Origin of the sequence: Burkholderia sp. Bp8992, assembly GCF_003853705.1 — a bacterium.
In the GTDB taxonomy this organism is placed as follows: Bacteria; Pseudomonadota; Gammaproteobacteria; order Burkholderiales; family Burkholderiaceae; genus Burkholderia.
This window is the reverse complement of the sequence record NZ_QTQI01000006.1, coordinates 169,723-224,850: the sequence shown is the minus strand read 5'-3', so window position 1 is coordinate 224,850 and position 55,128 is coordinate 169,723. Positions and strand designations below refer to the sequence as shown.

General features: G+C 67.3%; 56 protein-coding genes and 1 tRNA gene (2 of these 57 cut by a window edge). 25 read left to right on the top strand and 32 right to left on the bottom strand.

Features of this window, described 5'->3' with window-relative positions; all coding sequences use genetic code 11:
- Positions 1 to 561, bottom strand: partial view of an alpha/beta fold hydrolase gene (locus tag DIE03_RS12215; RefSeq protein WP_124450657.1) — the start only. 570 nt of this gene lie to the left of the window's left edge; only the first 561 of its 1,131 coding nucleotides appear in the window; the start codon lies at positions 559 to 561; its stop codon lies beyond the left edge, outside the window.
- Positions 562 to 819: 258 nt separating this feature from the next.
- Between DIE03_RS12215 and DIE03_RS12210 the strand changes: the two genes are divergently transcribed.
- Positions 820 to 1,401: a TetR/AcrR family transcriptional regulator gene (locus DIE03_RS12210; protein ID WP_260434867.1), complete on the top strand. Its 582-nt coding sequence runs from the start codon at positions 820 to 822 to the stop codon at positions 1,399 to 1,401.
- A 268-nt stretch (positions 1,402 to 1,669) separates the two neighbouring features.
- On the opposite strand, the gene DIE03_RS12205 is transcribed toward DIE03_RS12210, so the two are convergent.
- From DIE03_RS12205 to DIE03_RS12160, 9 genes are all read right to left on the bottom strand, one after another.
- The gene (locus tag DIE03_RS12205; protein WP_124450537.1) at positions 1,670 to 2,287 is read right to left on the bottom strand and encodes a PolC-type DNA polymerase III; all 618 of its coding nucleotides are present in this window, start codon (positions 2,285 to 2,287) and stop codon (positions 1,670 to 1,672) included.
- A 281-nt stretch (positions 2,288 to 2,568) separates the two neighbouring features.
- Complete coding sequence (locus DIE03_RS12195) at positions 2,569 to 3,018, bottom strand: acetyltransferase (RefSeq protein WP_124450535.1); 450 nt, start codon at positions 3,016 to 3,018, stop codon at positions 2,569 to 2,571.
- A gap of 97 nt (positions 3,019 to 3,115) precedes the next feature.
- Positions 3,116 to 3,604 carry an NUDIX hydrolase gene (locus DIE03_RS12190; protein WP_124450534.1) on the bottom strand — a complete coding sequence of 163 codons (489 nt, stop codon included), beginning with the start codon at positions 3,602 to 3,604 and terminating at the stop codon, positions 3,116 to 3,118.
- Between the two features lie 49 nt (positions 3,605 to 3,653).
- Complete coding sequence (locus DIE03_RS12185) at positions 3,654 to 4,538, bottom strand: NAD(P)-dependent oxidoreductase (RefSeq protein WP_124450532.1); 885 nt, start codon at positions 4,536 to 4,538, stop codon at positions 3,654 to 3,656.
- 105 nt (positions 4,539 to 4,643) lie between these two features.
- Positions 4,644 to 4,922: a DUF971 domain-containing protein gene (locus DIE03_RS12180; protein WP_124450530.1), complete on the bottom strand. Its 279-nt coding sequence runs from the start codon at positions 4,920 to 4,922 to the stop codon at positions 4,644 to 4,646.
- Positions 4,919 to 5,914 (bottom strand): HEAT repeat domain-containing protein, encoded by a 996-nt coding sequence (locus DIE03_RS12175; RefSeq protein WP_124450528.1) that lies wholly within the window; start codon positions 5,912 to 5,914, stop codon positions 4,919 to 4,921. Before DIE03_RS12175 ends, DIE03_RS12180 begins: the two co-directional genes overlap by 4 nt.
- 31 nt (positions 5,915 to 5,945) lie before the next feature.
- Entirely contained in the window at positions 5,946 to 6,191 is a 246-nt protein-coding gene (locus DIE03_RS12170; protein ID WP_124450526.1) for a ferredoxin family protein, read from the bottom strand.
- Between the two features lie 11 nt (positions 6,192 to 6,202).
- Positions 6,203 to 7,942, bottom strand: coding sequence for a fumarate reductase/succinate dehydrogenase flavoprotein subunit (locus tag DIE03_RS12165; RefSeq protein ID WP_124450524.1), 1,740 nt, complete (start codon positions 7,940 to 7,942; stop codon positions 6,203 to 6,205).
- Positions 7,939 to 8,709 (bottom strand): GntR family transcriptional regulator, encoded by a 771-nt coding sequence (locus DIE03_RS12160; protein ID WP_124450522.1) that lies wholly within the window; start codon positions 8,707 to 8,709, stop codon positions 7,939 to 7,941. The genes DIE03_RS12165 and DIE03_RS12160 overlap by 4 nt, the downstream gene beginning before the upstream one ends.
- Positions 8,710 to 8,999: 290 nt before the next feature.
- Here DIE03_RS12160 and DIE03_RS12155 point away from each other — a divergent pair, with 290 nt between their 5' ends.
- The 11 genes from DIE03_RS12155 (at position 9,000) to DIE03_RS12105 (ending at position 19,164) form a co-directional block, all read left to right on the top strand.
- Positions 9,000 to 10,217 (top strand): MFS transporter, encoded by a 1,218-nt coding sequence (locus tag DIE03_RS12155; RefSeq protein WP_124450520.1) that lies wholly within the window; start codon positions 9,000 to 9,002, stop codon positions 10,215 to 10,217.
- A gap of 279 nt (positions 10,218 to 10,496) precedes the next feature.
- Complete coding sequence (locus tag DIE03_RS12150) at positions 10,497 to 10,898, top strand: DnaJ family domain-containing protein (protein ID WP_012328731.1); 402 nt, start codon at positions 10,497 to 10,499, stop codon at positions 10,896 to 10,898.
- On the top strand, positions 10,895 to 11,491 hold the full coding sequence (gene tadA, locus DIE03_RS12145) for a tRNA adenosine(34) deaminase TadA (protein ID WP_124450518.1): 597 nt from the start codon (positions 10,895 to 10,897) through the stop codon (positions 11,489 to 11,491). The genes DIE03_RS12150 and tadA overlap by 4 nt, the downstream gene beginning before the upstream one ends.
- Positions 11,492 to 11,572: 81 nt before the next feature.
- Entirely contained in the window at positions 11,573 to 12,511 is a 939-nt protein-coding gene (gene ldcA / locus DIE03_RS12140) for a muramoyltetrapeptide carboxypeptidase (protein WP_124450516.1), read from the top strand.
- A gap of 307 nt (positions 12,512 to 12,818) precedes the next feature.
- Positions 12,819 to 13,523, top strand: a complete 705-nt coding sequence (locus DIE03_RS12135) for a GntR family transcriptional regulator (protein ID WP_124450514.1) — start codon at positions 12,819 to 12,821, stop codon at positions 13,521 to 13,523.
- Between the two features lie 149 nt (positions 13,524 to 13,672).
- Positions 13,673 to 15,157 carry an NCS1 family nucleobase:cation symporter-1 gene (locus DIE03_RS12130; protein WP_124450512.1) on the top strand — a complete coding sequence of 495 codons (1,485 nt, stop codon included), beginning with the start codon at positions 13,673 to 13,675 and terminating at the stop codon, positions 15,155 to 15,157.
- Positions 15,158 to 15,167: 10 nt separating this feature from the next.
- Positions 15,168 to 15,959 carry an aspartate/glutamate racemase family protein gene (locus tag DIE03_RS12125; protein ID WP_124450510.1) on the top strand — a complete coding sequence of 264 codons (792 nt, stop codon included), beginning with the start codon at positions 15,168 to 15,170 and terminating at the stop codon, positions 15,957 to 15,959.
- Between the two features lie 148 nt (positions 15,960 to 16,107).
- A complete protein-coding gene (gene puuE / locus DIE03_RS12120; RefSeq protein ID WP_124450508.1) occupies positions 16,108 to 17,061 on the top strand; it encodes an allantoinase PuuE in 954 nt (317 codons plus the stop codon).
- Positions 17,058 to 17,579 (top strand): 2-oxo-4-hydroxy-4-carboxy-5-ureidoimidazoline decarboxylase, encoded by a 522-nt coding sequence (uraD, locus tag DIE03_RS12115; RefSeq protein ID WP_124450506.1) that lies wholly within the window; start codon positions 17,058 to 17,060, stop codon positions 17,577 to 17,579. Before puuE ends, uraD begins: the two co-directional genes overlap by 4 nt.
- Before the next feature lie 62 nt (positions 17,580 to 17,641).
- On the top strand, positions 17,642 to 18,655 hold the full coding sequence (gene alc / locus DIE03_RS12110; protein WP_031399325.1) for an allantoicase: 1,014 nt from the start codon (positions 17,642 to 17,644) through the stop codon (positions 18,653 to 18,655).
- Positions 18,652 to 19,164 carry an ureidoglycolate lyase gene (locus DIE03_RS12105; protein WP_124450504.1) on the top strand — a complete coding sequence of 171 codons (513 nt, stop codon included), beginning with the start codon at positions 18,652 to 18,654 and terminating at the stop codon, positions 19,162 to 19,164. The genes alc and DIE03_RS12105 overlap by 4 nt, the downstream gene beginning before the upstream one ends.
- A gap of 178 nt (positions 19,165 to 19,342) precedes the next feature.
- Here DIE03_RS12105 and DIE03_RS12100 read toward each other — a convergent pair whose 3' ends face one another.
- Positions 19,343 to 20,158, bottom strand: coding sequence for an aminotransferase class IV family protein (locus tag DIE03_RS12100; protein WP_124450502.1), 816 nt, complete (start codon positions 20,156 to 20,158; stop codon positions 19,343 to 19,345).
- 133 nt (positions 20,159 to 20,291) lie between these two features.
- Between DIE03_RS12100 and DIE03_RS12095 the strand changes: the two genes are divergently transcribed.
- Both DIE03_RS12095 and DIE03_RS12090 read left to right on the top strand, forming a co-directional pair.
- Complete coding sequence (locus tag DIE03_RS12095) at positions 20,292 to 21,212, top strand: LysR substrate-binding domain-containing protein (protein ID WP_124450500.1); 921 nt, start codon at positions 20,292 to 20,294, stop codon at positions 21,210 to 21,212.
- Positions 21,213 to 21,284: 72 nt separating this feature from the next.
- On the top strand, positions 21,285 to 21,695 hold the full coding sequence (locus DIE03_RS12090) for an ACT domain-containing protein (protein WP_124450498.1): 411 nt from the start codon (positions 21,285 to 21,287) through the stop codon (positions 21,693 to 21,695).
- 100 nt (positions 21,696 to 21,795) lie between these two features.
- Here DIE03_RS12090 and DIE03_RS12085 read toward each other — a convergent pair whose 3' ends face one another.
- Positions 21,796 to 22,989 carry a urate hydroxylase PuuD gene (locus DIE03_RS12085; protein WP_124450496.1) on the bottom strand — a complete coding sequence of 398 codons (1,194 nt, stop codon included), beginning with the start codon at positions 22,987 to 22,989 and terminating at the stop codon, positions 21,796 to 21,798.
- A gap of 52 nt (positions 22,990 to 23,041) precedes the next feature.
- On the bottom strand, positions 23,042 to 23,395 hold the full coding sequence (gene uraH / locus DIE03_RS12080) for a hydroxyisourate hydrolase (RefSeq protein WP_011352401.1): 354 nt from the start codon (positions 23,393 to 23,395) through the stop codon (positions 23,042 to 23,044).
- A 506-nt stretch (positions 23,396 to 23,901) separates the two neighbouring features.
- Between uraH and DIE03_RS12070 the strand changes: the two genes are divergently transcribed.
- Positions 23,902 to 25,314 (top strand): 8-oxoguanine deaminase, encoded by a 1,413-nt coding sequence (locus DIE03_RS12070; RefSeq protein WP_124450494.1) that lies wholly within the window; start codon positions 23,902 to 23,904, stop codon positions 25,312 to 25,314.
- Positions 25,315 to 25,414: 100 nt separating this feature from the next.
- Here DIE03_RS12070 and DIE03_RS12065 read toward each other — a convergent pair whose 3' ends face one another.
- Together DIE03_RS12065 and DIE03_RS12060 are read right to left on the bottom strand one after the other, a co-directional pair.
- Positions 25,415 to 26,344: a LysR substrate-binding domain-containing protein gene (locus DIE03_RS12065; protein WP_006478550.1), complete on the bottom strand. Its 930-nt coding sequence runs from the start codon at positions 26,342 to 26,344 to the stop codon at positions 25,415 to 25,417.
- 216 nt (positions 26,345 to 26,560) lie between these two features.
- On the bottom strand, positions 26,561 to 26,770 hold the full coding sequence (locus DIE03_RS12060) for a dodecin (RefSeq protein ID WP_006493215.1): 210 nt from the start codon (positions 26,768 to 26,770) through the stop codon (positions 26,561 to 26,563).
- Positions 26,771 to 26,916: 146 nt separating this feature from the next.
- Between DIE03_RS12060 and DIE03_RS12055 the strand changes: the two genes are divergently transcribed.
- The gene (locus tag DIE03_RS12055) at positions 26,917 to 27,810 is read left to right on the top strand and encodes an NAD(P)-dependent oxidoreductase (protein WP_124450492.1); all 894 of its coding nucleotides are present in this window, start codon (positions 26,917 to 26,919) and stop codon (positions 27,808 to 27,810) included.
- A gap of 66 nt (positions 27,811 to 27,876) precedes the next feature.
- On the opposite strand, the gene DIE03_RS12050 is transcribed toward DIE03_RS12055, so the two are convergent.
- The 4 genes from DIE03_RS12050 to DIE03_RS12035 all read right to left on the bottom strand — a co-directional run bounded on the left by DIE03_RS12050 (position 27,877) and on the right by DIE03_RS12035 (position 31,244).
- The gene (locus DIE03_RS12050) at positions 27,877 to 28,323 is read right to left on the bottom strand and encodes a hypothetical protein (protein ID WP_027784713.1); all 447 of its coding nucleotides are present in this window, start codon (positions 28,321 to 28,323) and stop codon (positions 27,877 to 27,879) included.
- A gap of 333 nt (positions 28,324 to 28,656) precedes the next feature.
- A complete protein-coding gene (gene mscL / locus DIE03_RS12045; protein WP_124450490.1) occupies positions 28,657 to 29,088 on the bottom strand; it encodes a large conductance mechanosensitive channel protein MscL in 432 nt (143 codons plus the stop codon).
- 223 nt (positions 29,089 to 29,311) lie between these two features.
- Positions 29,312 to 30,472, bottom strand: coding sequence for a tetratricopeptide repeat protein (locus tag DIE03_RS12040; protein WP_124450488.1), 1,161 nt, complete (start codon positions 30,470 to 30,472; stop codon positions 29,312 to 29,314).
- A gap of 91 nt (positions 30,473 to 30,563) precedes the next feature.
- Complete coding sequence (locus DIE03_RS12035; RefSeq protein ID WP_059233905.1) at positions 30,564 to 31,244, bottom strand: PspA/IM30 family protein; 681 nt, start codon at positions 31,242 to 31,244, stop codon at positions 30,564 to 30,566.
- 442 nt (positions 31,245 to 31,686) lie between these two features.
- Between DIE03_RS12035 and DIE03_RS12030 the strand changes: the two genes are divergently transcribed.
- Complete coding sequence (locus DIE03_RS12030; RefSeq protein WP_124450486.1) at positions 31,687 to 34,209, top strand: penicillin-binding protein 1A; 2,523 nt, start codon at positions 31,687 to 31,689, stop codon at positions 34,207 to 34,209.
- An 84-nt stretch (positions 34,210 to 34,293) separates the two neighbouring features.
- On the opposite strand, the gene DIE03_RS12025 is transcribed toward DIE03_RS12030, so the two are convergent.
- The 4 genes from DIE03_RS12025 to mfd form a co-directional block, all read right to left on the bottom strand.
- Positions 34,294 to 34,722, bottom strand: a complete 429-nt coding sequence (locus DIE03_RS12025; protein ID WP_124450484.1) for a DUF3574 domain-containing protein — start codon at positions 34,720 to 34,722, stop codon at positions 34,294 to 34,296.
- 144 nt (positions 34,723 to 34,866) lie between these two features.
- The gene (locus tag DIE03_RS12020) at positions 34,867 to 35,886 is read right to left on the bottom strand and encodes a threonine/serine dehydratase (RefSeq protein WP_124450482.1); all 1,020 of its coding nucleotides are present in this window, start codon (positions 35,884 to 35,886) and stop codon (positions 34,867 to 34,869) included.
- Between the two features lie 60 nt (positions 35,887 to 35,946).
- The gene (gene argE / locus DIE03_RS12015; protein ID WP_124450480.1) at positions 35,947 to 37,167 is read right to left on the bottom strand and encodes an acetylornithine deacetylase; all 1,221 of its coding nucleotides are present in this window, start codon (positions 37,165 to 37,167) and stop codon (positions 35,947 to 35,949) included.
- A 105-nt stretch (positions 37,168 to 37,272) separates the two neighbouring features.
- The gene (mfd, locus tag DIE03_RS12010) at positions 37,273 to 40,743 is read right to left on the bottom strand and encodes a transcription-repair coupling factor (RefSeq protein WP_124450478.1); all 3,471 of its coding nucleotides are present in this window, start codon (positions 40,741 to 40,743) and stop codon (positions 37,273 to 37,275) included.
- 107 nt (positions 40,744 to 40,850) lie between these two features.
- Between mfd and ispD the strand changes: the two genes are divergently transcribed.
- Together ispD and ispF are read left to right on the top strand one after the other, a co-directional pair.
- Positions 40,851 to 41,561, top strand: coding sequence for a 2-C-methyl-D-erythritol 4-phosphate cytidylyltransferase (gene ispD, locus DIE03_RS12005; protein WP_124450477.1), 711 nt, complete (start codon positions 40,851 to 40,853; stop codon positions 41,559 to 41,561).
- Between the two features lie 28 nt (positions 41,562 to 41,589).
- On the top strand, positions 41,590 to 42,075 hold the full coding sequence (gene ispF / locus DIE03_RS12000; RefSeq protein WP_006488015.1) for a 2-C-methyl-D-erythritol 2,4-cyclodiphosphate synthase: 486 nt from the start codon (positions 41,590 to 41,592) through the stop codon (positions 42,073 to 42,075).
- Positions 42,076 to 42,212: 137 nt separating this feature from the next.
- Here ispF and DIE03_RS11995 read toward each other — a convergent pair whose 3' ends face one another.
- The 4 genes from DIE03_RS11995 to ompR all read right to left on the bottom strand — a co-directional run bounded on the left by DIE03_RS11995 (position 42,213) and on the right by ompR (position 45,691).
- Positions 42,213 to 42,740, bottom strand: coding sequence for a carboxymuconolactone decarboxylase family protein (locus DIE03_RS11995; protein ID WP_011352388.1), 528 nt, complete (start codon positions 42,738 to 42,740; stop codon positions 42,213 to 42,215).
- 76 nt (positions 42,741 to 42,816) lie between these two features.
- A complete protein-coding gene (locus DIE03_RS11990) occupies positions 42,817 to 43,365 on the bottom strand; it encodes a peroxiredoxin (protein WP_006478563.1) in 549 nt (182 codons plus the stop codon).
- A gap of 189 nt (positions 43,366 to 43,554) precedes the next feature.
- The gene (locus DIE03_RS11985; RefSeq protein WP_124450475.1) at positions 43,555 to 44,916 is read right to left on the bottom strand and encodes an ATP-binding protein; all 1,362 of its coding nucleotides are present in this window, start codon (positions 44,914 to 44,916) and stop codon (positions 43,555 to 43,557) included.
- A gap of 40 nt (positions 44,917 to 44,956) precedes the next feature.
- A complete protein-coding gene (ompR, locus tag DIE03_RS11980; protein ID WP_006478565.1) occupies positions 44,957 to 45,691 on the bottom strand; it encodes a two-component system response regulator OmpR in 735 nt (244 codons plus the stop codon).
- 258 nt (positions 45,692 to 45,949) lie between these two features.
- Here ompR and DIE03_RS11970 point away from each other — a divergent pair, with 258 nt between their 5' ends.
- From DIE03_RS11970 to DIE03_RS11960, 3 genes are all read left to right on the top strand, one after another.
- A complete protein-coding gene (locus DIE03_RS11970) occupies positions 45,950 to 46,228 on the top strand; it encodes a hypothetical protein (protein WP_124450473.1) in 279 nt (92 codons plus the stop codon).
- 132 nt (positions 46,229 to 46,360) lie between these two features.
- The gene (locus DIE03_RS11965; RefSeq protein ID WP_124450471.1) at positions 46,361 to 47,863 is read left to right on the top strand and encodes a DUF1800 family protein; all 1,503 of its coding nucleotides are present in this window, start codon (positions 46,361 to 46,363) and stop codon (positions 47,861 to 47,863) included.
- 67 nt (positions 47,864 to 47,930) lie between these two features.
- Positions 47,931 to 49,151: a DUF1501 domain-containing protein gene (locus tag DIE03_RS11960; RefSeq protein WP_124450469.1), complete on the top strand. Its 1,221-nt coding sequence runs from the start codon at positions 47,931 to 47,933 to the stop codon at positions 49,149 to 49,151.
- 10 nt (positions 49,152 to 49,161) lie between these two features.
- Here DIE03_RS11960 and hpnD read toward each other — a convergent pair whose 3' ends face one another.
- A complete protein-coding gene (gene hpnD / locus DIE03_RS11955; protein ID WP_124450467.1) occupies positions 49,162 to 49,995 on the bottom strand; it encodes a presqualene diphosphate synthase HpnD in 834 nt (277 codons plus the stop codon).
- Positions 49,996 to 50,231: 236 nt separating this feature from the next.
- Here hpnD and DIE03_RS11950 point away from each other — a divergent pair.
- Together DIE03_RS11950 and DIE03_RS11945 are read left to right on the top strand one after the other, a co-directional pair.
- Positions 50,232 to 50,318, top strand: a tRNA-Leu gene (locus DIE03_RS11950).
- Between the two features lie 193 nt (positions 50,319 to 50,511).
- Positions 50,512 to 50,811, top strand: a complete 300-nt coding sequence (locus DIE03_RS11945; protein WP_124450465.1) for a hypothetical protein — start codon at positions 50,512 to 50,514, stop codon at positions 50,809 to 50,811.
- Between the two features lie 108 nt (positions 50,812 to 50,919).
- Here the strand turns inward: DIE03_RS11945 and DIE03_RS11940 are convergent, their stop codons facing one another.
- From DIE03_RS11940 to DIE03_RS11925, 4 genes are all read right to left on the bottom strand, one after another.
- Positions 50,920 to 51,150, bottom strand: coding sequence for a hypothetical protein (locus DIE03_RS11940; RefSeq protein ID WP_124450463.1), 231 nt, complete (start codon positions 51,148 to 51,150; stop codon positions 50,920 to 50,922).
- Between the two features lie 111 nt (positions 51,151 to 51,261).
- Entirely contained in the window at positions 51,262 to 52,371 is a 1,110-nt protein-coding gene (locus tag DIE03_RS11935; RefSeq protein WP_124450460.1) for a class II histone deacetylase, read from the bottom strand.
- A 14-nt stretch (positions 52,372 to 52,385) separates the two neighbouring features.
- Positions 52,386 to 53,594: an MFS transporter gene (locus DIE03_RS11930; RefSeq protein ID WP_124450458.1), complete on the bottom strand. Its 1,209-nt coding sequence runs from the start codon at positions 53,592 to 53,594 to the stop codon at positions 52,386 to 52,388.
- Positions 53,595 to 53,615: 21 nt separating this feature from the next.
- Complete coding sequence (locus DIE03_RS11925) at positions 53,616 to 54,662, bottom strand: porin (RefSeq protein WP_124450455.1); 1,047 nt, start codon at positions 54,660 to 54,662, stop codon at positions 53,616 to 53,618.
- A 301-nt stretch (positions 54,663 to 54,963) separates the two neighbouring features.
- Between DIE03_RS11925 and DIE03_RS11920 the strand changes: the two genes are divergently transcribed.
- Positions 54,964 to 55,128: the beginning of a helix-turn-helix transcriptional regulator gene (locus DIE03_RS11920; protein WP_124450453.1), read on the top strand. It continues 981 nt past the right edge of the window; 165 of the gene's 1,146 nt are visible here — the first part of the coding sequence; it begins with the start codon at positions 54,964 to 54,966; the stop codon falls past the right edge of the window.

Below are 55,128 nucleotides of genomic sequence, written 5' to 3'. Positions count from 1 at the left end.
CCACATGTCAGGGTTCGCCGCTCGTGAGCTCAGGTATTGCTGGTAATACTGCCTCGGCGGATCGAGTGCCGCCAGCGCAGCCGCCAACTTTTGCATGCCCGTGTTCGGCTGGACCGACGATCCTTCGCTTTTCGCGACGTCGAACGGAAACGTCGGCGGACCGGGGAATGGCGCGCTCATCAGCACCACCGACGGAAAGACGTCAGGTCGGGCCAGCGCACAATAGGCCGTCACGGGCGAGCCGAGATCGTGCCCGACGAGCATCGCCGTACGCCGATAACCCAACGCGAAAACCAAGCCGAGGGCGTCGCGCGCCATATTCAGCAGGCTGAAGGGCGCAAGCGGGGCGTCATAGTCGTTCACCGAACCGGTGGTGCGGCCACAACCGCGCTGATCAGGCGCCACGACGTGGTAGCCGGCGTCCGCCAGCAACGGCATCACGTGCCGCCAGCCGTAAGCCAGATCGGGGAAACCATGCAGAAGCAGTGCGAGCGGCCGATCGGGCCTTTCATAACCGGCCTCGAGAATATGGACGTCGAGGCCGTTGACCCCATGGACCATCCGCGAGCGCACCCCCGTCGGAAGGGTTCCGTCGCCATACATTGACGTGGTCAAAGCAGTTCCTCCTATCGGGTTTGCGGCGGCAGCAGGTCGAATTGAAGCCGCAACCAAGCTGGCCGCGCCCATCGCCAGGAAAGCTCGACGGGACGCCGATGGCTTGTCGGGGTCATGGGGCATCGTCGGGGCTCGAAATATGGTGATCACCATAGTATGGCGGTCACCATAGCGACGTCAAGCGAGACGTGGTACGTTTTCGGAATGACACGCAAGACTGACGCGCGCGACCGCGCGATTGCCACGGCCGAACGGCTGTTTCGCATCCAGGGCTACACCGCGACGGGATTGACCCAGATCCTGAATGAGAGCGGTGCGCCCAAAGGATCGTTCTATTTCCACTTTCCACGTGGCAAGGCGCAACTCGCGGAAGAAGCAATCGACAATTACATTGAGGCGCGAATGGCGGTACTGCGCAACATCTCGTCGGAGACGACAGGCGATGCGCTGAATTTTGTCCAGCGGCTGTTCAGCACATTCGCGGCTGAAATGGTTGCCTCTGATTTCCAGTACGGATGTCTGATGCAGAATCTGGCGAATGAGTTGCCCGCGCTCGACGCCGACCTGACCCAACGGGTAGCGCGCGGATTCGTTGCGTCCACCGAGATCATTGCGCAGCATTTCACAGGATGCGGTTTCGCTCCCGCGCGCGCGTCGTCTACCGCGGCCGCATTGGTCGCGGCCCTCGAAGGCGCGCGGACGATCGCCCGCCTGGAGCGTACGCCCGCCATATTCGAGGCGCTGGCGGAGGTGAGTGCCCAACGATTGGCTGCTCCCGGCGGGTGATCCGGGTCAATGTTCCCGGTCGGATGAAACGGGTATCGGTCGCCTTGGGGAGCGCGTCGCATCTTTGGCGAATGTCCATTCGCAGAAGCAACTTCATGGATTCAGGGGCTTCCGTGGTCGGCGCGTCGCGATGGTCCGCAAGCGGATTGGCGATTCGGTTGGCTGGTTGCCCCCGTTTCGGGCGGAGGCAAGAAGCGACCCGGCTGTCTTGCGCTAACGCGCGAAGTCGGTCAGGCAACGCCGCGTTGCCGTTCCTGGGCCGGATTCGTCACGCATGCGTCCGCACGAGCGACCGCAGGTACATCGGTACTTTCGCCTTGGTCGTCACCTGAACACGCGACATCAACGCGTGATCGATCCGCTCCAGTCCATAAGTCCGCGAAATATCCTGCTGCAACCGGCACCACAGATGGCCGGCCATCTCGGCATCGACCATCGCGCGGTGCGCACGGCCCGTTTGCGGCAGCCGCAGCATCTCGGCGAGGCTCGACAGGCGGTGACTTCGCGCGTCCGGGTAGATCCGTCGCGCCACCAGCATCGTGCACGCAAACGCATGGTCGGCCGACATGCCGAGCAGCCCGAGTTCCGACTGCCAGAAGCGCTTGTCGAAACCGGCGTTGTGGGCCACGACCGCATGCTTGCCGACGAACGCCGCCGCTTCCTTCATGACTTCGGACGCGGGCGGCGCCGCTGCGATCATGTCGTTCGTGATGCCGGTGAGCGCAACGACATCGGACGGGATGCGTCTGCCTGCATTCATCAAGCTCTGGAAACGGTCGACGACCTGCCCGTCGCGCAGCAGGATGACGGCAATTTCGGTCGCACGGTCGCCCAGGTTCGGCGACAGGCCGGTTGTTTCGAAGTCCAGTACCGCGACGGTTTGCATGGTTGAATTCGGGTGCTTCATCAGAGGGTGTCGAGTTTGGCCGAGAGGGTAGCATCTTCGGGCGTGCGGCGAAAATCCCGCACCAGGCCATTCGAACGGGCTGCCGCGACTCAACCGAAGCTACCTGGATTCGATGCGCTGCCGCCGGTTCCCGTGCACTGCTTCTTTTTCGCCGTGGTGCCGGATCCGGCCACGGCTGTGCGCATGTCGCAAGTGCGCTGTCGTTTTCAGCGCATCCGGACCGGGCGCGTGCAGTGTCTCGTCGTTGCCCGGACGCCGGCTCAGTCCCGATCGTCACCGCGATAACGAAGGTGTATCAGCGGATAAGGTCGCCCTTGTCCATCCAGCGCCGATCGCCCGCAGCGCTCGAATCCGAGCCGTTCATAGAATCGCGCCGCCGCCTCGTTCTGTTCGTTGACGTCGGTCGACAGGCCGGGGTGGCGCTTGAGCGCTTCTTCGACCAGTCGCCGCCCGACCCCCGCGCCATGGTGGGCGGGATCGACGAACAGCGCCTCCATGTGGCTGCCGTCGAGCAGCATGAAGCCGATCGGACGATCGGTCTCGTCGACGGCCAGATCGAGCGGTGCGCCCGGCAGAAACGCGACGACTTCGGATTCGATCGAACGACGATCGTCGTCGCTCAGGAAGTGATGCGTGGCATCGACTGCGGTGCGCCAGATGTCCAGCACGCGTGTGCCGTCGGCCTCGGTGGATCGGCGAATTCTGATCATGGTTTGATGGGTGATGATGCGGCGCTCGGCGGGTAGCCGGCGCCGTGATGAATCGAACGCATCGCGCGCAAGGTGACGCGCAAGCGGCAGTGGTGTGTCAGGCGGATGGTGGACGCGCGTTGCCCAGCATCGCCGCCCGCTCGAGCGCCCGTTGCGCGACGTCGCGCACGCCGGCGCTCATCGGCAAATCGTCGCGGTCGAGTTCGGCGATGCCGAACCAGCGCGCGTCGAGCGCGTCGTCGCCGGCGGCCGGCGTGCCGCGCAACCATCTGCACAGCACGGCGACCATGATGAAATGCTCGCGCACGGCGCCGTGTGCATCGTAATCGAACGCGTCCAGCGCGGTAAAGGCGTCGAGCGCCTCGACGTCGATCGTCGTCTCTTCCGCGATCTCGCGCACGACCGCATCCGCGAGCGGCTCGCCGGGCTCGATCTTGCCGCCGGGGAAGCCCCAGCAGCCTGCATCGGGCGGATTCGCGCGGCGCACGAGCAGCACGTCGCGCTCGCGCAGCACGATGCCGATCACGGCGGGAACGGGGCGCAAGGAAGCAGCGTTGCCTGTTGCGGAGGTGCCGGTTACGGACATGGTCGCGCCTACCTGTCGGCGCGATCGAGCGCGTGGGTGGGCACGCGGCTCATCGCGCGTCCCCGGTACGCTGTTCGATCGCACGGATCACGGCGACCATGTCGGCCGCGCCATGTCCAGCCTGCTCGGTTTCGCCGTAAAGCGCATGGCAGATGTCGAGCAGCGGCGAAGCGATGCCGATGCCGCGTGCCGATTCGGCGACGAGGCGCGCGTTCTTCAGCACGTCGGTGATCGCGGCCTGTACCGAGAAATCTTCCGCGACGAGCTTGCCGAGCTTCACGCGCGACACGTCGCTGGCCATCGGGCCCGCGTTCAGCACGTCGGCGAAGCGCGCGAGGTCGATACCGTGGCGTTGCGCGAAATGCGTGGCTTCGGCGAGACCGGTGACCATCGTGATCAGGAACAGGTTGACGGCGAGCTTCATCGTCAGCGCCGACGGCACGTCGCCGCATACGAAGCTGTCGCGGCACAGCGGTTTCACGAGCGCGCGCACCGCATCGACGTCGTCCGGTGCACCGGCCAGCATCACGACGAGCTGGCCAGCTTCGGCCGGCTTGCGCGAGCCCGACACGGGCGCCTCGACGTAGCGGCCCGACGCGGCGGCGATTTCATCGGCGAGCGCGCGCGAGTATTCGGGCGCATTCGTGCCCATGTTGACGATCGTGCGGCCGCCGACGCGAGCGGCAAAACCGGGCATGCCGCGCGCGAGGACGGCATCGATTGCCGCGTCGTTCGCGAGCATCAGGATCACGGTGCGGCAGGTCGCGAATACGTCGTCGACGTCCTCGGCGACGTGTGCGCCGGCGGCGCGAAGTGCGTCGTCGCTGCCGTGCGAACGGCTCCATGCGACGAGCGGCGTGCCGGCCCGCGCAAGATTGAGCGCCATCGGCGTGCCCATCACGCCGAGGCCGATGAATCCGACTGCCGTCTGCATGTCCTGGCTCCCACGGTGGGTGAAGACGATCGTGGGCGCCAGTATCGCAGCGTTTGCGCATGCCTGCATCCCGCTCGTACGACCGCGGTAGCCGCATGACGGGCGCTAGGCGATGCCCGCCAGATACGGCCACGGATAGATGCCGCGCGCGTGGCCGTCGCCGAACATGAAGCGGATGCCGTAGCCGGCCGGTTCCACGCCTTCCAGCGTCAGGTCGGGCCGTGCATCGACGCGACCGCCGTCACGCCGGATCCGTCGGCATTCCGCGCACGGGCAATCGCCGCGCAATTGCGCGTAGCCGATGCGCTGCGTGTTGCCGTCCGGCCAGCGCAGCGTCAACGCGCGTGACGGATGATCGAGTGCGATTTCGGTCGGCGCGCTCATCGCGGAGCGTCGCCGATTTGGCCGATCGCGATCCGCACGGCCTTGCGGACTTCGGGGTCGCGATCTTCGAGCGCGTCGTTCAGCGCCGGCAGTGTTGCACGGTCGCGCAATTCGCCGAGCGCAAGCGCGGCTTCCTTGCGCAGATTGCTGATCGCATGCGAGAGCAGTGCGACGACGGCCGGCGCCGCAGCCGCATCGCGCAACTGTCCGAGCGCGCGCGCGGCACGCAGGCGCACCTGCCAATATTCGTCGTCGAGCGCGGCGACGAGCGGCTCGCGTGCCGTCGGCACGCGCAGCTTGCCGAGCGTCGTGGCGGCTTCCTCGCGCACCTGCCATGCGCGGTCGCGCAGCGCGGCGAGCAGCGCGTCGACGACGGTCGCATCGTCGGCGGCCGCGAAGCCGATCGAGCCGACCGCGGAACGTCGCACGTCCGCATCGGTGTCGGCCGTCGCGATGCGCGCGAGCGGCGCCAGGGCGCGCGCATCCTTGAGCCAGCCGAGCACCGCAACGGCTTCGGCGCGCACGGCCGGCAGCTCCGCATCGAGCGCGCGCAGCGCGGGTGCGAACGCGCCGGGGTCGCGCAACTCGCGCATTCCCCGCAGCACGGCACGGCGCACGAACGGCTCGGGCCGGTCGGCCCAGCGGCCCAGCACGGTACCCGATGCCGCGTCCTTCAGTTCGGACAAGCTCTGTGCGGCGGCGGCGCGCACGTCTTCATCGGGATCGAGCAGCGCGCCGCACAGTGCGTCGACGACATCGGGCTGTTCCCATGCACCAAGTACACGGGCGGCTTCGCCGCGCACGTCGGCCGACGGGTCGGTGCGCAGCACGGCAACGAACGACGGCACGAGTTCGGGATCTTCGAGATCCGCGAGTTCGAACAGCGCGACGCGGCGCACGGACGCGTCGGGCGCGGCGAGGCGGGCGACGGGCGCGGCCTGGTCGTGCCCGTATGCGCCGGGTAGCGGGGAAGCGAAGGAGGAGTCGGTCATGAGCGAGGGAGAAGGGCGCTGACGCACGCAGTCAGCGCAGCAGGTAAGGGATGTCGACCTTGACCGCGCCGGTCGGGCAGTCGCGTTCGCACGGCATGCAGTACCAGCATTCGTCGAACTGCATGTAGGCCTTGCCCTTGGTGACGTCGATCGCGAGCAGGTCGAGCGGACACACGTCGACGCACACGGTGCAGCCCTTGTCGGCGATGCACAACGACTCGTCGATCGTCACGGGCGCGCTGCTGCGCTGGAAGATGTCGTGCAGGGTATGGGGCATGGCAAGGTTCCTCAAAGGGCGGCCGCGAGCGCGGCCGGTTCGCGAATGCGCAACTGCGCGTAGGCGCCGCGTTCGTCGTCGGCAAGCGGCACGACGTACGGTTCGACCGGCCGTTTTTCGCTGCGCATCGCGCCCGCGGCATCCTTGCGCAGCCACGTGTGGCAGAACCATTCGGCGTCGTTGCGGTGCGGAAAGTCGACGCGATGGTGGTACAGCCCCCATCGGCTTTCAGTGCGGAACAGCGACGCGCGCGCGGCCATTTCGGCACAGTCGCGGATCGCGCGTACTTCGGCCGCGCGCATCAGTTCGTGCGGGTTGTCGGCCTTTATTTTTTCGATATCCTCAGTAATTTCGTCAAAACGCTGCAGCCCGATTTCCATCTTGCGCGTCACCTTCGGCGGTTGCAGGTAGTCGTTCACCATGCGGCGCAGCTTGTACTCGACCTGCGCCGGCGCCAGGCCGCGCTCGCGCAGCAACGGCGCGAGCACGCGGGTGCGCTCGGCGTCGACCTGTGCGTCGTCCACCGGGGCGTGTTCGCGGCCGGCCACGTAATCGGCCGCGTTCTGCCCGGCGAACCAGCCGTACGTGAACGCACCGAGCATGTAGTTGTGCGGGACGGCCGCCATGTCGCCGGCGGCGTAGAGCCCCGGCACCGTCGTCTCCGCGCGTGCATTCACGTACACGCCCGATGCGCTGTGGCCGCTGCAGAAGCCGATCTCGGAAATGTGCATCTCGACCATCTGGCTGCGGTAGTCGGTGCCGCGCCCGGCATGGAAGCGGCCGCGGCTCGGCCGCTCGTTCGTATGCAGGATCTGCTCGATGGTCTGGATCGTTTCCTCCGCGAGATGGTCGAGCTTCAGGAATACGGGGCCGTTGCCGCTCTGCAGTTCCTGGTAGAACTCCCACATCATCTGGCCGCTCCAGTAGTCGCATTCGATGAAGCGCTCGCCCTTGCCGTTCGCGGTGAAGCCGCCGAGCGGGCCCGTCACGTACGCGCATGCGGGGCCGTTGTAGTCCTTGATCAGCGGGTTGATCTGGAAGCACTCGAGATTCGCGAGCGCGGCGCCCGCGTGATAGGCCATCGCGTAGCCGTCTCCCGCGTTGGTCGGGTTCTCGTAGGTGCCCATCAGGTAGCCCGACGCCGGCAAGCCGAGACGGCCGGCGGCGCCGCAACAGAGGATCACGGCCTTCGCGCGGATCACGTGAAACTCGGCGGTGCGGCAGTCGAAGCCGAGCACGCCGCTCGCGCGGCCCTGCGTATCGGTCAGCACCCGCGTCGCGACGATCCGGTTCGTGATCGCGATGCGCGCGCGCTTCAGTTGCCGATACAGCACCTTCTTGATGTCGTGTCCTTCCGGCATCGGCAGCACGTACGAGCCCATGTGATGGACCTTCTTCACCGCGTAGTCGCCGGTGCCGTCCTTCTCGAACTTCACGCCCCAGCGGTCGAGCTGCTCGATCGTCGCGAAGCTGTGCGTCGCATACGCGTACACGGCTTCCTGGTCGACGATGCCGTCGTTGGCGATCGTGATCTCGCGCGTGTACTGCTCGGGCGTCGCATGACCGGGGATCACCGCGTTGTTCAGGCCGTCCATCCCCATCGAGATCGCGCCGCTGCGCTTCACGTTGGCTTTCTCGAGCAGCAGCACGCGCAGGGACGGGTCGCGCTCCTTCGCCTTGATCGCCGCCATCGGGCCGGCCGTGCCGCCGCCGACCACGACGACGTCGTATTCATGAACCTGGGTCGTCATTGCTGTTTCCTTGCAGATTTGCGTGCCTTTTGCCGGTCGATGCGCAGCCGGTACTGGAATGCGTCGCCGCGGAAGTAGAGGTATTCGTAGTCGATCGGGGCACCTGACGCGTCGTGCGTGAGGCGCTCGATGCGCAGCACGGGGCTGCTTTCCTCGACGTGCAGCGCGTCGACGATCTCGTCGTCGGCGAGGATCGCGTCGATCGACACGTCGGCATGGCCGAGCGGGATGCCGCAGTCGTTTTCCAGCACGAGGAAGATGTCGCGGGTCGCGAGATCGGCGCCCGCGAGGCGCTTGCCGAGCGCTTCGGGCACCCAGGTCTGTTCGAGCGACACCGGTTCGCGGTTCAGCAGCCGCACGCGGTGGATCTCGACGAGCGGCGCGCCCTCCGGCACGTTCAGTTTCGTCGCGAGATGGCGGTCGGCCCTCACGGTGCGGAAGCTGCGCAGCTGGTTGACGATCTCGTAGCCCATCGACGACATCGCCTCGGCGAAGCCCTGCAGCGATGTCACGTTCTGGAACGCCTTCGGCTTCGACACGAACGTGCCCTTGCCGTGCAGCTTGAACAGCAGTCCTTCCTTCTGCAGGTCGCCGAGCGCCTGGCGCACCGTGATGCGGCTGACGTCGAACATCGTGCAGAGTTCGTGTTCGGACGGCATCCGGCTGTGCGGCGCGTAGGTGCCGTCGAGAATGCGCGCGCGCAGCGTGTCCTTGATCTGCACGTAGAGCGGGGCCGCCGACAGCGGCACGACGTTGGATGAGGTCATCGATCAACTTGTTATGACAAGATGATCCGAGTGTAGTCAGCACGGTCGCGCGGCCCAACCAACCATTTCCGATATCGAATTTCCGATTCCGGAAAAGCAGGGCGAGCGCGTGATCTGCCCCTTGCCGGCCTCGCGAATCGATCGACAATAAAAAATCGCCGGCCCCATCGGTCGAGCATGTCGATTTCCCGCCGGTCCGCCCGTCGTATCCATGTCGACCGGGCATTGCGCCGCACACGCGGCCTGCGCCCGGTTTCCGAGGAGAGGCGAAACGAACCAGGAGACGTCAAATGACGGATTCCCGATACCGCTGGGTGATCGTCGCCGCGGGCGGCCTGATGGGCTGCGTCGCGATCGGCGCGATGTTTTCGCTGCCGGTGTTCCTGCGCGCCATCGCGCGCGACACGGGCTGGTCGATGACCGGCATTTCCACTGCGATGACTCTGGGCTTCATCGCAATGGCTTTCGCGAGCATGGCGTGGGGCAGCCTGTCGGACCGGATCGGCACGCGGCCGGTCGTCGTCGCGGGCGCGGTGCTGCTGTCGGCGAGTCTCGCGCTGGCGAGCCGCGCGCCGTCGCTGCTGGTGTTCCAGCTGACCTTCGGCCTCGCCGTCGGCGGCGCGACGGCCGCGATATTCGCGCCGATGATGGCGTGCGTGACGGGCTGGTTCGACACGCATCGCAGCCTCGCGGTGTCGCTCGTGTCGGCCGGCATGGGGATGGCGCCGATGACGATGGCACCGCTCGCCGCGTGGCTCGTGTCGGTGCGCGACTGGCGCACGTCGATGCTGCTGATTGCCGCGCTGGCGGCCGTCGTGATGATTCCGGTGTCGCTGCTGGTGCGGCGGGCGCCCGCGCTCGGCCAGGCACCGGCGCCCGCCGCGCCTTCGCCCGCCGGCACGCCCGCGGCGATGTCGGTCGCGGACGCGCTGCGCTCGCCGCAGTTCATGATCCTGCTGCTGACCAATTTCTTCTGCTGCGCGACGCACTCGGGCCCGATCTTCCATACGGTCAGCTACGCGGTCACGTGCGGGATCCCGCTGATCGTCGCGGTGTCGATCTACAGCGTCGAAGGGCTCGCGGGCATGGGCGGCCGGATCGCGTTCGGGATTCTCGGCGACCGCCTCGGCGCGAAGCGCATGCTGGTGGCCGGGCTGCTCGCGCAGGCGCTCGGCGCGCTCGGCTATTACTTCGTGCGCTCGCTCGACGGGTTCTACGCGGTCGCGACGCTGTTCGGCTTCATCTACGCGGGCGTGATGCCGCTGTATTCGGTGCTGGCACGCGAGAACTTCCCGCTGAGGATGATGGGCACCGTGATCGGCGGCTGCGCGATGGCCGGCAGCCTCGGGATGGCCGCGGGCCCGGTCGCCGGCGGCCTGATCATCGATACGTTCGGCAGTTACGGCTGGCTGTACCTCGGTTCGTTCGCGATCGGCCTCGGTGCGTTCCTGATCGCGTCCATGTTCCGACCGTTCGCGAAACCGCGGGCGGAAACGGCGGCCGCGTGACGCGGCAACGCAAGCCGCGCGTCTGCCGTTGCGCGGTATCGGCGCGGCCCGACGCGCGTCGTCGCGAACAAAAAACAGGGCCCGATACCGCTTGCGTTTGCGACGGTCCGGACGGCGCTCAGCCCGCTGCAGCGCAGCAGAGCGGCATTCGATGGCGATCGGCGTGCATGCGCTGCGATTCGGCCCCTAAAAACACAATATCGAGCATATATTCGAAGGGCCTGTCATAGCCGCGTCACCCTGCTAGAATTCGGCCTGCCGCATTGTTCCGATTGACTGATGAGATTGCTTGACGCCCTGGTCGAACAACGTATTGCCGCCGCCGCCGCGCGGGGCGAGTTCGACGATTTGCCGGGTACCGGCGCGCCGCAGGCGCTGGATGACGACCTGCTCGTGCCCGAGGAGGTGCGGGTGGCCAACCGTATCCTGAAGAACGCGGGCTTCGTGCCGCCGGCCGTCGAGCAATTGCGCGCGCTGCGCAACCTGCATGACGAAGTGCAGGCGGTCAGCGACCGTGCCGCGCGCTGCCGCCTGCAGGCCAAGATCCTCGCGCTCGACATGGCGCTCGAATCGCTGCGCGGCGGTCCGATGGTGATGCCGCGCGACTACTGCCGGCGCATCGCGGAGCGCCTGTGCGAGCGCGGGCTCGACGAAGCGCCCGCCGAAGCGGGGCCGATGTGACGTCCGGCGCGCTGCACGACGCAGCCCCGTCGGCAACCGCCCCGGCGGCCGAACCGGCCGCCGATTCTCCTGTTTCCGAAGCCGCGCCCGTGTCGGCGCGCGACCTGCATTTCATGCGGCTCGCGCAGGCCGCCGCCGAAGAGGCGCGCGCGGCCGGCGAAGTGCCGGTCGGCGCGGTGCTCGTGCGCGGCGACGAAGTGATCGCACGCGGCTTCAACCATCCGATCGGCGGGCACGACCCGTCGGCGCACGCGGAAATGGCTGCGCTGCGGATGGCCGCGCAGCATCTGCAGAACTACCGGATGCCCGGCTGCGAGCTATATGTGACGCTCGAGCCGTGCCTGATGTGCGCAGGCGCGATCATGCATGCGCGCATCGCGCGGGTCGTCTACGGCGCCGCCGACCCGAAGACGGGCGCGTGCGGCAGCGTGATCGACGCGTTCGCGAATCCGCAGCTCAACCACCACACCGAAGTGACGGGCGGCGTGCTTGCCGACGAGTGCGGCGCCGCGCTGAAGTCGTTCTTCGCCGAGCGCCGCCGCGCGCTGCGCGAAGCGCGGCTCGCCCGCGATGCCGAATCCGGCGCGTCATAAGCACACCGGCCCGGCATCACGCCGTGAACCGGAGACGGTTCAGACCCTCTAAGCAGGTTTGACGACCCGACACCTTTCGCCATGTCCTTCCAGCCCGCCGCGTCCTACACCATCCGCCTGCTGGCGCCGTCCGGCTATCCGCACGACCCGGACGCGATCAACCGCGCGCTCGAGCGCCTCAGCACCGCGCAGCACCGCATCGAGAACATCGAGGCGACGCAGCGACGCTTCCAGCGCTTCGGCGGCACCGACGGCGAGCGGGCAGGCGACCTGAACCGCCTCGCCGATCCCGAGCGGCCGCTGCCGGACATCGCGCTCGCGGTGCGCGGCGGCTACGGCGCCGCGCGGATCCTGCACGGGCTCGACTATCGCGGGCTCGAACGCAGGCTGCGCGACCAGCCGGTCGCGCTCGTCGGCCACAGCGACTTCACCGCGATCCAGCTCGCGCTGTACGCGAAGGCGCGCATCAAGACGTTCGGCGGCCCGATGCTGTCTGCCGACTTCGGTGCGGAAACGCCGAGCGATTTCACGATGCAGCACTTCTGGCAGACGCTGACGCAGCCGGGCACGACGATCGTCACCGAGGCGCCGCAGGTGCAGACCGTGAACGTGACGGGCACGCTGTGGGGCGGCAACCTCGCGATCCTGACGTCGCTGATCGGTACGCCGTACATGCCCGACATCGAGGGCGGCATCCTGTTCATCGAGGACGTCAACGAGCAGCCGTTCCGGATCGAGCGGATGATCTATCAGCTGCACCTGTCGGGGCTGCTCGCGCGCCAGCAGGCGCTCGTGCTCGGCCAGTTCACCGGCGCGCGGCCGTTCGAGTACGACAACGGCTACGACATGCAGGCGATGATCGAGCAGGTCCGCGCGACGATCGGGATCCCGGTCGTCACGGGGCTCCAGTTCGGCCATGTGCCCGACCTGCTGACGCTGCCGTTCGGTGCGCAGGCGCAACTGGTCGCGAATGCACACGGCTTCCGGCTGACACTGTCGGACTATCCGCATCTCGGCTGATGCCGGCGCGATCGATCGAAAGGCGGGCTTCCCGCCTTTTTCTTTAGGTAAATGCGCAACTAACGGTCGAAGATTTTCATCGGCATGAGACCGGTCGTTGCCAGGCTGTGCACCATTTTTGTCAACAAAAAAGCCGGGCGGGTATACGACGAGAAGGGCCTCTGTCCTGCCTGTAACGCTTGTCGTGCATGGAAGACGCGCATCCTGCACCGAGCATGGTCATATCGATGCACGATGGTTGTGCGCAATCCCGTAAAAGAATTGTTGACAATATTTATGTCCGACCTAGGATGAGGACCATCACACGATGCAGATCATGAACGAGCCCGATTCCCATCCGTCCGGCGCAGCCGGTCCCGAAGCGATCGCCGAGCGGATCCGCACCGCGATCCTCGAGCATCGGCTCGCGCCCGGCGCGAAGCTGACGGAGGCGCAACTCTGCGACGTGTTCGACGTGAAGCGCGGGACGATTCGCCAGGCGCTCGCGCAGCTCGCTACCGACAAGCTGGTCGACCTCGAGCCGAACCGCGGCGCGTTCGTCGCGAGCCCGACGCTGCAGGACGTGCACGAGGTGTTCGAGATGCGCCGGATCATCGAGCTTGCGGTGGTCGAGCGGCTTGCAACCGGGCCCGGCGCGAAGCGGCTGAAGGGCGTCGCGGCGCTGATCGACAAGGAACGCAGGGCGTTCGAGCGGCACGACTTCGCGGCGTGGATCCGGCTGTCGGGCGAATTCCATACGGCGCTCGCGACGCTGATGGGCAATGCGACGCTCAGCGAGTGCCTCGAAGGGCTCGTCGCACGCTCGACGCTGATGTCGGCGCTGTACGAATCGCACGGGCGCAGCCCGTGCTCGTGCGACGACCACGACGAGATCCTCGCCGCGCTGGAGGCGGGCGATCCGAAGCAGGCGGTGACGCTGATGGCGCGCCACCTGCAGCATGTCGAACTGAAGATGCTGGACCGGCCCGCACAAGGGCAGGTCGATTTGCGCGAAGTGTTCGGCGGCGCCTGAGCGGCGACGCGAACCCGGCCGCGCGCCACAGAACGAGCGAAATGCAGGCCCGCGGCATGTGCCGCGGGCCGCTGGTCCGACTCCGGGCGACGATCCGGAGCGATATCGATGACGGTGGAGCGGCCGTCCGGCCGCGTCAAGGAGAAGTCATGGCTCAGTTCAGTGTGGCGCACGAGAGCGCCTATCCGGCGGAAGAAGGCGGCGAGGGCGGCGACCCGACGCTGCCGAATGGTTACAGCGAACGTCTGTACAACGAAGATTTGGCACCCCTGAAGAATCAGACATGGGGTTCGTACAACATCTTCGCGTTCTGGATGTCGGACGTGCACAGCGTCGGCGGCTACGTGTTCGCGGGCAGCCTGTTCGCGCTCGGGTTGACGAGCTGGCAGGTGCTGATCGCGCTGATCGTCGGCATCGGCCTCGTGAACGCGCTGTGCAACCTGATCGCACGACCGAGCCAGCAGATCGGCGTGCCGTATCCGGTCGCCTGCCGCGCGACGTTCGGCGTGCTCGGCGCGAACGTGCCGGCCGTGATCCGCGGATTGATCGCGATCGCGTGGTACGGCATCCAGACCTATCTCGCGTCCAGCGCGCTCGTGATCGTCGTGCTGAAGTTCTTCCCGCAATGGCTGCCGTACGCGGACGTCCATCGCTACGGCTTCCTCGGGCTCTCGGCGGTCGGCTGGGCCGGCTTCATGCTGCTGTGGGTGCTGCAGGCGTTCGTGTTCTGGAACGGGATGGAGACGATCAAGAAGTTCATCGACTTCGCGGGGCCTGCCGTCTACGTCGTGATGTTCATCCTCGCCGGCTACATGGTGTGGCGCGCGGGCTGGCGCAACATCGGCATCAACCTCGGCGGCGTCAAGTATCACGGCGCGGAAGTGATCCCGGTGATGATCACGGCCGTGTCGCTGGTCGTGTCGTACTTCTCCGGGCCGATGCTGAACTTCGGCGACTTCTCGCGCTACTGCCGCTCGTTCGGCGACGTGAAGCGCGGCAATTTCTGGGGACTGCCCGTCAACTTCCTCGCGTTCTCGCTCGTCACGGTGATCACCACCGCCGCGACGCTGCCGGTGTTCGGCGAACTCATCACCGACCCGGTCGCGACGGTCGGCCGCATTGACCATCCGACCGCGGTGATCCTCGGCGCGCTGACGTTTACGATCGCGACGATCGGCATCAACATCGTCGCGAACTTCGTGTCGCCCGCGTTCGACTTCTCGAACGTCGCGCCGCGCCTGATCAGCTGGCGCGCGGGCGGGATGCTCGCGGCCGTCGCGTCGATCTTCATCACGCCTTGGAACCTGTTCAACAACCCGGCCGTGATCCACTACACGCTCGACGTGCTCGGCGCGTTCATCGGCCCGCTGTACGGCGTGCTGATCGCCGACTTCTACCTCGTCAAGCGCGGCCGGCTCGTCCGCGACGATCTGTACACGATGTCGGAAAGCGGCACGTACTGGTACACGGGCGGCGTGAACCGCCGCGCGCTCGCCGCGCTGCTGCCGGCCGCGGTGATCGCGGTCGTGTGCGTGATGGTGCCGGGCTGGCAGGGCGTCGCGAACTTCTCGTGGTTCATCGGCGCGGGGCTCGGCTTCGTGTTCTACCGGCTGCTCGCGAGCACGAAGGCATGAGGAGCCTGCGATGAAGATCCGACTGATCAATCCGAACACGACGCAGCGGATGACCGACGCAATGGGCCGCTGCGCACGCGAGGTCGCGGCCGCAGGCACGGAGATCGTCGCGGTGAGCCCGCCGATGGGGCCGCCGTCGATCGAAGGGTATTACGACGAGGCGTTCGCGACGCCGGGCCTGCTCGCCGAGATCGCGCAGGGCGAGCGCGACGGCTGCGATGCGTATGTGATCGCGTGCTTCGGCGATCCGGGCCTGTACGCGGCGCGCGAGCTCGCGCGCGGGCCGGTGATCGGCATCGCCGAGGCCGCGATGCACGCGGCGAGCGTGCTCGCGCCGGGCTTCTCGGTCGTCACGACGCTCGCGCGCACCTGCGGGATGGCGTGGCACCTCGCGGAGCGCTACGGGATGAAGCGTTTCTGCCGCAACGTGCGCGCGACCGACGTTGCGGTGCTCGAACTCGACCGGCCGGGTTCGGCCGCGCGCCGGATCATCGTCGACGAATGCCGGCGCGCGCTCGACGAGGACGGCGCAGACGCGATCGTGCTCGGCTGCGCGGGGATGGCCGAGTTCGCGCACGAGATCGAGCAGCAGATCGGCGCGCCGGTGGTCGAGGGCGTCACGACGGCCGTCAAATGGGCCGAGGCGCTCGTCGCGCTGCGCCTCGCGACCGCGAAACGCGGCGATTTCGCGCGGCCGCTGGCGAAACGCTACGACGGAGCATTCGCCCGCTTCAGCCCGCCGGACGGGGATGCGGCGGAACCGGTCGCGAATTTGCCGCAACCGCACATACACACCGTCTGACACGCACTATCTGCGCCGCTGTATGGGCGCGTATGAACGTTTTCGCTACACTGGGCCGTCATCGCATCGGCTTGTGCGGCCGGCCTCCGGGTGCCGCGCAGTCGATGCGAACCCATTATTTCAGCCCGCTTCGCCGTACTTCGAACCCATGTCACTCGATCCCAACTATCCTCGCGACCTGATCGGCTACGGCCGCCATCCCGTTCAGGCGAACTGGCCGGGGCGCGCCCGCGTCGCCGTGCAATTCGTGCTGAACTACGAGGAGGGCGGCGAGAACTGCGTGCTGCACGGCGATCCGGGCTCCGAGCAGTTCCTGTCCGAAATCGTCGGCGCGGCCGCGTATCCGGACCGCCACATGAGCATGGAGTCGATCTACGAATACGGGTCGCGGGCCGGCGTGTGGCGCATCCTGCGCGAATTCGAGAAGCGCGGGATGCCGCTGACGGTATTCGGCGTCGGCATGGCGATCGAGCGTCATCCGGAGCTCGCACGCGCCTTCGTCGAGCTCGGCCATGAAATCGCGTGCCACGGCTGGCGCTGGATCCACTACCAGGGCATGACGCCGGAACTCGAGGCCGAGCACATGCGCCTCGGGATGGAAGCGATCGAGCGCGTGACGGGCGAGCGTCCGCTCGGCTGGTATACCGGCCGCGACAGCCCCAATACGCACCGCCTGGTCGCCGAATACGGCGGCTTCCTGTACGACTCCGACAACTACGGCGACGACCTGCCGTTCTGGATGGACGTCAAGGTGTCGGGCGGCGGCACGTCGCCGCAACTGATCGTCCCGTACACGCTCGACACGAACGACATGCGCTTCGCGACGCCGCAGGGCTTCAACACCGGCGATCACTTCTTCGACTACCTGCGCGACGCATTCGACGTGCTGTACGCGGAGGGCGACGAGGCGCCGAAGATGCTGTCGATCGGCATGCACTGCCGGCTGCTCGGCCGGCCGGGCCGGTTCCGCGGGCTGCAGCGTTTCCTCGATCACATCGAGAAGCACGATCGCGTATGGGTGACGCGCCGTGTCGATATCGCGCGTCACTGGCGTGAACATCATCCGTATCAGCCCAATCATCAAAACGAAGGGAAAGCATGAAGGCGATGCGCTACACGTTGGAACAACTGAACACGATGGCGCCGAGCGCATTTGTCGCGGCGCTGTCCGGGATCTTCGAACATTCGCCGTGGGTGGCCGAGGTCGCCGCGGGCCAGCGGCCGTTCGCGAGCATCGACGCGCTGCACGAGACGATGTCGGGTGCGGTGGAGGCGAGCGGCGAAGCGCGCCAGCTCGCACTGATCAACGCTCACCCGGAGCTGGCCGGCAAGGCCGCCGTGCGCGGCGAGCTGACGGCCGAGTCGACGCGCGAGCAGAGCGGCGCGGGCCTCGACCAGTGCACCCAGGAAGAGTTCGACAAGCTGCTGACGCTGAACCGCACGTATCGCGAGAAGTTCGGCTTCCCGTTCATCCTCGCGGTGCGCGGCTATGACCGTCACGGCATCATCGCGAACTTCGAGTCGCGCGTGAATCATTCGCGCGCCGAGGAGCTGCGTACGAGCCTCGACCAGATCTACCGGATCGCGCGCTTCCGCCTCGACGACCTGATCGACGCCTGACCCCGTACCATGGCCTGCTGCGTCGCGGCGGCCCGATCGCCTCACTGAAACAAGGAAACATCATGGCTGTTCCGCTTCTCGATCCCAACGCACCCGATTTCACGCGGCGCTACGTGAATCTTGCCGACCCGCGTCTCGGTGCGCAGGCGCTCGAGGCCAGCGACGATTTCTTCGCGCCGAAGGACCGGATGCTGAACCCCGAGCCGGCCGTCTTCATTCCCGGCAAGTACGACGACCACGGCAAGTGGATGGACGGCTGGGAAACGCGCCGCAAACGCACGACGGGCTACGACTGGTGCATCGTCAAGCTCGCGCGCCCGGGCGTGATCAAGGGCTTCGACATCGACACGAGCCACTTCACCGGCAACTTCCCGCCGGCCGCGTCGATCGAGGCCGCATTCGTGGCCGACGGCGCGCCGACGCATGCGACCGAGTGGGTCGAGATCGTCCCGTCGACGACGCTGCAGGGCAACAGCCATCACTACGTCGAGGCGAGCGATGCGCGTGCGTTCACGCACCTGCGCGTGAACATCTACCCGGACGGCGGCATTGCGCGCCTGCGCGTGTACGGCCAGCCGCAGCTCGACTGGGCCGGCGCGAGCGCGACCGAGCAGTTCGACCTCGCGGCGATGGAAAACGGCGGTTACGTCGTGGCTGCCAACAACCAGCACTTCGGCGTTGCGTCGAACCTGCTGCTGCCGGGCCGCGGCGTGAACATGGGCGACGGCTGGGAAACCCGCCGCCGCCGCGAACCGGGCAACGACTGGGCGATCATCGCGCTCGCGCAGCCGGGCGTGATCCGCAAGATCGAAGTCGATACCGCGTTCTTCAAGGGCAACTACCCGGACCGCTGCTCGATCCAGGCCGCCTACGTGTCGGGCGGCACGGACAGCTCGCTGATCACGCAGTCGATGTTCTGGCCGGTGCTGCTCGGCGAACAGAAGCTGCAGATGGACAAGCAGCACTATTTCGACCACGACATCGCGTCGCTCGGCCCTGTCACGCACGTGCGACTGAACATCATTCCGGACGGCGGCGTGTCGCGCCTGCGTCTGTGGGGGACGCTCGACAAATGAAGACGCTGGCCATCGAACCGTTGACCAAGGAAGCCTTCGCGCCGTTCGGCGACGTGATCGAAACGGACGGGGCGAAGCAGATCCCGATCAACCTCGGCACGACGATCCGCTTTCACGATCTCGCGAAAGTCGACGTGACGGATGAAGACGGCCGCACGCTCGTCAACCTGTTCCGCGGCCAGCCGCGCACGCTGCCGTTCGAAGTGAAGATGCTGGAGCGGCACCCGCTCGGCAGCCAGGCGTTCGTGCCGCTGAACGACCAGCCGTATCTCGTCGTCGTCGCGCCCGCGGGCGATCTCGATCCGGCGAAGATCCGCGCATTCGTGACGAGCGGCTGGCAGGGCGTCAACTACGCGAAGGGCGTGTGGCATCACCCGCTGATCGCGCTCGGCGGCGTCAGCGACTTCATCGTCGTCGATCGCGGCGGTGACGGCCTGAACCTGAACGAACAGGATCTGCAGGAATCGCTGTGGCTCACCGACGAAGCGCTGCATGCGCTGACGGCCTGAGTCGGCGGCGTACGCGCGACTGACCGGCTGTCTGCCTGTCTGCCGAAGCCCGCGCAAGGTGCGCGGGTTTTTTTATGTGCGGCCGCTTTCTGTCTGTCGACCCAGGTCGTCACGGCGTTGCGCGAACCGCCGCCGCGACGCCGGGGCGCGGCCTGCGCATGAGCTGCGCGTGCGCGTGTCAGGGCGCGACGGGCGGCTCCTGTTCATATGCGCGATGCAGCAGTGCCGCGAGCGACGACGAATCGGGCAGCGTCGCCGTGCCGAGCCGGCGCACGGCGATTCCCGGCGTCCACGAATTCATCACGACAGCGCCGCTCATCGACGGCAGGTCGGCCGGCGTAACTTCGCGATCGTGCTGCGTGATACCGAGGCGCGCCAGTTGCCGCCGCAGGATGCCCATTGTGACGCCGCCGAGCATGCCGGCCACCGGCCATACGACCGCGTCGCCGGTCCGGAACGCGACGTTCCAGATCGAGCCTTCGCTGATGCGCCCATGACGATCGACGAACGCCGCATCGTCGAAACCTTGCGCGACCGCGCGGCGCAGAAAGTGCGTCTTCGCGGCTTCGCCGACGTGCTTGATGTCCGGCAGCACGCGCTCGTGTTCGAACAGCGCGAGATCGAGCGGGCCGGCCGGCCCCGACGACGGCGCGGCAGTGCGCACCAGCACGTCGAGCGCTTCGTCGTCGCGCGGCGCGACGAATTCACCCGTCGTCGCATGCACGGTCGCGGTCAGCGACAGCGCCGACGGCGCACGATCGAGCGCGGCGCGCAGGAACGCGCGAATCCGCTCGTCGGGCAGCGCATGACCGAACAGCGCGTTCGACGCGCCGCGCAACCGTGCGAGGTGCAGGTCGAGCCCGCGCACGCGGCCGTCGCGTATCTGCATCGCGGTGAAATGCGCGTGGCCCGCGAATGCCAGCGCAGCGAGCGCATCGGGCGTGGCGGCCACGCCGTTGATCTGGGCGACGGACGGGAACGGTGCTGCGGTCATCGGCGAATCTCCAGGTTGGCCGCGGGCGCCGGGCGGCGCGCGGCATCTTCAAGAAGACCTATTGTTTGCCGATTGATGGTGTCGCGAAAAGCGAGTAGTTTTGGAGCGGTCATCAAATTCTTTTTGAAGGTCGATGGAACGCATGTGGCCCGGTACGCGCGCGCTGAGAACGTTCGATGCGGCGGCGCGGCACCTGAATTTTTCGCGGGCGGCCGACGAGGTCGGGCTGACGCCGGCAGCCGTCAGTCACCAGATCAAGGAGATCGAGGCGCAGCTCGGCATGGAATTGTTCGTCCGGACGAGCCGCAACATCCGGCTGACGCCGGCCGGCGCGGTGCTGGCTGCGGCCGCTGCCGATGCGCTGGCGGGCCTGCGGCACGCGACCGCACGGGCGCGACGGATCGCGCGCGAGCAGACGGAACTGCGCGTGTCGGTCGGCGCGCGCTTCGCGACGCACTGGCTGCTGCCGCGCCTGCCGCGCTTCAAGGCCGCGCATCCGGCACTCGAACTGACCTTCGACATCACCGACCGCTTGCGCGACTTCGACGGCGACGATGTCGATGTCGCGATCCGCTTCGGCACCGGGCGTTATCGCGACGCGTGCGCGCAGCGCCTGTTCGGCACGTCGGTCGTCGCGATCTGCAGCCCCGCGCGGTTGTCGGCCGGCCCGCCGTTGCGCAAGCCGCGCGACCTGTTGCGTCACACGCTTTGCCACGCCGACTGCGAAGTCGACGGCGTGACCTGGCCGCGCTGGTCGGCATGGATGGCCGCAGCCGGCATCGACGGTTTCGACGACAGCCGGTGTGTCGCGTTTCCGGATTCGAGCCACGTCGTGCAGGCCGTGATGGACGGGTCGACGGTCGGGCTGGCGGAGCCGCACATGATCGCGCGCGATCTTGCCGACGGGCGCCTCGTTCGGTTGTTCGACGTGAATGTCGAGGTGGCGCCGGGGCTCGCGTATCACGTCGTGTATCCGGTGTACACGCAGGATGATGCGCGCATCGTCGCATTGCGCGACTGGCTCGCGGACGAAGCGGCGATGGCGCACGCGTAGCCGTGGCAGCGCGCGTGCTATCGTGCGCGCATCACCACCGCGCGTTTGCCCGCTTCCGGGCACGTCCCTCCGATGAGCCAACCTGAAAACGACCTCGCGGTCCTGCTGCGCACGATGCGACCTGAACTGCATCCTGGCGCCTTCGCGTTCGTGTCGCTGCCGTCCGGCGCAAACGTAACGCTATCCGAAGTAATCGCGACGTTCCGCGAAGCGGAAGGGCTGACGGTCGTGGTCGACGAGGAAACGGCCGCACGCCACGCGTGGCCCGTGCTGTTCCGCGCCGCGTGGATCACGCTGACCGTGCATTCCGATCTCGCGGCCGTCGGGCTCACCGCTGCATTCGCGCGCGCACTCGGCGCGGCGGGCATCAGCTGCAACGTGATGGCCGCCGCGTACCACGATCACATCTTCGTACCGTTCGACGATGGTCCGCGCGCACTCGAGGCACTCGTCGCACTGCAGCGCGACGCGCTGCACGGCTAGCGCAAGAAGCGCATTCCGGGCCCGCAAAAAAAGCGGGCCCGTCACCGGGCCCGCGAACGGAGAGGATTGCGCCGGCGAATGCCGTCCGGCGCCCGGCGGCTTACTTGACCGCGCCACCCTCGAACCAGGCGGCGAGCTTCACGCGCTCGTCGTCGGTCATGTGCGTGACGTTGCCGATCGGCATCGCCTTCAGGCGCACGGCCTGTTCGTAGATACGCTGCGCGTTCTTCGACACTTCGTCCGGCGTGTCGAACATCACGCCCGCGGGTGCGCTGCCCATCAGCGTCGGCTTCGACGAGTGGCACTCGACGCAACGCTGCTGCAGGATCGGCATGATGTCGTTGATCACGATCTTCGGCGCGTTCGCGGCCTGCGCTTCCGGTGCGACCGGCTTCGGCATCGTCCACACCAGCGCGCCCGACAGCAGCGCGACGCCGCCGATCGGCAGGTACCACAGCTGCTTGCCGCGGTGACGCATCACGAAGAACTGGCGAATCAGCGCGCCGGCCAGCATGATCAGCACGAGTACGACCCAGTTGAATTTGTTCGTGTACGTCATTGCATAGTGGTTCGACAGCATCGCAAACACGACCGGCAGCGTGAAGTACGTGTTGTGCACTGAGCGCTGCTTGCCGCGCTTGCCGTAGATGGGGTTCGGCTCTTCGCCCTTGAGCATCTTGTCGACCATCTTGCGCTGGCCGGGGATGATCACGAAGAACACGTTCGCCGACATGATCGTCGCGAGCATCGCGCCGACGATCAGGTAGGCGGCACGGCCCGAGAAGATGTGGCATGCGAGGTACGCGGCGACGACGACGTAGAGGCCCACGCAGATGCCGAGCACGCGGTCGTTGGTGCCGAGGATGCGGCACAGCGAGTCGTAGACGATCCAGCCGGCCGCGAGGAAGCCGAGTGCGGATGCGACGGCGACGACCGGGCCCATGTCGAGCACGCTCTTGTCGATCAGGTACGTGTTCGGCGCGAGCAGGTACAGCACGAAGAACAGCGAGAAGCCCGACAGCCAGGTCGTGTACGACGGCCACTTCGACCAGTGCAGGTCATCGGGCATTTCCGGCGGGGCGACCGTGTACTTCTGCATGTTGTAGAAACCGCCGCCGTGGACGTGCCACAGCTCGCCGAACACACCGCGCTTGCGCTGGTTCGGGTCGGTCGGCGGTTTCAGGCTGTTGTCGAGCGCGACGAAATAGAAGGACTCGCCGATCCACGCAATGGCGACGATGACGTGCAGCCATCGCAGCGCGAGGTTCAGCCAGTCGGTGATGAAGCCTTCCATGAAACTCCTCCAGACTCAAATCGTTTGTTTGATGCGGGCGCTGATTCGAATGTCAGCTGCCGCGATAGGTGCTGTACGACCACGGCGACACGAGTAGCGGCACGTGGTAGTGCGAGCCGGTGTCGGCGATGCCGAAGCGGAGTACGACGCGGTCGACGAAGCGGGGTTCGGGTACCTTCACGCCGAGCGACGCGAAGTAGTCGCCGGCATGGAACACGAGTTCGTATTCGCCGGCGGCGAGCGCGGCGCCTTCGAGCAGCGGTTCGTCGCAGCGGCCGTCGCTATTGGTCAGCACGGTCTTGATCGCGCGGCGCGATTCGCCGTCGAGCGCGTAGAGGTCCACCTTGATTGCCGCGCCGGGACGGCCGTGCGCCGTATCGAGTACGTGGGTAGTGAGCTTTCCCATTCGTTGTGTCCTTGTGTGAATGCGAGGTTCGGCGGCGACTCGATCCATTGACTATGCGGCGGATCGAGGCTCCACGTCACGTGGCTACATACCCGTCGGCGAGATTGAAGCGAGCGCCGTGCAGGCATTGTAAAAAGGTTCCCTGCGCAAATACGGGCGCGATATCAAAGATAATGCGCCGCGCATGAGCGGCTGTCGACGGCACGCCGGACACGGCTTCGGGCGCGGTTGTCGGGCGCCCGGCGGGGCGTCCGGCGGCGTACCATACCGAATCCCTGAAGGACGGTATTCCGGATTGCGCATTGTGTGCGGCGCGCGCTTGGGCGATCCTCCCGCCGTGCGCGTCGGCCAGTGGCCCGCGCGTACCCCGAAGACGGCGAGCACGCCGGGTAACCGGGCCAGGGCGTTCGAACGGACGCAGGCACCGGGGCGTGCCGCGATTCAGCGTTCGAACGAGTGTGACCGCCTCCAGGCAGCCCCTGGGGGCAGACCGACGCGGAGAACGCATGAACCTTGAGCAGCACGCTGGCGCACGCGCGCCGAACACCTCCTCATCCCGCCCGAAGACCCTGCTGGTCAAGCACGCCGACGTGCTCGTGACCATGGACGACACGCGCCGCGAGCTGCGCGACGCGGGGCTCTACATCGAAGACAACCGGATCGTCGCGGTCGGCTCGAGCGCCGAACTGCCCGACACGGCCGACGAAGTGCTCGACCTGCGCGGCCACCTCGTGATCCCGGGGCTCGTGAACACGCACCACCACATGTACCAGAGCCTCACGCGCGCGGTGCCCGCGGCGCAGAACGCCGAGCTGTTCGGCTGGCTCACGAACCTGTACCGGATCTGGGCGCACCTGACGCCCGAGATGATCGAGGTGTCGACGCTGACCGCGATGGCCGAGCTGCTGCAGTCCGGCTGCACGACGTCGAGCGACCACCTGTACATCTATCCGAACGGCAGCCGGCTCGACGACAGCATCGGCGCCGCGCAGCGGATCGGCATGCGCTTTCACGCGAGCCGCGGCTCGATGAGCGTCGGCCAGCGCGACGGCGGGCTGCCGCCCGATTCGGTCGTCGAGCGCGAGCCCGACATCCTGCGCGACACGCAGCGCCTGATCGAGACCTATCACGACGAGGGCCGTTACGCGATGCTGCGCGTGGTGGTCGCGCCGTGCTCGCCGTTCTCGGTGAGCCGCGAGCTGATGCGCGACGCGGCCGTGCTCGCGCGCGAATACGGTGTGTCGCTGCATACGCACCTCGCGGAGAACGTCAACGACATCGCGTACAGCCGCGAGAAGTTCGGGATGACGCCGGCCGAATATGCGGAAGATCTCGGCTGGGTCGGCCACGACGTGTGGCATGCGCACTGCGTGCAGCTCGACGACGCGGGCATCGGCCTGTTCGCGCGCACCGGTACGGGCGTCGCGCACTGTCCGTGCTCGAACATGCGGCTCGCGTCGGGCATCGCACCGGTGAAGAAGATGCGTCTCGCGGGCGTGCCGGTCGGCCTCGGCGTCGACGGGTCCGCGTCGAACGACGGCGCGCAGATGGTCGCGGAAGTGCGGCAGGCGCTGCTGCTGCAGCGGGTCGGCTTCGGGCCCGATGCGATGACCGCGCGCGAAGCGCTCGAGATCGCGACGCTCGGTGGTGCGAAGGTGCTGAACCGTGACGACATCGGCGCGCTGAAGCCCGGCATGGCCGCGGACTTCGCCGCGTTCGACCTGCGCCAGCCGCTGTTCGCGGGCGCACTGCACGATCCGGTGGCGGCGCTCGTGTTCTGCGCGCCGTCGCAGACGGCATACACGGTGGTGAACGGGAAGGTGGTGGTGCGGGAAGGGCGGTTGACGACGCTCGATCTGCCGCCTGTCATCGAGCGTCACAACGCGCTTGCACATGCGCTCGTCGAGGCGTCGCGCTAGGCAACGCTGACATCGTCAGTCGGCCGCCTTGCAGGGGTGCCGCCGGCCGTCGTCGTGCCGCGAGGTGTCGCGTGCCACGACGGCGCGGGCGGCGTAGCCGCTACGCCTCGATCAGCGTGCGGGTGGCTTCGGCGACGAGGCTGCGCAGCCAGCGCACTTCGTCGGAGTAATGGCAGCGCTCGTGCCACAGCTGGTAGTACTGCATCGGCGGGAAGTCGAGCGGCGCCGGCACGACCGACAGCGGCAGGAACTTCGCGTAGTGATCGGCGAACAGGCGCGTCGTCGTGAAGATCAGGTCCGACTTCACGAGCACGTACGGCGCGAGGTTGAAGTACGGCAGCGTGACGACCACGTGGCGCTTGAGCCGTTCGCGCGCGAGATGCACGTCGATCGCGCCGCGCTGGCCGACCGAGTACGGCGTCGGCGCGAGATGCGGCGCGTTCAGGTACTGGTCGAGCGTGAGCCCGCCGCGCTTCGCGAACGGGTGCGTGTTGCTCATCAGGCAGACGATTTCGTCGACGAACAGGTTCGACAGGTGCAGCTGCTCGGGTGGCTCGGGCCAGTTGCCGACGACGATGTCGAGCTTGCCGTCTTCCAGCGCGAGCTCGTAGTCGAACGCGGGGCCGAGCGAGTGGAACTCGAGCGTCGCATTCGGCGCGGCCAGGCGGAAGCGCTCGACGACGGTCGGCACGAACAGCACGTTCAGGTAGTCGGGGCAGCCGATCCGGTAGCAGCGGATCGACGTGGCCGGGTCGAAGTTGTGCTGCTGGAACTTGATGCGCTCGATTTCACGCAGTGCGTTCTGCACCGGCTCGAGCAGGCGCAGCCCGTATTCGGTCGGCACCATGCCGGATTTGCCGCGCACCAGCAGCGGATCGCCGGTAATGTCGCGCAGGCGCCGCAGCGCGGCGCTGATCGCCGGTTGCGACTGGTTCAGTTTGACGGCCGCGCGCGTGACGCTGCGCTCCATCAACAAGGTGTGCAAGACGCGCAAGAGGTACGTGTCGATCGCCTCGCGTTGCTGACTCATGTTATCTCCGGTTTATATGGCTGGGCTGATCGAGGGATGGGGTGGGTATATCGTTTTTAATATGAACGAAAATCAGCGTCAAGAGATGGATACCCGCGGATGCCGGCCGGGCCGCGACAAGGGGCCTGAACGGGGCGAAAAGCAGGTGGGCGCGGCGCCGCGCGGATGCGCATTGCACGCATCCGGCGTCCGGCAGGGGGCGCCGCGTGCGGCGCGTCAGTCGTCGATGCGCATGCCGACCTTCAGCGTGACCTGCCAGTGCACGACCTGGTCGCCTTCGATGTGGCCGCGCGTTTCGGTCACCTGGAACCAGTGCAGGTTGTGCAGCGTCTTGCCGGCTTTCGAGATCGCGTTGCGGATCGCGTCGTCACTCGATTGCCGCGACGAACCGGTCAGTTCGATCATCTTGTACACGTGGTCGCTCATGATTCGCTCCCTGGGATATCGGTCTGTATTGCCGGTGCAAGGCGCGGTCCCGAAGCGGTCCCGCTACGGTGCCGTGCGTGCCTGGCTTCTTGAGTGATAGGTATGATGGGCGGCAAGTGCAACCCATATCGGAGACGAGGAGCATCGTGGAAGTCGGATTTTGCGGACCGGGATTGATGGGCGCGCCGATGATTCGGCATTTGCTGGCGGCAGGGCATCGCGTCAGCGTGTGGAATCGCTCGCGCGACAAGGCAGAGGCACTGGTCAAGGACGGCGCGCAGGTGGTCGGCACGCCGCGCGAGCTGGCCGAACGGGTCGATACGGTATTCGTGTGCGTGCTCGACAGCCGGGCGGTCGGCGACGTCGTGTTCGGCGAGCACGGGTTGCTCTCGGGCGATGCCGCAGCGCGCCGACTGCTGCGCATCGCCGATCATTCGAGCATTCCGCCTGCGGCGACGCGCGACTATGCGGCGCGTGCCGCTGCACTCGGCGTCGGCTGGGTCGATGCGCCGGTGTCCGGCGGCGTGCCGGGCGCGCAGGCCGGCACGCTCGCGGTGATGGCCGGCGGCCGTGCAACCGATCTCGACGCGGTGCGCCCGCTGATCGACACGTACGCGTCGCGCATCACGCACATGGGCGACGCCGGTGCGGGCCAGACGGCGAAGCTGTGCAACCAGGCGATCGTCACCGCGACGGTCACGGCCATCGCCGAGGCCGTCGGCCTCGCGCAGGCGAGCGGTATCGACGCCGCGCGCCTGGCCGAGGCGCTGGCCGGCGGCTGGGCCGACTCGGTGCTGCTGCAGACGTTCGTGCCGCGCATGACGTCGGGCGGTCATCCGCCGATCGGCGCGCTCAGTACGTTCCAGAAGGATGTCGATGCAATCGCCGATGCCGCACGCGACACGGGCGCGGTGATGCCCGTGTCGGCCACCGTCCAGCAGGTGTTGCGGCTCGGTGCCGCGCAAGGGCTCGCCGGCGCTGATTTCGCCGCATTCATCGACATCGTGCGGCCGGGCAACGGCCGTCGGCAGGCGTCGTGACGGGCAAGCGGGGTGCGTGAATGGCAGATGGGCCGCCCGGAGGCGGCCCATCGGAGGACTGATTGATCAGCCGAGCGAACGGGGTGTCGTGTCGCCGGCGTTCTGGCGGCCGAGCCCGCCGCGCAGGCTCGCTTTCGTGCCTGCACCAAACTCGGGCAGGATGCGCGCACGCGCACGGCTCGCGAAGACGAGGAAGCCGAAGCCGTTCGCCTCGTACCAGTAGCCGCCGTTTTCGAGGCCGTCGAGCGGCTGCTCGAGCGCATTGGCGATCGATTCGATGCAGCGCTTGCGCAGTTCGGCGATCGCCGGATAGGGCGGTTGGGCACCGCGCACGCTGCACAGGAGCACGTCGAGACCGGGCAGCACATGCGCATAGAGGACGGGTTCGTCCTGCGCACGGGCGCGGGCAATCTTGGTGTCGAGTTGAGCAAACGGTTTCGAGTGGCGCAGGACCGCGAGGAATGACTCCTGGCCATCCTGTTGCGCACGCCGACGTTTTTTCGGGAAGGACATAAACACTCGCCTCAAAAACAATTGCAAGAAATGCGGCACTTTCATGCGACCCACTCCCGGCTATGTACGCCGCATGTCGATCCTTTATAGCACACGAAAATGCTGCATTCGTGCAGTACGACGATCAATGTCTCCCGTCGACCTGCTCGCCATGATCGACACAGCCAGCGTCTTGGCGCCCGTACTGTCGTTTAGTCTCCATCATAGACCTGCTTTCCCCGCGCGTGCATTCGCCCGTCACAAAAAAGTGAGATGGGCCGCATGCGGCGGTGCACCGCGCGCGCAATAAAAAGGCCCGCACGCGGCGGGCCTGGCGGGCGGAGCGTTCGACGCTCAGCGCTGCTTCAACGAATCGCGGATCTCGCGCAGCAGCACGGTGTCTTCCGGCGTCGCGGCCGGGGCGGCTTCTTCCGGCTTGCGCAGCTTGTTGATGAATTTCACCATCATGAAGATGATGAACGCGAGGATGACGAAATTGATCGCCACGGTGATGAACGAGCCGTAACCGAATGCGGCGACGCCGGCGGCCTGCAGGTCCTTGAACGAATCGGGATTACCCTTGAACGTCGGGGGGATGGTGCCGAGCAGAACGAACTTGTTCGAGAAATCCAGACCGCCGGTCACCACGCCGATGACCGGCATGATGAGATCTTTCACGATCGAATCGACGATCTTCGAGAACGCGCCGCCGATGATCACACCGACGGCGAGATCCATCACGTTGCCCTTGACGGCGAACTCCTTGAATTCCTTGATGATGCTCATGAGCGGCTTTCTCCTGGTTGGGGCGTGGGGAGGCATGCCGCGACGCGCAGGATTGCATTGCGTCGAATGAGGGTCGGTGGCACGCCGATGGCCGCATGATAGCGAACGCTCCCCATTGCCGGTAGTCCATCTTGAAATGATTGACAAATTCGCGCGTCGGCGCGACCGGCCAGGCAGGGGAGCGGGGCGTGCGCGGCAGCGCGTTCAGACGCGCTGCGCACCATCAAGAGTTGTCGTCGGTCCAGCCGTCGTCGTTGCTGCCGAGGTCCATGCCGCCGCCGCTGTTGCCGTCGCTCCAGTTCGACGTGTCGCCGCGGCCGAGGTCGACGCCCGGGTCGGTTTCCTGCCGGCGGCGCTCGCCGTCGACGATCACGTCGCGTTCGACCACGCGCTCGCGGCCGCCCGACATCGCCTCGCCGAGCAGCACGCCGGTCAGCAGCCCGCCCATCCCGCCGCCGAAACCGCCGCCGCCTTGCTGGATCACGACGGGCGGCTGCTGTTGCGGATACGGTTGCGGCGGGTAGGGCTGGCCCTGCGCGCCCGTCATGCGATCGGCTTCCTGTGCGTACACGGAGCCGCTGCCGTTCGCCGGTGCCGCGGGTTGTGCGGCCGGGTCGGGGCGGCCCTCGACACGCGCCTTCACGCTCGCATGGCGCTGTTCGAGTTCGTCGACGCGATACGGCGGCACCGGATTCTTGCCGTTCGACAGCGCCGCGACGAGCGTGCGCGCGTCGGTCTCGATCGCTTCGATTTCACCGACGAGCGCCGCGGCGCCGGGCGCCGTCGACAGCTTCGCATCGAGTTTCAGCGGACGGATGTCGTTCAGTACGTCGGTCGCGCGCTTGAGCTGCGTGCGGCGTTCGTCGTCGGCGCGGCCGTCGTCGGCCGTGCGCGCGCGCCGCAGCGTCCAGCGCAGCACCAGCGCGATGACCGCGACGATCAGCCCGAGGCCGATCCACATGCCGGTCGACGGGCCGTGTTTTTCGGCCGGTACGGCGGGCGCGAGCCCCGGCTGCAGCGTGCCGGCCTGCGTGGCCGTCGGCGCATTGCCGCTCACGCGCGCGGCGTCGGCGCGAATGCGCGACTCGGTCTGTGCGAAGCGCGACGCGTCAGTGAACTTCAGTTGCGGGTCGAGCGACTTGGCGCGCTCCAGTTGCGCGAGCGCGTCGGACGCGCGGCCTTCGCGGTCCAGCACCTGCGCATACAGGTAGCGCGCATGCGCGTTGTTCGGATGGGCGTCGATGACTTGCGACAGCTGTGTGTCGGCTTGCTGCCAGTTGCGCTGCGCGATCGATTGCTCGACCTGCTGCAGCGACGGGACCGCAAACGCGGCGGACGACAGCAACATCAGCGAGAGGCCGAGTGCGGCGAGAGATTTCTTCATGGTCGAACCGGGCGCAGGCGCCCGTCTCCTGACAATCGGTTCGCGCCGCGCGCCCGGGGCCGGGCCGCGGCGCGGTTGCCCGCAGTGGCCGTTACTGCGCGGGCGTATCGAGCTGCTTCTTCAGCGCGGCGAGGCGATCCTCGACCGACGGGCCCTTGTTCAGCGCGGCGAGCTTGTCGTCGAGCGCCTTGCCGCTCGACGTATCGGCCGAATTCAGGCGGGCGTCCGAGCGGGCGTTCTGCAGCGCGACCTTGTCCTCGAGCTTCTGGAAATCCTCGGACAGGTTCTTGCCGCCGATGCCGCCCAGCGCGCTGGCTGCGACGTCCTTCGCCTGCGCAATTTCCTGCTTGGCCTGCAGGATGTTCGAGCGCGCATTCAGGTCGTTGCGGCGCTGGCGCATGTCGGCGATCTGCCCCTTCAGCTTGTCGACCGACGGTTCGAGCGTCGTCAGCTCGGCCGCGAGCGCATCGCGCTCCGCTTCCGCGTTCGACTGCGCGGCGAGGGCCTCGCGGGCGAGCGCTTCGTCACCGGACTGCAGCGCGCGCTTCGCGCCGTCCTCGTACTTCTTCACCTTGTCGTCGGCCGCATCGCGCTTGCTGCGCTGCGTCGCGACCTGTGCCTCGATCTCGATCAGCGAATTCTCGGCACGGCCGATGCTGTCGTCGAGCTCCCGCACGATCTGCCGTGCGTCGCGCGACGGATCCTGTACCGAATCGGCCGCATCGTTCAGCAGGCCTTTGATCGTGCGCGAAACAGAGTCGAAAAGCGACATGAAATCCTCCGTGGTTAAAGGCGCCGCGCATTCGCGGCAGTGCCCGCCGCGGGCCGGTTGCGACCCGCGTGAGCCGGCGGATATTACACCACCGGTTCACTTAAATACGGCTTAAACGCGCGAGTTCAAGCGGCTCGTGTATCCGAATGCCGAACCTTTCGCGACTGAAAGAAAGAGCCGGTTACACGCGATATCGCGTGTCCATCATAGGCAGAGGATGCCGACAATACGCGCCGCAAATCACGGCATTGCGGGAATTTTTACAAAAAATCGCGAAGCCACCCGGTCGATTTCATTAAAATGCGCTGTCACGTCGCGGGAACGGATCGCCGCGCGGCGGGGTCTGTCGACGTGACAGCCGCATCTCGATGCACCCACTCTGATTCATCCGCTTGCATTTCCGCATGCGTCCGAGGGCGCCACGTACGCCCGCCATTCCGACATGCCAATTATCAAACGACCGCCTTCTTCTTCCGACAGGAACGAACCCCACTACTCGCTGCGCCGCTCGCCGTCCGGGGCCTATTACCCCGATGACGACGATCGTGACGACGACCGTCGCGCGCAGCAGCGCAGCGGGGGCGGCGGCGGACGCCGCCGCACGTTCGGCTCGCGCGTCGCGCTGTGGTTCGCCGGCCTGTTCGCGACGCTGGCGATCGTCGGCGCGCTGATCGTCGGCTATGCGCTGGTCGTGATGGCGCCGCAACTGCCGTCGCTCGATGCGCTGACCAACTACCAGCCGAAGGTGCCGTTGCGAGTGTTCTCGGCCGATCACGTGCTGATCGGCGAATTCGGCGAGGAGCGCCGCAGCCTCGTGCGCTTCCAGGACATTCCCGACGTGATGAAGAAGGCCGTGCTCGCGATCGAGGACTACCGCTTCTACGAACACGGCGGCGTCGACTTCGTCGGCATCCTGCGGGCGGGCGTGGCCGACCTGATGCACGGCGGCGCGCGGCAGGGCGCGAGCACGATCACGATGCAGGTCGCGCGCAACTTCTTCCTGTCGAGCGAGAAGACCTACACGCGCAAGATCTACGAAATGCTGCTCGCGTACAAGATCGAGAAGGCCCTGACGAAGGACCAGATCCTCGAGCTGTACATGAACCAGATCTATCTGGGCCAGCGTTCGTACGGTTTTGCAGCCGCTGCACGGGTGTATTTCGGCAAGGACCTGAAGGACATCACGCTGGCTGAGGCGGCGATGCTCGCGGGGCTGCCGAAGGCGCCGTCCGCGTATAACCCGGTCGTCAATCCGAAGCGCGCGAAGGTGCGTCAGGAGTACATCCTGAAGCGCATGCTCGAGGTCGGCTACATCACGCAGCCGCAGTACGACGAAGCGATCAAGGAAGAGATCCACGTGCGCACGCCGGGCAACCAGTACGCGGTGCACGGCGAATACGTCGCCGAGATGGTGCGGCAGATGATGTACCAGCAGTACAAGGACGAAACCTATACGCGCGGGCTGACCGTCACGACGACGATCAACTCGGCCGACCAGGAAGCGGCGTACCAGGCCGTGCGCCGCGGCATTCTCGACTACGAGCGCCGCCACGGCTATCGTGGGCCGGAAGCGTCGATCAACCTGCCGGCGGCCGGTGACGAGCGCGACGAGGCGATCGACGACGCACTCGCCGATCACCCGGACAACGGCGACCTGCAGTCGGCGGTCGTGCTGTCGGCGTCGCCGGGCGCGGTCGAGGTGCAGTTCGTCGGCGGCGCGACCACGACGATCGGGCCGGCCGGGCTGCGCTTCGTGGCGGCCGCATTGGGCCCGCGCGCGAACAACGCGCTTCGCATCAAGCCGGGCTCGGTCGTGCGCGTGCTGAAGGACGGCAAGACGGGCTGGCAGGTCGTGCAGCTGCCGCAGGTCGAAGGCGCGCTCGTCGCGATTGCGCCGCAGGACGGCGCGATCCGCTCGCTCGTCGGCGGCTTCGATTTCAACAAGAGCAAGTTCAACCACGTGACGCAGGCATGGCGGCAGCCGGGCTCGTCGTTCAAGCCGTTCATCTACTCGGCGTCGCTCGACAAGGGGCTCGGGCCGGCGACGATGATCAACGACGCGCCGCTGTACTTCCCGCCGAGCGTGCCGGGCGGCACCGCGTGGGAGCCGAAGGACGACGACCAGCCGGACGGCCCGATGACGATGCGCACCGGCCTGCAACGCTCGAAGAACCTCGTGTCGATCCGGATCCTCGCGTCGATCGGCACGCAGTATGCGCAGGAGTACGTGACGCAGCGCTTCGGCTTCGATCCGGCGAAGACGCCGCCGTACCTGCCGATGGCGCTCGGCGCGGGCCTCGTGACGCCGCTGCAGCTCGCGACCGGTTACGCCGTGTTCGCGAACGGCGGCTACAAGGTCGATCCGTACCTGATCGCCGAAGTCGACGACGCACGCGGCCAGCCGCTGCAGAAGGCGCAGCCGGTGATCGCGGGCGGCACGGCGCCGCGCACGATCGAAGGCCGCAACGCGTACGTGATGAACAGCCTGCTGCACTCGGTCGCGACGGCCGGCACCGGCGCGGGCACCAACGCGCTGGGCCGCAGCGACCTGCAAGGCAAGACGGGTACGACGAACGACGCGAAGGACGGCTGGTTCGCCGGCTACCAGCAGTCGCTCGTCGCGGTCGCGTGGATGGGTTTCGACCAGCCGAAGAGCCTCGGCAGCCGCGAATTCGGCGCGCAGCTCGCGTTGCCGATCTGGGTGAACTACATGCGCACCGCGCTGAACGGCGTGCCCGAGCAGCAGATGCCGATGCCGGACGGCCTGACCTCGATCGACGGCGAGCTGTACTACGCCGATCGCACGCCGGGCAACGGCTTCGTCGCGAACGTCGACATCAACCCGGCCGAGAACGCGATCAGCGCGAACGACGCGCTCGGTTCGGCCGGTGCGGCCGGGCTCGCGCCGCCGCCCGTCACGCCGCAGGAGAAGCAGCAGATCATGGACATGTTCGAGAGCAAGTAAGCGGTACTTTGTTCGTCAGACATGCGACGGGCGTCTTCGGGCGCCCGTTTTTTTTGCGCGAATGGCCGGCGGCAGCAGGGGGAATCAGAACGACGCGCAGGCCGGCACGACCGTCATGCCGACCGATTGCTGGTGGAAGCGCTGCATGTACGCTTGCCGGATCGCGGCGAGCCGCGTGCGCGTGTCGGGCGTATCGTCGGCGATGATACGGATCACGAAGCTGTCTTCGCGCGTGACGCCGCCGGTCGTGCGGTCGCGCCACTGGCCATGCGTGTCCCAGTAGGTGAGGCCGTCGGGGAAGCGCGGCGTGACGGTATCGGCGAGGAACGCCGTGCGTTCTGCGTCGGTGACGGGGCCGCGCCCCGTGATGTCGCGCCCGAACAGCAGGTCGGCCTGCAGCATGCGGCTTTCGCCCGGTAGCGTGCAGGACGCCGGCTGCGCGACGGGCGAGGGCGCCGTCGCGCAGCCGGCGAGCAGCGCGAGCGCCGCCGCGCATGCAACCAGCGGCCGCATCTGCCCATTTCGTGACGATCGACCTTCGCGCGCGCAAAACGCTGCGCGCTCAACCACTTGCGTGCTTGTCCGGCGGGTTATCAACAGGGCTGTCAACATAATCTGGGGATAACCCTAGGTTGGGTGCGGGTGCCCGATGTGGCGTCAGTGCTGGAGTTTCGCGTGGGCGAGATGCATGCCGAGCGTGCCGGGATCGGTGTTCGTGCCCGACAGCAGCACGCCGACGCGCTTGCCCTGCAGCGTTTCGCGCAGCGGGCCGAGCAGTGCCGCGAGCGCGGCCGCGCACGCCGGTTCGACCGACAGCTTCAGGTGCGAGAACAGGAACAGCATCGCGGCGCGCAGCGCGTCATCGGACACGGTGACGATGCGGTCGATATGGCGCCGGCACAGCTGGTAGCTGTATTCCTCCGTATGCGGCGCCATCAGCGAATCGGCGATGGTCTGCATCGCGCTCATCTTGATCGTGTGGTTCGCCGCGAAGCTGCGGCTCATCGCGTCCGCGCCTTCCGGCTCGACGCCGTACACGTGCACGCGCGGATTCGCGAGCCGCAGCGCGGTCGCCATGCCGGCCGCGAGCCCGCCGCCGCCGATCGGCACGATCACCGCGTCGAGGTCGGGCGTCTGCGTCGCCCATTCGTAGCCGAGCGTCGCGGTGCCGAGGATCGTGTGATAGCCGTTGAACGGATGGATGAAGAAACGGCCTTCCTCCGCCTCGATGCGTCGCACGAGATCGAAGGCCTGCGATGCGCTGCCCGCGAGCACGACTTCCGCGTGGTACTGCTTGCATTGCGCGATGCGCGTCGGGCTCGCGGTGTGGAACATCACGACCTTCGCGCTGCTGCCGAGCCGCATCGCCGCATACGCGACGGCCGCCGCGTGATTGCCGGCCGACACGCAGGTGACGCCCGCGTTCTTGCGCGCCTCGTCGAGTGCGAGCAGGTGCGTGAACGCACCGCGCGCCTTGAAGCTGCCGCTCGCCTGCAACAGCTCGAACTTGAAGTTGACGTGCGTGCCCTCGAGGGACGGCAGGTCGGCGCGCTCGAACACGGGCGTGCGCGCGACCCACGGCGACAACGCGAAATGCTGCGCGGCGATTTCGTCGAGCGTCGGAATCGGCTCGCCGTCGATCGTCGTATGGGCGGTGCCCTGTTGTTCAGTCGACATGACGTGGCGGGTGGCGGAGTGGGCCGGCCCGCACACGCGGGCCGGCGTGGCGGGAGGCAGTCAGTGCGCGTCGACCGACATGCTGCGGATGAACTTGCGCAGGAACTGCTCGCAGGCGGCGAGCTGCGCAAGCTCGACGTACTCGTTCGGCTTGTGCGCCTGCTCGATGTTGCCGGGCCCGCACACGACGCTCGGGATGCCCGCGCGTGCGAACAGCCCGGCCTCGGTGCCGTACGCGACCTTGCGCTTGTCCTGGTCGGCCGTCAGCGCGCGCACGAGCTGCGTGATCGCGGCCTGTTCGGTCGCGTCGAGGCCGGGTGCCGCGGCGATCTTCGAGAACTCGATCGCGGCATTCGGATGTTCGCGCAGCATCTGCGGCAACAGCGTTTCCTGCGCATACGCTTCGATGCGCGTGAAGATATGCTCGGGATCGAGCGTCGGCAGGTTGCGGAATTCGAAGTCGAAGCGGCACTCGGCCGGCACGGTGTTGATCGCGTTGCCGCCCTGGATCGTGCTTGTCTGCGCGGTCGTGAACGGCACGTCGTACAGTTCGTCGAACGGGCCTTCGGCACGGAAGCGCTCGGCGATGTCGCGGATATGGCAGATGAGGCGCGCCGCATACTCGATCGCGTTGAGCCCCTTCGGCGTCAGCGACGAGTGCGCCGCGTGGCCGCGCACGCAGCAGCGGTATGCGTTGATGCCCTTGTGCGCGATGATCGGCCGCATGCTGGTCGGCTCGCCGACGATGCAGCCGGACGGCTGCACGCCGCGCTTCACGAGGTCGGCGATCATCAGCGGCGCGCCCGCACAGCCGATTTCCTCGTCGTAGGACAGCGCGAAATGGATCGGCTTCGCGAGCTTCGTCGCCTGCATCTCGGGCAGCAGCGCGAGCGCCGCGCCGATGAAGCCCTTCATGTCACAGGTGCCGCGGCCGTACAGGCGGCCGTCGCGAATCTCCGGCGCGAACGGGTTGCTGTCCCATTGCTGGCCGTCGACCGGCACGACGTCGGTATGCCCCGACAGCACGATGCCGCCGTTGGTCGAGCCGTCGTGCGCGGGCACGGTCGCGAACAGGTTTGCCCAGCCTTCGCGCGGATCATGCGTGATCGTCGACGCGATGCCTTTCGCGGCGAGTGCGTCGCGCACCGTTTCGATCAGGCCGAGGTTCGGCACGCGGCTCGTCGTGTCCATCGACACCAGTTGCTTGACCCACGGCAGGCTGACGAGCGATTCGTCGCCCCGGGTTGCGGCGGACGGCGCCGTCGCGTCGAGAGTGGACATGGCAAAACTCCGTCGGATGAATGGGAAAATCATACTCAAAAACGCGCCGGCCCGCCTTCGTCGGGCGCGATGCGGTGCAGCAACGTCGCGCCCGTCGGTATCGCGTCAGCGCGCCGCGGCGGCCGCGCCCTGTTTCGGGCCGAGCGCGCGCAGCGTTTCCTTGATCGTCGACACGCGGATCGCGAGATCGGGCGAGCGCGTCTCGATGCGCAGCTTGTCCTGCCCCGCGAGCTTGATGTGGCGATGCTTCTGCACCATGTCGATGATCCGCATCGGATCGATCGGCGGATTCGGCTCGAACTGCAGCCCGATCGCGACTTCGCTCGCATCGATCTTCACGATGCCGAGCGGCTTCGCGGCGATCCGCAGCCGGTGTGTCTCGACGAGTGCATGCGCCTGCGGCGGCAGCTTGCCGAAGCGGTCGATCAGTTCCTCCTGGATGCCGTCGATCGCCTCGCCGTGCTCGCAGTTCGCGAGCCGCTTGTACAGCGACAGCCGCTCCTGCACGTCCGCGCAGTAGTCGGCCGGCAGGATCGCGGGCGCATGCAGGTTGATTTCCGTCGTCGCGGCGAGCGGGGCGGTGAGGTCGGGCTCCTTGCCGTTCTTCAGCGCCTTCACCGCGTCGTTCAGCATGTCCGTGTAGAGCTGGAAGCCGATCTCGTGGATCTCGCCCGACTGCTTGTCGCCGAGCACTTCGCCGGTGCCGCGGATCTCGAGGTCGTGCATCGCGAGATAGAAGCCCGAACCGAGTTCCTCCATCTGCTGGATCGCCTCGAGCCGGCGCTGCGCCTGCTTGGTGAGCGACTGCGGATCGTGGACCAGCAGGTACGCATAGGCCTGGTGGTGCGAGCGGCCGACACGGCCGCGCAGCTGGTGCAGCTGCGCGAGGCCGAACTTGTCCGCGCGGTGCATGATGATCGTGTTCGCGCTCGGCACGTCGATGCCGGTCTCGATGATGGTCGTGCACAGCAGCACGTTCGCGCGCTGCGCGACGAAATCGCGCATCACGCGTTCGAGTTCGCGCTCGTGCATCTGGCCGTGCGCGATCACGATGCGGGCCTCGGGCACGAGCGCCTCGAGCATCGCCTTGCGGTTCTCGATCGTCTCGACCTCGTTGTGCAGGAAATACACCTGGCCGCCGCGCTTCAGCTCGCGCAGCATCGCCTCGCGGATCACGCTTTCCTCCTCGCGCCGCACGAAGGTCTTGATCGCGAGCCGCTTCTGCGGCGCGGTCGCGATCACCGAGAAGTCGCGCAGCCCTTCGAGCGCCATCCCGAGCGTGCGCGGGATCGGCGTCGCGGTGAGCGTCAGCACGTCGACCTCCGCGCGCAGCGCCTTCAGCGCTTCCTTCTGGCGCACGCCGAAGCGGTGTTCCTCGTCGATGATCACGAGGCCGAGCCGCTTGAACTGCACGTCCGACGACAGCAGCTTGTGCGTGCCGATCACGATGTCGACGCTGCCTTCGTTGATCTGCGCGATCGCCGCGTTCACTTCCTTCGCGGTCTTGAAGCGCGACAGCTCGACGATCCGCACCGGCCAGTCCGCGAAGCGGTCGGCGAAGGTCTGCGTGTGCTGCTCGGCGAGCAGCGTGGTCGGCGACAGCAGCGCGACCTGCTTGCCGCCCAGCACTGCGATGAACGCCGCGCGCAGCGCGACCTCGGTCTTGCCGAAGCCGACGTCGCCGCACACGAGGCGGTCCATCGGCTTGCCGCTCGTCATGTCGCCGATCACGGCCGCGATCGCCGCGGCCTGGTCGGGCGTTTCCTCGAAGCCGAAGCTTTCCGCGAATTTCACGTAATCGCGCGGGTCGAGCGAGAACGCGTGGCCTTCGCGGGCCGCGCGGCGCGCGTACAGGTTCAGCAGTTCGGCGGCCGTGTCGCGGATCTGCTGCGCGGCCTTGCGCTTCGCACGCTCCCACTGGCCGGAGCCGAGCGCGTGCAGCGGCGCGCTGTCGGGATCGGCGCCGCTGTAGCGCGAGATCACGTGCAGTTGCGCGACGGGCACGTAGAGTTTGCTGTCGCCCGCGTATTCGAGATGCAGGAATTCGGTCTCGCCTTCGCCGAGATCCATCGACACGAGGCCCATGTAGCGGCCGATGCCGTGCTGGGCATGGACGACCGGGTCGCCGACCTTCAGCTCCGACAGGTCGCGCACCATCGCGTCGACGTTGCTCGCCTGTTCCTGCCGCCGGCGGCCCGCGCGGCGGCCGAGCGCGCCGTACAGCTCGGTTTCGGTGACGAGCGCATAGCCTTCGCCCGGCACCGCGAAGCCGTTGGCGAGCGGCGCGACGCCGAGCGCGAAGCGTTCGTCGCTCGCGAGCCAGCCGGCGAAGTGGTCGTTCGACGCGGGGCGCAGGTGATGTTCGGCGAGCAGTTGCAGGATCGTCTCGCGGCGGCCGGCCGATTCGACCGTCAGCAGCACGCGCTTGCCCGACGATTCGACGAACGTGCGCAGCGACGCCAGCGGATCGTCCGCATGGCGGTCGACGGTGAGTTCCGGTAACGCGGTCGCCCAGCCGCCGGCCGGCTGCGCGGGCAGCACGACGCGCGCGAACGGCTTCGCGAACGCGAAGAAATCCTCGTCGGACAGGAACAGCCGCTGCGGCTCGAGGATCGGCCGCTCGCGATCGTGCGCGAGGAACGCGTGACGCTGCTTCGTGTCGGCGGTGAAGCGCCGGATCGACGCCTCGAGATCGCCGGTGAACACGAGGTGCGCGTCTTGCGGCAGGTAGTGGAACAGCGTGGCCGTTTCGTCGAAGAACAGCGGCAGGTAGTACTCGATGCCGGCCGACGGCACGCCGTTGCCGATGTCCTTGTAGATCGGCGCGCGGCTCGGGTCGCCTTCGAAAGTTTCGCGCCAGCGGCTGCGGAAGGCCGTGCGCGCGGCTTCGTCGAACGGGAACTCGCGGCCGGGCAGCAGGCGCACGTCGCGCACCGGGTAGAGGCTGCGCTGCGTGTCGGGATCGAACGCGCGGATCGAGTCGACCTGGTCGTCGAACAGGTCGATCCGGTACGGCAGCGGCGAGCCCATCGGGTACAGGTCGATCAGCGAGCCGCGTACGCAGTATTCGCCGGGCCGCACGACCTGGCTCACGTGCTCGTAGCCGGCCAGCGTCAATTGCGCCTTCAGCTTCGCCTCGTCGAGCCGCTCGCCCTGCGCGAACGCGAACGTGTACGCGGCCATGAACGATGCGGGCGGCATCCGGTACAGCGCGGTGGTCGCGGGCACGAGCAGGATGTCGCAACGGCCTTCGCCGAGATCGTGCAGCGTGGCGAGCCGCTCGGACACGAGGTCCTGGTGCGGCGAGAACGTGTCGTACGGCAGCGTTTCCCAGTCCGGCAGCAGGCGCACGCGCGCATCGGGCGAAAAGTAGCGGATTTCCTGCGACAGCCGTTGCGCGTCGACCGCGTTCGCACAGATCACCGCGAGGAGCGGCACGTCCTGGCGGTTGTCGGCGAGATAACGGGCGATGGCGAGCGCGTCGGCGGAGCCGTGCGTGCCGTCGAAGGTGAAGCGCTGGCCGGGTTTGACGCGCGCAACAGGCGAGGCGGACGGGGTGGAAGCGTTATCTGGCATAGGGACGACAGGGGTGGCGTGCACGGGCGCATCGCGGTGCGCCGGTCGAGACGAAAGACCTATTATAAAATCCGCTTCTCGATTTCATCTTTCCGGCGTTTCCCTTCGTGACTCCCCGACTTTTCGCCCTGATTCCCTGTGCCGGCACCGGCAGCCGTTCCGGCTCGGCCGTGCCGAAGCAATATCGCACGCTGGCCGGCCGCGCGCTGCTGCACTACACGCTCGCGGCGTTCGACGCGTGCAGCGAGTTCGCGCAGACGCTCGTCGTACTCGCGCCCGACGATTCCCATTTCGACGCGCGCCGCTTCGCGGGCCTGCGCTTCGCGGTGCGCCGTTGCGGCGGCGGCTCGCGGCAGGCGTCGGTGCTGAACGGGCTGCTCGAGCTGGCCGAATTCGGCGCGACCGACCAGGACTGGGTGCTCGTGCACGACGCGGCGCGCCCCGGCATCACGCCGGCGCTGATCCGCACGCTCGTCACGACGCTGAAGGACGACCCGGTCGGCGGCATCGTCGCGCTGCCGGTGGCCGATACGCTCAAGCGCGTGCCGGCCGGCGGCGACGCGATCGCGCGCACGGAGTCGCGCGACGCGCTGTGGCAGGCGCAGACGCCGCAGATGTTCCGCATCGGCATGCTGCGCGAGGCGATCCTGCGCGCGCAGCGCGAAGGCCACGACCTGACCGACGAAGCCAGCGCGATCGAATGGGCGGGCCACACGCCGCGCGTCGTGCAGGGCAGCCTGCGCAATTTCAAGGTCACGTACCCGGAAGATTTCGCGCTCGCGGAAGCGATCCTCGCGCGCCCCGCGAACGCTTCCTGATTTTCACCCCATCTCAATCGGAACACGCATGGATTTCAGAATCGGACAAGGCTACGACGTGCACCAGCTCGTCGAAGGGCGCCCCCTCATCATCGGCGGCGTGACGATTCCGTACGAGCGCGGCCTGCTCGGCCACTCGGACGCGGACGTGCTGCTGCACGCGATCACCGACGCGCTGTTCGGCGCGGCGGCGCTCGGCGACATCGGCCGCCATTTCTCCGACACGGACGCGGCGTTCAAGGGCGCGGACAGCCGCGTGCTGCTGCGCGCATGCGCCGAGCGCGTGAAGGCGGCCGGCTTCACGATCCAGAACGTCGACAGCACGGTGATCGCCCAGGCGCCGAAGCTCGCGCCGCACATCGACGGGATGCGCGCGAACATCGCGGCGGATCTCGGGCTGCCGCTCGAGCGCGTCAACGTGAAGGCGAAGACCAACGAGAAGCTCGGCTACCTCGGCCGCGGCGAAGGCATCGAGGCGCAGGCCGCCGCGCTGCTGGTGAAGCAGGGCGGCTGACGGCGGCTGGCGGCGCGCGCGGTGCGCGCCGTACGCCGTCCCGCGGAAATGAAAAATGCCACGCATGAGCGTGGCATTTTCGTTTGAAGCGGGCGCCGCTTCCGGCATCGCTGCCGGTCGAGCGGTGCAGCAACCGCTTATTCGCCTTCGGCGGCGATCACTTGCGCGGCGGCGTTGATCACCGATGCGATGCGGCCGACGTCGCGCAGCTGCGTGACGGTCATCCCTTGCTCGTTTTTCAGCAGCGCATAGTGCGACTTCACGCAGAAGTGGCACTTGCCGACGATCGACGCGGCGAGCGCGTACATCTCGAACTTGCGCTTGTCGACGCCGCCGTGCGTCGCATACGCGCCCATCCGCAGTTCGGCGCGCTGCGTCTTCAGGTCGGCGTCGTCGGCCATCTCGACATACGGATACCAGGTGTTGTTCATCCCCATCAGCGCGGCCGCCGTCAGCACGGCGTTCGTCTCTTCGGGCGACAGGACGCCGGCTTCGCGGATCGTCTTGATGAGCACCGTGCTCTTCGCCGCGATCGCAGCCGCCAGCGCTACGCCGACCGCGTCGGTGCCTTCGAGCGACGAGCGCGAGATCGTGCCATCGAGGTTCAGGCGAATGTCCTTCGCGTAGTCGGGGATGCGTGCCTTAATCGAGTCGATGAATTCCATTGATATCTCCTATGGGTTGGCCGTTAAAAAAGCCCGCAGGCAGGACGTGCGCCGCGGGCTTCGTGCATTGCTACGCTTACAGCGTTGCGCCGCCGACTGCGCGGTTGCACGGGCACAGTTCGTCCGTTTGCAGGCCGTCCAGAATGCGCAGGACTTCTTCCGGGCTGCGGCCGACGTTCAGGTTGTTCACCGAAACGTGCTGGATCGTGTTGTCCGGATCAACGATGAACGTTGCACGCAGGGCCACGCCGGCTTCCTTGTCGCGCACGCCGAGCTGGTCGATCAGCTCGCCCTTGACGTCGCCGAACGAGTAGTGGTTCAGCTTGTCGAGGTCCTTGTGTTCACGGCGCCATGCGAGCTTGACGAATTCGTTGTCCGAGCTGCCGCCGAGCAGGACGGCATCGCGCTCTTCGAACTGCTTCGTGAGCTTCGCGAATTCAACGATTTCCGTCGGGCACACGAACGTGAAATCCTTCGGATAGAAGTAGATGATCTTCCACTTGCCCGGGAACGACGCTTCGGTGACGGTCTCGAATGCCGACTGGCCGTTTTCCTCGTGATTGTTGAAGCCCGGCTTCGCGGCTACGACGGTGAAAGCTTCGAGTTTATCGCCCACGGTTTTCATGCGGATACTCCTGTGTGAGTTGGGAAGAAGACTGAGTCAAGCTACCTCGGTGCTGCAACGATGATGTGACAGCATGGGTAAAACTATAACACTATTAGTAAAGCGCTTCAATAGATTTTGGCTAACGATCTTCATAGCTTTTTTCAACCGGATCGATAGTGTGCGGCGCAAGAAGCGTGCGCGAGCGCGTCACGCAGTCGCACGTGCCTTGCCGGCACCGGGGAATTCGAGCGTGACTTCGAGACCCGCTTCGGGGTTCCGGTTGCGCAGGCGCAGCGCGCCGCGATAGCGGCCGACGAGCCGCAGCACGATCGCCATCCCGAGGCCCGTGCCGTCCGCCTTGGTGCGTGCGGTGTCGACGCGGTAGAACGGCCGCATCACGAGCGGCAGCTGATCCTCGGGGATGCCGGGGCCTTCGTCGCTCACCGACAGCTCGACGCGCGCATGCGACACGCGGGTCTCGACCGTGATGCGCGAGATGCCGTCCTGCTTGCTCTGGCCGTACTTGCGCGCGTTCTCGACGAGGTTGCCGATCACGCGGCGCATGTCGGTCTCGTCGGCCTCGATGACCGCGCTTGGCGCGAGCCGCGTGCGGATCTCGACGCCGTCCTCGCCCGAGACGCGCGCGGCGACTTCATGCGCGATCGACGACAGGTCGACCGGCTCAGGCTTGCGCTGCGACGGGCGCGCGTAGTCGATGAAGGCCGCGATGATGCGGTCCATCTGCTCGATGTCGTCGACCATCGCGTCCTTGGTCGCCTGGTCGGACGGACTCATCTCGGTTTCGAGCCGCAGCCGCGCGAGCGGCGTGCGCAGGTCGTGCGAGATGCCCGCGAGCATCAGTGCGCGGTCGGCCTCGAGCTGCTCGAGGTCGCGCACCATCTGGTTGAAGCTGCGATTGGTCTCGGCCGCGACGCCCATTCCGCGCTCCGGCAGCAGTTCGGGCGTTTGGCCCGAGCCGATCTGCCGCGCGGCGAGCGCGAGCCGCGAGAACGGCCGGTTCACGAGGCTCGTGATGAATGCGGAGCCGAATAGCGACAGCGCAAGCGCGAACAGCCCCCAGCCGGCCCACTGCAGGCCCGTGACGTTGTCGAGCTGGTCGCGGTCGAGCGCGACCCAGTAATCGTCGTCGTCGATCTTGAAGCTGATCCACACGCCGGGAATGTCGTTGACCGATTGCGCGATCACGGTATCGTCGCCGAGGCGGCTGCGGATGTCGTGTTCGATCAGGCGGTTCAGCGATTCGTCGGGCTGCAGCTTGAACTTGTCGGTTTTCTCGCGCGGGTACACGCGCACGCCCTCGTTGCTCTCCAGATCCTGCAGCAGCGCGCGCCGCAGATCGGGATCGGAATAGAGCAGGGCGGTGCGCGTGAGCTTCACGACCGCGACGAGCTGGAGAGCCACGCGCTGCGCACGCGGCTCGCGCTCGATCACGCGAAAGCTCTGGAACCACGCGGCGAGACTGACCGAGATCAGCAGCGCGATCAGCAGGAAGGTGCGCCAGAACAGCCCGCCGAACGCGAGCTGCAGGAGGCGCCGGTCGATACGCATGGGACGGGCCGTGGGCGGGCGAAACCGGAAAGGAAAAAGATCAGGCGGCGCCGTCCGGGATGAACACGTAGCCGAGGCCCCAGACAGTCTGGATGAAGCGCGGGCTGCCCGGATCCGGTTCGATCAGCTTGCGCAGGCGCGAGATCTGCACGTCGAGGCTGCGGTCGAACACTTCGTATTCGCGGCCGCGCGCGAGCTCCATCAGCTTTTCGCGCGACAGCGGCTGGCGCGGATGGCGGGCGAACACCTTCAGCACCGAGAATTCGCCGGTCGTCAGCGGAATTTCCTGGCCCGACTTCGTCAGCGTGCGCGTGGCGAGGTTCAGCGAGAATTCGCCGAATTCGAACACTTCGGTGGTTTCCGACGGTGCGCCCGGCAGTTCGGCCGGCGCCTGGCGGCGCAGCACCGCATGAATGCGCGCGACGAGTTCGCGCGGGTTGAACGGCTTCGGCAGGTAATCGTCGGCGCCCATCTCGAGGCCGACGATGCGGTCGACATCCTCGCCCTTCGCGGTGAGCATGATGATCGGCGTGCGGTCGTTGCTGCCGCGCAGGCGGCGGCAGATCGACAGCCCGTCTTCACCCGGCAGCATCAGGTCGAGCACGAGCAGGTCGAAACGCTCGCGTACCCAGAGCTTGTTCATCGCGGTCGCGTTTTCCGCGACGTATACGTTGAAACCCTGCTCGCCGAGATAGCGGCGCAGCAGGTCGCGCAGGCGAGGGTCGTCGTCGACGACGAGAATCTTGGAGGGGTTTTTCGTTTCCATGATCGGCATCTTATCGCGAATGGGAATTGACGCACGGTCACGTATTTTCGTGCGTTACAGTCGGTTACAAAATTTACCCGTAGTGTCGCGCCGAGTAAAGGCAGGCTATAGAGATTCCTTTACTCGAAGCCGAAATTCGGTAGATACTCCCCTGCACTCCATCATTCATCTTTGTACACCCGATTTCCGCAGGGTTTTTCAAGTACCAGAGGTAGCCGGTTGCCGCGTGACGAAGGGAACAAATCGACCAAAGAAGCGAGGACGGTCATGCGATCTGCCCGGATTGCACTGATGCTGACGATCGCGCTCGCCGGTCCGTATGCGTCGAACTTCGCGTATGCGCAGCGCCCCGAGCAGGGCGCACCGTCGCGCAAGCTGCCGCGCGGCAAAGCGCCGCAGTCCGACCGTACCGCCGAGATGACGGTTCGTTCCGCCGTGCCTCCCGATCTCGAGCAGCACCGCCGCGACGGGCACATGACGCCCGAGGAGCGGCACTTGCTGCGCCAGCACATCGAAGACGCCGTTCGCGAGTTGTACAAGCGCTGATACGCGCCGTCTTTCGCCCCCGTGGACTTTCCCCTCGGAAAGAATTCGTAGCACTTTTTCCGTCAACTTTCGCCCACCGAATGCCGTTGTACCGGCATCCGCACCGCCGGTGCGTTCCGGGAGTCCATGACGATGAAAGCGAACGCTGCCGCACCGGCGCCGTCGCCTGCCATGCAGTCGCCGCTCGATGCCGACGACGCACTGTTTTTCCTGAGCCGCACCGGATTCTCTCCCGCGCCCGCCGACGTCGGACGCATCGTCGGCATGACGCGCGCACAGGTCGTGGCCGACACGCTCGGCAGCGTGCGCCGTAAACCCGTGACGACGTGGCCCGACTGGATCGCCGAGCTGCCGCCGACGCGCGCGCAGCGCCAGGCGCTGACGCCCGACATGCGGCGCGACGAGCAGCGCGAGCGCAACGTCCGCTACGATGCGTTGCGCGCGGCCTGGATCAACGAGATGGTCGTCACGCCGTCGCCGCTGACCGAGCGCATGACGCTGTTCTGGCATGGGCACTTCACGTCGGGGCAGGACAAGGTGCCTTACCCGCAGACGATGGCCGCGCAGAACGCGCTGTTTCGCCGCGAGGCGCTCGGCAATTTCGGCACGCTGCTGCACGCGGTCGCGAAGGATCCGGCGATGCTGCAGTATCTCGACGGCGCGAGCAATCGCAAGGGGCGTCCGAACGAGAATTTCGCGCGCGAGGTGATGGAGCTGTTCACGCTCGGCGAGGGCCATTACACGCAATACGACGTGACCGAGGCCGCACGAGCGATGACGGGCTGGACGGTCGATCCCGATACGCTGCGCTTCGAGGTGCGGCCCGAAGCGCACGATACCGGTGACAAGACGATACTCGGTGAAACGGGGCCGTTCGACGGCGACGGCTTTCTCGACATCCTGCTCAAGCGGCCGGGCACCGCGCGCTTCATCGCCGGCAAGCTGTGGCGCGAGTTCGTATCCGATACGCCCGATCCGGGCGCGCTCGATACGGTGGCCGAACGGTTCCGCGCGAGCGGCTACGACATTCGCACGGCGCTTGCCGCGCTGTGGTCGACCGATGCGTTCTGGGATCCGCGCAACCGCGGCGTGCTCGTCAAGTCGCCGGTGGAATTCGTCGTCGGGTCGGTACGGCTGTTCGACGTGGCGTACGGCGACCCGCAGATGCTCGCGAACACCGTGCGCACGCTCGGGCAGAACCTGTTCTATCCGCCGAACGTGAAAGGCTGGCCGGGCGGCGCGCTATGGATCAACAGCACCACGCTGCTGTCGCGCAAGCAGTTCGTCGAGCAGTTGTTCCGCGCGACGGAGACGGCCGGCATGCACCCGCCCGCGCATCCGATGGCGCCGCCGCCGAATGCGCGTGCGCATGCGATGCCGGTGGTCGATGCGGCGTCCGCGGCCGGCATGCGCGGCACGCCGGCGAAGCCCGCGCGCGGCGGCCTGCGGTTCGACCTCGAACGCTGGCTCGCGCAATATCGAGCGCGACCGCAGGCGATAGCGGGATTGTCGACCGAGCTTCAACTGCAGCACGCGGTGCTGCAACTGTCGCCGGTCGCGGCAATCGACACGGATTCGACCGGCAGCGCGTATCTCGAGGCGCTGCTGATGGATCCGGCCTATCAACTGAAATGAAGCAAACGACGACGAAGCGGGGCGCCGCCGCGGCAAAGGTGTCGGGCGGCGAACCAAAGGATGCGCGATGAACCGACGTGATTTTCTGACGCTGACGGGCGCCGCCGCCGCGGCCGGCGTGTCGATGTGGCAAGCGCCCGCGATGGCGGCGGCCGCGACGCAGGCGGGGCGGCAACCGGCGACAGGCTATGCGAACGTGCTGATCCTCGTCGAGCTGAAGGGCGGCAACGACGGGCTCAATACCGTGGTGCCGTACACGGACCCGCTGTACTACCAGTTCCGGCGCAGCATCGGCATCAAGCGCGAGCAGGTGCTTCAGCTCGATGCGCATACGGGGCTGCACCCGTCGCTTGCGCCGCTGATGCCGCTGTGGCGCGACGGGCAGGTCGCGGTCGTGCAGGGCGTCGGCTATCCGCAGCCGAACCTGTCGCATTTCCGCTCGATCGAGATCTGGGATACCGCATCGCGCTCGGACCAGTACCTGCACGAGGGCTGGCTCACGCGCACGTTCGCGCAGGCGCCGGTGCCGCCCGGTTTCGCGGCGGACGGCGTTGTGCTCGGCAGTGCCGAGATGGGGCCGCTGTCGAACGGTGCGCGTGCGATTGCGCTCGTCAATCCCGCGCAGTTCATCCGCGCGGCGCGGCTCGCCGAGCCGTCGTCGCTGCGCGAGCAGAACCCGGCGCTTGCGCACATCATCGACGTCGAGAACGACATCGTGAAGGCGGCCGACCGGCTGCGCCCGCGCGGCGGCATGCGCGAGTTCCGGACGGCTTTCCCGGCCGGCGCGTTCGGCACGTCGGTGAAGACCGCGATGCAGGTGCTGGCCGCGTGCGAGGCGTCCGGGCCTGGCGCGCAGGATGGCGTCGCGGTGCTGCGCCTGACGCTCAACGGCTTCGACACGCACCAGAACCAGCCGGGGCAGCAGGCTGCGTTGCTCAAGCAGTTTGCGGAAGGGATGAGTGCGATGCGCGGCGCGCTGATCGAGCTCGGCCGCTGGAACCAGACGCTCGTGATGACGTATGCGGAATTCGGGCGTCGGGTGCGCGAGAACCAGAGCAACGGTACCGATCACGGCACGGCCGCGCCGCATTTCGTGATGGGCGGCCGTGTGGCCGGCGGGCTGTACGGTGCGCCGCCGGCGCTCGGCCGGCTCGACGGCAACGGCAACCTGCCGGTCGCGGTCGATTTCCGCCAGCTTTATGCGACCGTGCTCGGGCCGTGGTGGGGGCTCGATGCGACGCGCGTGCTGCAGCAGCGCTTCGATACGCTGCCGCTGTTGAAGGCGTGACGCGTGAGGGTCAGCGGCGGCGCGATGCGCGCCACGCGATCCACAGCTTGCGGATCGGCGTCAGCGCGATGCGCTGGTGCAGCACCTGGTAGCCGTCGCGCTCGATTTCGTCGAGCAGCGCGCCGGCCAGTGCGATCTGCGCGCGCAGCGTGCGCTGTGCGCGGCGTTCGGTTGACGGGATCGCCGCTCCGGCCGCCGCGAGCGCTTCACGCGCGCGGGCCGTCTGGAATTGCAGCAATTCGGTGAAGGCCGGGCTGTAGCGGCCATTCAGCAGATCGGCCGCGGTCACGTTGTAGCGCTGCAGTTCGTCGATTGGCAAATAGATGCGGCCGTGGCGCGCATCGTTGCCGAGTTCCTGGACGAACTGCGCGAGCATCAGCGCGCGGCCGGCGTCGGCGGCCCACGGCTGCGGGTCGGCCGGGTTCGCGGAACTTGCGCGCGCAACCAGTGACGCGAACGTGCCGCCGACTTGCGTGATGTAGCGCTGCAGATTGGCGAAATCGAGGTAGCGCGCCTGTTCGAGGTCCATCCCGTAGCCGTTGACGAGCGTGCGCAACGCGTCGGCCTCGGCGGCGATCGCCGGATGATGCTGCGCAAGCGCCTTCGTGACGGGGTGCGACGGCTGCCCGTCGGCCAGCGCGGCGAGTTCCTTGTGCCACCACGCGAGCTTCGTGTGTCCGACGGTCGGGTCGCTGGTTTCCTTGACGGTTTCCTCCAGTTCGCGGCGCAGCGCGAACAGCGCCGTCAGGCGCGGCTGCGTGGCGAGCGGCGCCTGCCGCAGTGCGTAGTAGACGCTGGAGCCCGCAGGGGCGGCCTTTTGCTGACAGTAGTCGTCGAAGTTCACGGGCGGAATCGGGTGGGGGCGGGTTCGGGGGACGCGCGGCGGCGCGGTGCCGAAACGTCGAGCGCGGCATTCTAGCATCGCTGCACGACGGGTGCCGGCGGGGCGAGACAAGGCCGCACGGATCGGGTAGAATCTCGCGCTCGCCTGATCGGGCGTGCCGGTTTTCGGGCCGGCATGAAGTCCCGGGCGCGTGGCGCATGCTTCTTGCGTGCCGCGCGGTCAGGCGACAGGAATGCGCGTGAGTGGCGAAATTGGTAGACGCACCAGGTTTAGGTCCTGACGCCCGCAAGGGTGTGCCGGTTCGAGTCCGGCCTCACGCACCAGAAGCTGGACGCACCCCTGTCGGGTGCCGTTCACGAAAAAGCGCTGCCGGTCGGCCGACCGCAGCGCTTTTTTCATTAATGCCTGTTTTATTCGCCGACGTGCGTCCGTGCGAACGCGCACTGAAATCGGGCCGCATGTAGTATCGTGCTCGCGATCGAATACGAGAAGCATAAATAGACCGAGGGGCCACCGATGAAAAATACCGTACGCATCCCGATTTCCGTTCTGGCGCCGGCGCTGATGCTGGCCGCGCCGGCTTTCGCCAATACGCCTGCCGAGAACATCGCATGGAGCGCCAAGCCCGTACAGACGGTTGCATCGTCGTCGGCGTGCTCCGCGTACTCGGGGCGCGTGATGTCGAGCGGCGAGACGCTGTCGACGGAAAACGTACTGAAAGCGCTCGGCATGTCGCTGGCCGGCGCCGCGCTCGGCGCCGTCGCCGGCGGATATCAGGGCGCAGCGCCCAATCCGTGCCCACGTCCCGGCCTGTAACCGGCGCTCAAGCGAGTCGCGGCGTTCTCCACTTCATCTGACACGAGCCGCCGACAACACAAGCGCCGCGCGTCGCCCGACCGCGGCGCTGCGTCGTTTCAGGCGCGCCTACTCCCAGAAACTCCGGATCGCGACCGCGACGATCACCGGCACCGAGAACACCAGCGGAATCGCGAAATACTGCGCTTCGCGATCGACGACCCAGCTATAGATCACCCACGCCGCGCCGATCGCGAACGTGATGAGGCCGACCGTGACGGCGGCGATGTTCTGGACCAGCTTCGACGGCTGGCGGCGCGTTTTGGCGTTGTCGTTGTCATCGCGCGGGGACGATTTCATCGGAAGAGTGCGGCCTCGGGCCGGAACAGGGGTAAAGGCACAGGAAACCCCATCCGCACGGATCGCGCAAGGGCCGGCGCGGGCCGGCCCTGTCACATCCGTTCCCGAGCGTTACAACCCGAACGATGCAGCCAGTTCGTCGAGCAGCGTGCGCTGGAACGCGACGAACCGCTCACCGGGCTGCTGCGCGATCGCGAGATCGAGCATCGGATCGGCGACATCGGTGCGAATGCCGCTCAGTTCCTCGATGATCGCGAGCCCGCAGAACGGCACGTACGCTTCCGAATACCCGCCTTCGTGAACGATCACGAGCCGCCCGCCGCAATGGCGCTGCGCGGCATCCTTCGCCGCGCGCGTCATGAACCGGTAGCTGTCGGTATGCAGCTGCATGCGCGCGAGCGGATCGACGGCGCTCGCGTCGAGGCCGCTCGCAATGACGATCAGCTCGGGCTGGAAGCGTGCCAGTGCCGGCAGCACGATCCGCTCGAACGCGTAGCGATACGCGTCGTCGCCGCTGCCTGCGAGCAGCGGCACGTTCAGGTTCGCGCCCAGGCCCGCGCCTTCGCCGCGGTCGTCCGCGCCGCTGTAGCCGGGCGGAAAGCAGCGGTCCTGGTGCAGCGAGATCGTCAGCGTATCCGGATCGTCGTAGTAGATCGACTGCGTGCCGTTGCCGTGATGCACGTCCCAGTCGATCACCGCGACGCGCTCGATGCCATATTTCGCGCGGGCGGCCTCGATCGCGATCGGGATGTTCGCCAGCATGCAGAAGCCCATCGGGCGGTCGCGCAGGCAGTGATGGCCGGGCGGCCGCGACAGCGAGAACGCATTGGCCGCCCGCTCGCCGACGACCGCATCGACGGCCGCGATCGCGAGGCCGGCGGACAGCGCCGCGATCTCGTAGCTGCCCTTGCCGAACGGCGCGAGATCGCCGAGGTCGCCGCCGTTCGCGTCGCTGAGCGCGCGGAACGCGTCGAGATAGTGCGCCGGATGAATGCGCAACAGATCGGTGGTCGTGGCCGGCTCGGCACCGCGCAGGTCGAGCTGTGCCGCGAGCCCCGACGCCTGGACGAGCGACAGGAAGCGGCGCTTCGAATCGGGCGATTCCGCGTAGCCCGCGCTCGACGGCGGCTGAACCCAGCCGCCGACCGGGAAGAACAGCGCGTGCGTGCCGCCGGTATGCCAGAAAGTGCGTTCGTCGGTGAAGAAGGCAGTGCGATTCATGGATGCGTGACCTGTCACGGTTGGGAGGAAAGGGAGGGCCGTGCGCGGCGATCGATATGGCGCAGCGCGGCGAACGACACGATCGCGACGGCCGTCGCGGCCGCGAACAGCGCGTGCATCGTGCCGCCGGCGTCGAGCATCAGTCCGGCGAGCAGCGGGCCGGCCGCGAGACCGGCGCCGATCACGAAATTGAGGGTCGCGACGAGGCGGCCCGACGTGTCGATCTGTGCGACGGTCGCGAGGATGAACGGCAGTACAAACGTCCACGCGAACTTGAACGCGAAGATCGCCGCGCTGTAGCCGCCGGTGTCGCGCATCGCGGTGAGCGCCACGAGCGACGCCGCGAGCAGCGCGTAACCGGCCGCCAGCATCGCGCGCCGCGCGAGCCGCCCACCCGCGCACGAGGCGAGCGCCGCGCCGGCGATCCCCATCACGCTTGCGATCGCGAGCACGTTGCCGGTCGACTGCGGATCGAGCCCGGCCTCGGCCGCCGCGCGGCTCGCGAACGTCCACACGCTGCCGATCGCGAGATAGAACGTCAGCACTGCACCGATGGCGAGTACGACGAAGCGTCGCGGCGTCTGCGTCGCGCCGCCGCGCGCGGATCGTGCAGGCGTCGTCCGCGTGCCGAGCGACGACGGAAAGCCGCGCGACAGCGGTGCCGCGAGCAGCGCGAGCGCGGCGAGCGCGACATACAGCGCGCGCAGCCCGAACGCGGCGAATACGTGCGGCAGCACGAACAGGCCGATCGCGCCCGCGATCAGCTGGCCGACGACCCACAGGCCGTACACGCGGTCGCTGTTCTCGCTCGTCGCCGCGCTCGTCATGCAGAGCACCATCAGCGAGCCGCCGCCGAGCGCGGTGACGGCGCGCAGCGCGAGCAGCGCGGCGAAGCCCGGCATCCACAGCGCGGTCAGCAGGTTGCCCGCGCCGAACAGCGCGATGGCGAATGCGGCGACGCGGCGCGCGTCGACCCGGCCGAGCCACAGGTACGACGGCACGGTCGCGAGGCTGAACGCACCGAGTTCGACGAAGAAGTAGGTGCCGATCTGCGACGCCGACAGCCCGAGTTGCGTCGCGAGCTGACCGGCGACGGCCGGTGCAACGAGCAGCAGCAGCGGCGTGATCGCCGCGAACACGACGAGCGCGACGAGCGTCGAGCGTGCGAAGGCCGGCGCGCGGCCGTCGGGCGAGCGTGCGGCATCCGGGGACAGGGTTTTCATGGCGGGATCTCGTTGGGGAAGTCAGAACAGGTGGTACATGCCGACCATCGCGCCGAACTGGGACGCGCCGGCGAGCGGCGTCGGGTCGTACTCGTAGACGGTCTGCGAGCTCTGGCCGCTGTTGCGCGCGTAGCCGAGGTTCACGTACGCGACGGTGCGTTTCGACAGCGCGTACGTGGTGCTCGCGATGAACAGCGTCGGGTGGCCGATGGCCGGCGTAGGCGAATCGGTGTGGTAGACGCCGGCGTTCAGGCCGATCCCGCTCGATGTCTGGTAGCGCGCACCGCCCCAGACGATCGTGCGTGCGGCGTCGAGGTCGCCGGTCAGGCGTTCGACACCCGCATAGACGGTGAGCGGCAGCGTGGCGAACGCATAACGCGCGGCCAGCGTGCCGAGTTCGCGGCGTCGCGCGGACGTGTCGTCGGCCGGCGACACCTCGCCGTGCGCCTGATGCAGCACCGCGCTGACCGACAGGCCGTTGCTCGTGTACTGGCCGCCGAGTTCGAGCACACGGCCGGCGCGCGTATTGCCGGCGACGCCGGACGTCGCGGCGAGCGCCTCGACGTCGAAGCCCGCGAACGTCGGCGACTGGTACTTGAACGAATGGTCGATGAAGTTCGCGTTCATCGGCACGAGCACACCTTGGCCGCTGTACGACGCGTACCAGAGCGGGTCGTAGAACAGCGTCTTGTCGAACAGCACGCTGAACTGCCGGCCGAGCGTGACGGTGCCGACCGGCCCCGCGATGCCGACGTACGCGCCACGGAAGAACGCGTAGCCCGGTGCGGTCGCGGTGCCGTCGTTGAGGTTGAGGCCTTGTTCGAGCTTGAACAGCGCCCGCCAGCCGCCGCCGAGATCCTCGTGGCCCTTGATCCCGACTTGCGAAGGCAGGATGCCGTAGTTCTGCAGCTGCACGCTCGAGTGGCGCCCGTCGGCGTGCGTCAGGTATTGCACGCCGGCGTCGAGCGCGCCGTACAGCGTGAGGGCGGACTGCGCGTGTGCGGCGGCGCTGCACGCGACGAGCGTCGCGGCGGTCGCGGCCGTGCGGATGAAGCGGGATTTCGTCACGTGGGGTTCTCCATACCGTGCTGCATCGTTTGTCGTTGGTGTAGTCGGGACGCAGTGTCCGCAGCGGGAAAACCTTCGAACAGTCATACAGATGAACGGTGTGGAAAACCCGCGGTGCGCGGCATCGGCGCCGTGCGAGGCCGCGACACGGCGTGCTGCGCAGCAGCAACGTGCCGCGCACCGTTCAAATGGATGGGGCTGGCGCCCGTTCCGGCACCGTGACCCGCCAAAAAAGCCGCTCGCTATAATCGGCCGGTGTCGTTGCGCACGTCAGCAGCCCGATCGGGCAGGGGAGCGAAAGGTGAGGATCACGACGGATATCGGGCAGGATCTCGATGCGCTGCGCGACGTGCCGGCCGCCATCGTGCTCGACGAATTCGCGTGGCCGCCGCTGCCGTCCCGGCGCGCCGATTTCGACGGCGTCACGGATGGCGACGCCGCGCAGCGCGAACTCGGCCTGATGCTG

Coding starts and splice junctions, on each gene's coding strand:
- DIE03_RS12210 (WP_260434867.1), top strand. CDS start 820: ATGACACGCAAGACTGACGCGCGCGACCGCGCGATTGCCACGGCCGAA.
- DIE03_RS12205 (WP_124450537.1), bottom strand. CDS start 2,287: ATGCAAACCGTCGCGGTACTGGACTTCGAAACAACCGGCCTGTCGCCG.
- DIE03_RS12195 (WP_124450535.1), bottom strand. CDS start 3,018: ATGATCAGAATTCGCCGATCCACCGAGGCCGACGGCACACGCGTGCTG.
- DIE03_RS12190 (WP_124450534.1), bottom strand. CDS start 3,604: ATGTCCGTAACCGGCACCTCCGCAACAGGCAACGCTGCTTCCTTGCGC.
- DIE03_RS12185 (WP_124450532.1), bottom strand. CDS start 4,538: ATGCAGACGGCAGTCGGATTCATCGGCCTCGGCGTGATGGGCACGCCG.
- DIE03_RS12180 (WP_124450530.1), bottom strand. CDS start 4,922: ATGAGCGCGCCGACCGAAATCGCACTCGATCATCCGTCACGCGCGTTG.
- DIE03_RS12175 (WP_124450528.1), bottom strand. CDS start 5,914: ATGACCGACTCCTCCTTCGCTTCCCCGCTACCCGGCGCATACGGGCAC.
- DIE03_RS12170 (WP_124450526.1), bottom strand. CDS start 6,191: ATGCCCCATACCCTGCACGACATCTTCCAGCGCAGCAGCGCGCCCGTG.
- DIE03_RS12165 (WP_124450524.1), bottom strand. CDS start 7,942: ATGACGACCCAGGTTCATGAATACGACGTCGTCGTGGTCGGCGGCGGC.
- DIE03_RS12160 (WP_124450522.1), bottom strand. CDS start 8,709: ATGACCTCATCCAACGTCGTGCCGCTGTCGGCGGCCCCGCTCTACGTG.
- DIE03_RS12155 (WP_124450520.1), top strand. CDS start 9,000: ATGACGGATTCCCGATACCGCTGGGTGATCGTCGCCGCGGGCGGCCTG.
- DIE03_RS12150 (WP_012328731.1), top strand. CDS start 10,497: ATGAGATTGCTTGACGCCCTGGTCGAACAACGTATTGCCGCCGCCGCC.
- ldcA (WP_124450516.1), top strand. CDS start 11,573: ATGTCCTTCCAGCCCGCCGCGTCCTACACCATCCGCCTGCTGGCGCCG.
- DIE03_RS12135 (WP_124450514.1), top strand. CDS start 12,819: ATGCAGATCATGAACGAGCCCGATTCCCATCCGTCCGGCGCAGCCGGT.
- DIE03_RS12130 (WP_124450512.1), top strand. CDS start 13,673: ATGGCTCAGTTCAGTGTGGCGCACGAGAGCGCCTATCCGGCGGAAGAA.
- DIE03_RS12125 (WP_124450510.1), top strand. CDS start 15,168: ATGAAGATCCGACTGATCAATCCGAACACGACGCAGCGGATGACCGAC.
- puuE (WP_124450508.1), top strand. CDS start 16,108: ATGTCACTCGATCCCAACTATCCTCGCGACCTGATCGGCTACGGCCGC.
- uraD (WP_124450506.1), top strand. CDS start 17,058: ATGAAGGCGATGCGCTACACGTTGGAACAACTGAACACGATGGCGCCG.
- alc (WP_031399325.1), top strand. CDS start 17,642: ATGGCTGTTCCGCTTCTCGATCCCAACGCACCCGATTTCACGCGGCGC.
- DIE03_RS12105 (WP_124450504.1), top strand. CDS start 18,652: ATGAAGACGCTGGCCATCGAACCGTTGACCAAGGAAGCCTTCGCGCCG.
- DIE03_RS12100 (WP_124450502.1), bottom strand. CDS start 20,158: ATGACCGCAGCACCGTTCCCGTCCGTCGCCCAGATCAACGGCGTGGCC.
- DIE03_RS12095 (WP_124450500.1), top strand. CDS start 20,292: ATGGAACGCATGTGGCCCGGTACGCGCGCGCTGAGAACGTTCGATGCG.
- DIE03_RS12090 (WP_124450498.1), top strand. CDS start 21,285: ATGAGCCAACCTGAAAACGACCTCGCGGTCCTGCTGCGCACGATGCGA.
- DIE03_RS12085 (WP_124450496.1), bottom strand. CDS start 22,989: ATGGAAGGCTTCATCACCGACTGGCTGAACCTCGCGCTGCGATGGCTG.
- uraH (WP_011352401.1), bottom strand. CDS start 23,395: ATGGGAAAGCTCACTACCCACGTACTCGATACGGCGCACGGCCGTCCC.
- DIE03_RS12070 (WP_124450494.1), top strand. CDS start 23,902: ATGAACCTTGAGCAGCACGCTGGCGCACGCGCGCCGAACACCTCCTCA.
- DIE03_RS12065 (WP_006478550.1), bottom strand. CDS start 26,344: ATGAGTCAGCAACGCGAGGCGATCGACACGTACCTCTTGCGCGTCTTG.
- DIE03_RS12060 (WP_006493215.1), bottom strand. CDS start 26,770: ATGAGCGACCACGTGTACAAGATGATCGAACTGACCGGTTCGTCGCGG.
- DIE03_RS12050 (WP_027784713.1), bottom strand. CDS start 28,323: ATGTCCTTCCCGAAAAAACGTCGGCGTGCGCAACAGGATGGCCAGGAG.
- mscL (WP_124450490.1), bottom strand. CDS start 29,088: ATGAGCATCATCAAGGAATTCAAGGAGTTCGCCGTCAAGGGCAACGTG.
- DIE03_RS12040 (WP_124450488.1), bottom strand. CDS start 30,472: ATGAAGAAATCTCTCGCCGCACTCGGCCTCTCGCTGATGTTGCTGTCG.
- DIE03_RS12035 (WP_059233905.1), bottom strand. CDS start 31,244: ATGTCGCTTTTCGACTCTGTTTCGCGCACGATCAAAGGCCTGCTGAAC.
- DIE03_RS12030 (WP_124450486.1), top strand. CDS start 31,687: ATGCCAATTATCAAACGACCGCCTTCTTCTTCCGACAGGAACGAACCC.
- DIE03_RS12025 (WP_124450484.1), bottom strand. CDS start 34,722: ATGCGGCCGCTGGTTGCATGCGCGGCGGCGCTCGCGCTGCTCGCCGGC.
- DIE03_RS12020 (WP_124450482.1), bottom strand. CDS start 35,886: ATGTCGACTGAACAACAGGGCACCGCCCATACGACGATCGACGGCGAG.
- argE (WP_124450480.1), bottom strand. CDS start 37,167: ATGTCCACTCTCGACGCGACGGCGCCGTCCGCCGCAACCCGGGGCGAC.
- mfd (WP_124450478.1), bottom strand. CDS start 40,743: ATGCCAGATAACGCTTCCACCCCGTCCGCCTCGCCTGTTGCGCGCGTC.
- ispF (WP_006488015.1), top strand. CDS start 41,590: ATGGATTTCAGAATCGGACAAGGCTACGACGTGCACCAGCTCGTCGAA.
- DIE03_RS11995 (WP_011352388.1), bottom strand. CDS start 42,740: ATGGAATTCATCGACTCGATTAAGGCACGCATCCCCGACTACGCGAAG.
- DIE03_RS11990 (WP_006478563.1), bottom strand. CDS start 43,365: ATGAAAACCGTGGGCGATAAACTCGAAGCTTTCACCGTCGTAGCCGCG.
- DIE03_RS11985 (WP_124450475.1), bottom strand. CDS start 44,916: ATGCGTATCGACCGGCGCCTCCTGCAGCTCGCGTTCGGCGGGCTGTTC.
- ompR (WP_006478565.1), bottom strand. CDS start 45,691: ATGCCGATCATGGAAACGAAAAACCCCTCCAAGATTCTCGTCGTCGAC.
- DIE03_RS11970 (WP_124450473.1), top strand. CDS start 45,950: ATGCGATCTGCCCGGATTGCACTGATGCTGACGATCGCGCTCGCCGGT.
- DIE03_RS11965 (WP_124450471.1), top strand. CDS start 46,361: ATGAAAGCGAACGCTGCCGCACCGGCGCCGTCGCCTGCCATGCAGTCG.
- DIE03_RS11960 (WP_124450469.1), top strand. CDS start 47,931: ATGAACCGACGTGATTTTCTGACGCTGACGGGCGCCGCCGCCGCGGCC.
- DIE03_RS11945 (WP_124450465.1), top strand. CDS start 50,512: ATGAAAAATACCGTACGCATCCCGATTTCCGTTCTGGCGCCGGCGCTG.
- DIE03_RS11940 (WP_124450463.1), bottom strand. CDS start 51,150: ATGAAATCGTCCCCGCGCGATGACAACGACAACGCCAAAACGCGCCGC.
- DIE03_RS11935 (WP_124450460.1), bottom strand. CDS start 52,371: ATGAATCGCACTGCCTTCTTCACCGACGAACGCACTTTCTGGCATACC.
- DIE03_RS11930 (WP_124450458.1), bottom strand. CDS start 53,594: ATGAAAACCCTGTCCCCGGATGCCGCACGCTCGCCCGACGGCCGCGCG.